This window comes from Mogibacterium pumilum (assembly GCF_002243385.1).
Classification (GTDB): Bacteria; Bacillota; Clostridia; order Peptostreptococcales; family Anaerovoracaceae; genus Mogibacterium; species Mogibacterium pumilum.
Genome location: NZ_CP016199.1, coordinates 1,512,767 through 1,559,651, shown reverse-complemented (window position 1 = coordinate 1,559,651; position 46,885 = coordinate 1,512,767). Strand labels below are relative to the sequence as shown.

Sequence of the window (46,885 nt, the reverse complement as noted above, 5' to 3'; positions counted from 1 at the left end):
GACAGCAAGGTAATCGAGACCGATCTTGATGAACCAGGTAGACCAAAGTGGACTGAGCGTATGCCTATTAAGCCTGCGACTGTTAAGAGTCTGGATAAGGATGCCGAGATGCAGACAACCATCGAAGGACTCCCTAAAGGACTCAGCTTCGATGGCAGAACTATCACTGGAACACCGGTCGTTGACGACGACAAGTGGGACGGTGACGGGGGGATGTTCAAGACAGTAACCCTTAAATTCAAAGCCAAGAAGAACGGTAAACTGCTAGTTAGAAAGTACAAATACTGGATTTATAGAGACAAAGACCACGACGGAATCGCTGACGATGACGAGGACGGCGGAGTGGCATTTACACCTCAGAGAGTGAATACACAGCCAATAGAAGTGGATGGCAAGGAGCCAACACTCGAGGATTACAAGGCTAAGTTTAGCAACATTCCTGCTGACGGTTCGGTTAAGGTAACTCTCGTACAGAAGCCAGACTTATCCAAGAAGGGCTTAACAAAGGCAGTTCTTGAATTCTCAGTAGATGGAATCGATAAGAAGACTAAGACGCCAGTAATGGTTAATGTCAAGAATCCAGTAGAGAATGCTACAACCGCAGCTGTTGCAAGCAGTGCAGCTAATACAAGAAGTGCTGCTACATCAGCAATCGCTAGCTCAAACACAAGAGCAAGCTCAGGTGCAGCAAGTGCAAGTCACCAAGAGAGTGGTAAGGTTAATAAGAAAGAAGACGTACAGAAGCCAGCAGAGAGCAAGGTAGTAGCAGAAAACTCTGCTGCGGCTGAGACGGAAAGGACGGTATCGTGAACTTAATATTTGGAATCGCAGTGACTGTCATATTCTATATTCTGACAGCAGATGCAATTAAGAAGCACCCAGGGGCTTTTTATCTAGGCATATACGTGTGGTGCGGAGCGGTAGTTCTATATTACAACTACGGTTATGTTCAAAAGTTCCCAGAGTGGTTTAACGTGTACTTTATGGACATGTTCGTTAGAGGTATATTCACTACGGCTACATTTATGGTAGTTATGTACCTTGGTGTAATCACTAAGCACAACAAGCTCTCTCGTAAGCTGATGAGTGTGCGCGGAGAGATTTCTATCATCGGAAGCTTGCTAACACTAAGCCACAACGTGGTTTTCGGAGTTCATTACTTCCCGATGCTGTTTACAAATCCAAAGGCTATGCCTACTAGAGAGCTGATTGCATCGTCAATCACTCTGTGCCTGCTAGCTATGCTTATTCCTCTCTTCATCACCTCATTTAAGGTGGTTCGTCGCAAGATGAGTGGTAAGACTTGGAAAAAGATTCAGCGCATGGCATATCCGTTCTTCATCGGAATCTACGTACATGTAATGGTGCTGTACTCGGCAGATGTGAAGTCTCATATAACCGGAATAGTTGTTTATACATTGATTTACGGCAGTTACGTAGTACTAAGGCTCAGAAAGGCAGCGCTAAAGAGCAGAAAGCTCAAGGCTGCTGTATAAACAGATAGCTTTCATAGTTTATACATAAAATAAAGCAAAACAGGGGCTGGCTCGAATGAGATCGCCCCTGTAGTTTAATTAAATCTGAAAATATATTATAACTTTGAGTTTTTATGCCAATTAATACTTGTAACTAGGTACAAGCTCCTTAAGTGTAGGCATAATTCCTATGTTGCCAGGTGTCTGTCCTGGCAGCTGCCAGAAATCATGAGCGCAGTATACATTGCCCTCGATGATAGCAGGCCCATTCGGAGTTACAGCAACGTCCCAGCCCACGTATCTGATTTGTGGAACTTCCATCGCTGCTTTCAGAACCATCTCCTTAGCTTCCTTAAAGAGCGGCGTCTTAAAGCCGACTAGCTTCTCATGTGAGTTAGGGTGCTCCGTGTAAAGTCCTTCTGCTTTAGTGTCACCAGAGTGAGCAGGGAAGAGGAACTCGCCAGTCTCTAGGTCAACTGGTCCGTGAACTCCGTAGTTGTCTACAACTCTGCCGTTGATGCCGAACTTCTGAACTGAATATATCAGATGTGGCTTGCCGTCATCACCGATAATCGTAATCATACGCATAGTGTTGGCACTGCCTGAATACACTTTGTTAAGGTCAGGATGATTCTCGATAACTCCTTCAAGAGTTCCAAATCCCTTTTCCTTGATATAAGCATAGAATTCATCGAAGTTCTCAAAGTCAGAAGTCTCAAGTCGCTCGCAACCGATTCCGCACTCGAGATCCTTCAGCTTGCAGAAAACCTTATCTTTTCTGTTGAAATACGCCTCAATTTCTTCTTTAGTAGCAGTCTCAAGCTCGATAAAGTCACGGCCGATGTAGTCCTTGAATTTTTCGTTAAACTCATCCTTGTTATCAAAGAAATGTGCGTAAGCTGGATCATTCATCTGAGATACAAGCTTCTTGCTTCTGAATCTAGTCAGGTAAGTATCTCTCTCCGCGTCAGTCTTGTCCCAGAACTGGAAGATTACATAATCATAGTAACCGGCATCGAATTTTCTCATGCAGTGCACAATTTCCCTTGCACACGCAAGCTTGCTCTTGCCAGAAATTCTGTGCGCCTCGTTGACACAATCTGTGAACTTCTTGAAGCTAGCGTTCTTGAGCACTCTTAGTCCGTACTTTAGTTTGCTTTCGCCCATATAAATTCCTCATTTCATAAATCGTAAAATATTTTGTTTATTTAGTTATTTTATATCATGTAATAGTTATAAATCAATTGTTTATTAGGCTATTTCGTGAATCGTAAGTTGCCCGAGGATACACTAACTGTGGTATTATAAACGTATTGAGAAAAGAGAACAAACTGCTATTTAACAGGATATGAGTAAACGAAATATGAAGTATTAGAAAGCCGCAAATCAGGGTTGTAATTAGATGCAATGTGTAAAGGGTTAATAACATGACGAGACAGAGATATTCAAGACAGGGATACGGAAGAAATAATAAAAAGCTGGAGAAGATGGTTGCGACGCTAGTAATCGCTATAGCTGTTCTTATCCTTAATCAGATGGGAGTAGATATAGGCGATTCAGGTAGTTCGAGTAACAAGGTCAAACCGCTTAAGGAGAAAAGCGTCGAGCAGTTGCTTGATGAAGTGAAGGTAGCATCGCCGAACGAGTATGTAGATTATGACAGGGACTCATATACTGAGCCTTACAAGAGAATCGAGTATAAAGGCAGGAAGTATTCTCTTAGAAAATTCGCATTTGTAACGAGTAAGCACTATAAGAGTGGTTCATACACAGATCCATATACAGGCGATAAGCTTGATATCAATGACAGCAACTTCGACCATATAATTCCGCTTAACTATGTAAATAAACACGGCGGAGCTGGATGGAGTCACTCAAAGAAGCACCAGTACGCGACGGACGTACGTGTGGGTGTTGATGTAGATGGGGCGATAAACCGCGATAAGTCTGACAAAGGTCCAAGCGAGTGGCTGCCGGATACCAACATTGATGACTATTGCTACACTTGGCTTGTGATTGCCGTGAGTTACGATATAGAGCTCTCGCCTGATGATGTGAGGGTGATTAAAGAGAATGTCGGAAGTAGTCCAAAACTGATAAACCCATATAATTAATGGAGATTTACAATGTACATGTATTATTACAATTCGCCGATGGGGCTACTCAAGTTGTGTGCCGATGAGGACAGCCTACTCGGTGTATGGTTTAACGAAGATAAGATATATGGATCTGTAGAGCATATCGATAGTCCAGCGGCAAATAAACATATAGCTGATACGGTGCGTTGGCTTGATGAATATTTCAGAGGTAATACTCCCAGCTTCACGCCGGAACTGAAGCTACATGGATCAGAGTTTAGAAAGATTGTCTCTCGGATAATGCTGGAGATTCCGTGCGGTGAACTCTGTACATATAGTGAAATCGCGAGCGAAGCCGCGAGAAGACTAGGTAAAGAACGCATGTCAGCGCAGGCTGTGGGCGGTGCTGTTGGAGCAAACGAATTCTCAATCATAGTGCCTTGCCACCGAGTAGTAGGGAAGGATGGAAAACTTACAGGATATGCTGGCGGCATGGAAAAGAAAATCTATTTGTTGCATCACGAGGGTGTTGATTTTAAAAAGCATAATCTGAGGTAACAATAGACGAGTATATCCAGAATATAGTGATAATAAAAATAACAGACAGAGCTACGTTCTTTGCCTTCTGTTTTCGTTTGATTTTAGAATAACTTTTTCACCCACAGTCCAGTTAATGGCGTTAGTAGGGCATATGCTTCTACACTTGCCACAGCGGATACATTCGACGCTATTGATATTATCGAGTACCTTGACCTGCATGTCGCAGTGAATTTCGCACTTCATGCAGTTTATACATGTTCCCCTATCCAATTCCATCTGAAGTACACTAAAGCGGTTAAAAAACGAATATATAGCACCTAGGGGGCATACATATTTGCAGAAAGGTCTGTAGATCATCGTCGAAAGTATTACCGTGATAATCAGGAGAATCATCTTCCAGTTAAAGAGGACTCCCATCATCGCACGGAGTGACTCGTTCTTAATGAGGAGTGGGATTCCAGCCTCGATAGTACCTGCTGGACAGATGTACTTGCAGAAGAATGGTTCACCGATTCCAAACTCGTTTGAGAGAGTTATCGGCAGTGCAAGTACGAATACCAGAAGTATAACGTATTTGAAGTATCTGAGCACTTTATCCAGCCATACAGGTATCTTGCGCTTCTTGACTCTAATCTTGTGTAACAAGTCTTGGAAGAAGCCGAATGGACATAAGAATCCGCATACAAACCTGCCGAGAAAGGCCCCTGTAATCATCAAAAATCCCATCACATAATATGAGATGTGATATTTGTTACCGTTTTCGACTGACTGAAGTGCTCCAATAGGGCAGGCAGTGCTAGCTGCAGGGCATGAATAGCAGTTCAGCCCAGGTGAGCAGAAACTCTTGCTATCGCCCTTGTGAATTGTACCATTTCTAAAGTTTGAGATGTGAGGGTTGGTCAGGAATACAGCTACAAGCTGCACAAAATGACGCCTTGGGTTGTTTGTCTTCATGGCGCCTCCTAACCGATACCAATGCATTCGAGACAGACGGTGGCAGCCTTACTGAAGACTGTCGCCATCTCACCTCTATCGATACCAACAATTAACATAACGATACTAGCCGCGATTAGGAAGGCCGGTATCAGCTTCTTATACTTCTTAGACATAATATCTTATCTAGTATTCTCCTACTAGGATAGCTTCTCAAGGCGAGTATTTATTTCCTTCATGTACAGCTCTGCAACTGCATCTGCATCACGTGTTGAGAATGCTCCAACCTTAGGTTCACCAACCTGCTTGCCATTCTTATCAAAGAAGATTGTAGTAGGTGTACCGCTTACGTGCTTTAGAAGTCGATCGTTTAGTGAATCACTTGGTACGAGTGTCTTGGCAGTTAATCCCTGTTTTGCAAGTATGTCTTTAGCAGTATCAGGTGAAGCCTCTCCATCAAGACAAATAGTTATAATCTGCACATTAGAAGGGAGCTTCTCTTTTAGTTTCTCAAGAGCAGGCATCTCATCAATGCAGTAACCGCAAGTTGTCGACCACACGTTAACCACCGTTAGATCGTAATCCTTTAGATTGTCCTGTGTGAATTTCTCGCCGTCAAGAGTAGTAGTTTCAAACTTCTTGAGGCTAGACTTAGGGCTTTCGCTACCCTGTGAGTCTGATCCTCCCTTGCTACAACCTGTAAATATTAGTGCGAGCGCAAGCACAACTGCTGCCATCGCTACAAATCTCATAATGTGTATTTTTCTCTTCATAATATTCCTCAATATTCCTTATTTATCGCGAGTAAACGCAACACAATATACTATGTCTTTGCGATATGAATTTAGTATATCATTTAAGTTAGGGAATTAATAATTATAAAAATCTTAATTTTAATTGTGTACTATCAAAATTATTAATAAAAATACATCGTTGACCTATGCGGCCAATGATACTAGAATTATACGATATGGAAAAGGAGAAAAAGGATATGAATATTACAGTTTACTGTGGCTCTCGCTTCGGTGAGAAGTCCGAGTTTAAGGATAGAGCTGTTGAGCTTGGAAAATGGATTGTTGAGAGCGGTCACAGTCTAGTTTATGGCGGCGGAAATGTCGGCCTGATGGGCACTGTTGCAAATACTGTTCTCGAAGGTGGTGCCAAGGTCTACGGTATCATTCCAGAGTTCCTGCTCGAACAAGAGAAGGGTCACGAGGGTCTCTACACGCTAGAGATCGTACAGTCCATGCCAGAGCGTAAGACTCGCATGATTAAGCTGGGCGATGCTTTTATCGCAATGCCAGGGGGGCCTGGTACTCTCGAGGAGATTTCAGAGATAATATCACTCAGAAGACTTAATAGAACAGAAAAGCCTTGTATTGTTTATAATATCGAAGGCTTCTATGACTCGCTAAAAACGTTAATAGATGAGATGGTAGATGACGGCTTTCTGCCAGCTGAGGATTTAAGCAAAGTCGTTTTCGCTAGTAACCTGGATGAAATTAAGGCGGTGTTAGACGAGAAATAGATTTGCAATAATATAAGGAGTTCCTATTTAAAAGAGCTATATTAACATAGAAATAATTGGTAAAAACCATTTTGACAATCATATATAACCTATATACAATTATTTTGTAGGTTGCATAATCAATGGACTGAAACCGTGGTTGTTTCAGAAGGTCACTGGGAATAGGTGAAAAAATGAAGAGAAAGATATTACCAATTATTATGATTCTGGCTATCAGCACAGCTCTCTTTGCAGGCTGTACAAAGAAGGACACAGATGATAAGAAGAACAAGGACGGCTACACGCACATATCAGGCAAGGAAGCAGCTGAATTCGTTGAGAATGCAGATAAGGACGATGCGAAGATTGTTGACGTAAGAGGCAAGGTTGCTTGGGGAATGGGACACATTCCAAAGTCTATTCCAATCTGGTACGAAGACTTCGACAAGGGCGAAGTTAAAGAACTTCCTGATAAAAATCAAAAGATACTTCTATACTGTGATTACGGCGGTCTCAGCAAGAGAGTGGCAAAGCGTCTTGCTAAGCAGGGATACACTAACGTATATGAGTTCAATGGACTCAAGGTATGGAAGGGCGAAGTAATCGTCGAAGAAGAGTATAAGGATTTGCAGGAGGGCGAGAGCAACTAACTTATTGTAGATAGCAAGTATATTCAGAAACCAAAACAGCGAGGGAAAACCCTCGCTGTTTCCATGTATCATCATTCTGCTGCGGCTGTGTATGCAACGTAGAGCCGAATAAACCAGAGCTGCTTGAGCCTGAAGATAAATGCGATGAAGAAGATGAGGTTGAGCTGCTTGAAGTTTACTTCTTAACTGTGAGCTTCCAAGCTTTGTTGTCCTGCTTGTCAAACTCAAGCACTTCGTGGTTATGCTCCTCGCAGTAACCAGGAAGATTTACTACTGCGTCTGGGCAAGTGAATTCTACTTCGATAACCTGACCTTCCTCAGCCTCACTGAGAGCCTTCTTGAGCTCTACTAGTGGTAGTGGGCAGTCCATTCCCTTTGTATCTAGCTTAATGTTTTCCATCGTTATTCCTCCTGATGTGGTTATAAATAATTTCATATATAAGCTGCAACTGTTGTTATTAGCCTCTAGCGCTTTTAGAACAGCGAACGTACATAAACCATGCTCCAAACCAGATTCCAAGTGCAATGAATAGTAGTGCGAGCCAAGCTCTAGTTGCTAACTGAGAAGTTGCCACTAGACCGTTTCCAATCAGGCAGCCCTTAGCCCATACCGCTCCGATGCCCATGAGCATACTTCCCAAAACAGTTTTGATTACAATCTTCTTATCCGTCTTAACTATCGAAAACTCTTTGCTTATTAGCGCTGTGAAGAATGATCCGAGGATAATTCCCACGATCACCAAGTTGTCCCAACCGACGCCGCCGGTTCTGCTATAGACAACTCATCCGATAGGCTCAGAATGTGTGCCAGTAATCATGTTAAACCATGATAGCACTGGGTCTGAGATTGATATTCCACCGTTTCTACCAGTCAAGCTGCTGAAGTAGAATGCAGCAGCCATAAGCACGCCGATGAGTACAACCGTTATCTCACGGCTCCAGATCTTCTCGCAGAATATGTGGCGTAGACCAGTGTATGACTGCGGCAGTTTGTACTTAGGCTTATGTGCTCTGTAGTGACGAAACATTATTACGTAGAGCAGAATCACTACTGGTGCAAAGATGAACACGGGCGAGAACGGCATATCGAACAGGTCGATATCGTATACCTCTTGAATTCCCATTACCTTCTGCGTAAATGGCTTGAAAATCCATTTGTTTGTAAAATATTCAGTTGTTGCAAAGACAATCAGCGATAGTATTCCGATGATTCGGCCATCTCCCGACTTCACGAGTGTACTCGTAACGCAGCCATTTGACAGCACTGCGCCTACTCCGAAGATAAAGCCTCCTAGAGGAACGGCAATCATCGAGTAGCAACCGAAGAATGGTGCTGGAATGGTCATACTGCCAACGAGTATGTGGTAAAGCAATCCTTCAGTAGCGATTATCGCTAGGATGAGAACAGCATTATAATATTTCTTCTCAAGATAGATATCTCGTATTGTTCCGGTAGGACAGAAACGTCCGCGCTTGAGTAGAAAGCCGAACAGCAATCCTATAAATAAACCAGATAAATTCAGTAACAAAGTAGCCTCCTTTGTTTATATGAGCTCTAATTTATAATTATATTTATTTAGATAAAGCCTTAATACATGTATATAGATAATAAATACTAAATTATTTCAAATAAGGAATATCTATGTATTTAAATCTGTGGAATACTCGGTATCAGTGCAAAATATTGGAAATAACAACAATAAAAGTATAAAAGAGACAAGAAATCCTTGACTGTCAACGAAGCTAAGAGTATAATCCTTTATGCAAACAATAATTAACAATGTTAAGTATTAACTACACAAAGTAAATAGTAGCAATCGAACCTTAATAAACGGTTATTACAGCTTGTATTAAGCATGTTAATGAAACAATTAAGAAAATAGGAGTTTCTAATGAAAGACTATCAGTTAAAATTCTTACTTCAGATGCAAAGCTTTCATAAGGTTAAGTTTTGGAAGCTTGTACCGGAGCTAAGTCCGAGCGAACATATGCTGATTAACGCCCTCTGTAGATGCGAGTCTGGCAAGTGTGGTGAGTTTTCCGATGATATAGATATCGACATATCTGTACTGAAGGGAATAAAGGTGTCCGAACTTGCCAAAGCTATTAATGCGACAATGCCAGGCGTTTCACGTATGTTAGCTGATCTTGAAGAGAAAGGAATAATTGAGAGAAGAATCGATTCGAACGATAGACGTAATACTTTGGTGTTTTTCACTGAAGATGGATTTACAAAGATTAAAGGATACAAGAAGATAATCGATTCATATTTTGATGCTGTCTTTAGCAGGTTCGGAGAAGATAAAGTATCCGAGGTTATATCACTTATTTCAGAGCTCTCAGATATAGCGCAAGAAGAACTAGAAAATGAGCTTAATACGAGTTTTGACACTCATAGAGAAAATAGTATTTCTGTGAGTGATAATTCGCATGAGGAAGGGGATGACAGATAGTATATGACAAAGCTAATTAAGAACTTAAAGCCTTACAAGCTAACTATCCTTATACTCCTCGTGGTGCTTGTAATTCAGGCCTTTGGTGATATTTCGATTCCTGGCTACATGCAGAAGATGATCGACACTGGAGTCCAGAACAAGGGAATAGAACATATTTTGCCTACTAAGGTTTCTGAGACTGAATATAGTGAAGCTCAAATCTTCATGACGGATAGTGAGAAGGAGAGCTGGACTGATGCTTATAAAAAGATGGGTGACACATATACTCTTGTGGTTAAGGATGATGACAAGCTTGAGAAGCTAGACAGTAAATTTCTTAAACCGATAGTTCTTAGCTATCAGCTCGGACACATGACAGTTAAGCAGTTCAAGAAGACGGTTAAGGAACAATTATCGGCGAGACCGGAGTCTAAAACTCTTGCTGCCCGCATCGATGATATGTCTGTTGATGAAATCGCCAAGCTTATGAAGGTTGATATCAGATCGTTTAAGGCGAAGGATCAGAATGGCAAGGAGCACACATATGTAGATATGCGTCCGATGATTCGGGCGAGGATTGCTAGCGGACAGATGGATGAGGCTACTATTAGTAAATCAAAAAAGGATATGGATAAGACGATTTCTTCTGTTGGAGATAGGACGCTCAAGTCTATGGGAATCGCTTATGCAACAAGTGCAGCTGAGTCTGCAGGCGTTAACATAGACAAGGTGCAAAAAGCTTATCTATGGGACATAGCCCTCAAGATGATGCTCGTAACGCTGGTTATGATTTCGGCAGCAGTTATCGCCTCGTACATCGCTTCGAAGATAGGAGCGAAGATAGGTATGACGCTGAGAAAAGAGGTATTTGAAAAGGTAATGAGCTTCTCGAATGCCGAGATGGACAGCTTCCAGACATCGTCGCTGATTACAAGAGCTACAAATGATGTACAGCAGGTTCAGATGACTACGACAATTATGCTGCGTATGGTGCTATATGCGCCAGTGCTTGCAGCTTGGGGTATATACAAGGTTGTCGAGACCGGTGCCCATATGAGCTATGTAATAGCGCTGGGAGTAGCTTCGGCAATAGTCTTGGTGGTGATACTGATGGTCATCGCACTACCAAAATTCCGCATCATGCAGGAACTCGTAGATGCGCTAAATAGCGTTTCTCGCTCGATACTCACCGGCATTCCAGTAATTCGTGCATTCGGCAGAGAGAGTTCCGCGGAAAAACGTTTTGATAAGGCGAATAGTAATCTTAAGAAGACGCAGCTTTTTACAAACAGAGTGATGACATTCATGCCGCCTCTACTCATGCTGCTGATGAATTTTCTGGGTGTGGCAATCATCTGGGTTGCTTCACATAGAATTGATACAGGTGATATGCAGGTAGGCTCGATGACAGCATTCCTCACTTATTCAATGATGATCGTCATGTCATTCATGATTCTCACCGTAATGTCGATACTCATTCCAAGAGCGGGAGTTGCGGCAAACAGAATCGATGAAGTTATAAAGTCTGAATCATCAGTGCTAGATAGACCTGATGCAGTAGAGCTTAAGGAAATCATGGGAAGACTCGAGTTTGATAACGTTTACTTTAGGTATTCCAATGCTGAAGAAGATGTAATATCAGGCATTAGTTTTACAGCTGAACCAGGAGAAACCACCGCGATTATCGGTAGTACGGGTTCAGGCAAGAGTACAATAGTGAACCTGATTCCGAGGTTCTTTGATGTAACAGATGGAAGCATTAAGCTCGATGGCAGAGATATAAGAAGCTTAAGTATGAAGTCTCTAAGAAGTCATATTGGTTTCGTACCACAGAAGGGAATTCTATTCTCGGGTACTATCGATTCAAATATCAGATTTGGAAATGAAGATGCTACTCCCGAAGAGATTCGTAAGGCCGCGGAGGTAGCGCAGGCTCTCGAGTTCATTGAGGAAAAGGAATATGGATTTGAAAGTGCTATCGCACAGGGTGGGTCGAACGTTTCAGGTGGACAGAAGCAGAGACTATCAATCGCGAGGGCAATTGCCAAAAATCCAAAGATTCTTGTGTTCGACGACAGCTTCTCTGCACTCGATATGAAGACGGATGTAAAGCTCAGAAAAGTGCTCGCCCAGTACGAGAAGGATGCGACTAAAATCATTGTTGCGCAGCGCGTCGGCACAATTATGGATGCCGAGCAGATAATAGTCCTCGACGATGGTGAGATTGTCGGAAAGGGCAGGCATAGAGAACTGCTCAAGACATGCGAAGTGTATAAGCAGATTGCTGAATCTCAGCTTTCGAAGAGCGAACTGGAGGTGGAATAATGGCAGAGAATACGAAAATTAAACCAGCTCCGGCAAAGAAGCATGGGCACAGCCAAGAAGTTGGAGCAGCTGCCGAGAAGCCAAAGAATTTCGGCAAGTCGATGAAGCAAATAATCAGTTACAGCGGCAATTATAAATATACATTTATTGTCGTAATCTTCTTTGCAATTGCAGGCACAGTATTTCAGGTTATAGGACCTAAGGTTATGGGCCGTGCGACCACAGTGTTGGCAGAAGGACTGATGTACAAGATTAAAGGTACTGGAACTATTGATTTCACGACGATTGGCAAGATTCTAGCTCTAACCGTTGCGCTGTATGCACTTAGTTCGATACTCAGCTTCATCCAAGGCTGGATTATGACAGGTATAACTCAGAAAATCGTGTATAACATGCGCCGCGACATCTCGGAAAAGATTAATCGCATGCCGATGAAGTATTTCGAGAGTCATCAGTACGGTGACGTGCTGTCGAGGATTACTAATGATGTTGACACTTTGGGAACAGGTTTAAACCAGAGCGTGACAACGATTATTACATCCGTAGCAACGATAATCGGTGTAATAGTTATGATGCTTACCATTTCGCCACTCATGACACTGATTTCAGTTATCACGATTCCTATTTCCACAGTACTGCTCGGCTTTATCATCAAGATGTCACAAAAGCATTTTAAGATGCAACAGGAATATCTTGGAAATATCAACGGTCAGATTGAAGAGAATTTTTCGGGTCAGCTCGTAATCAAGGCGTTCAATAAAGAGGCGTCAGTAGAGAAGACTTTTAAAGAGACCAACGAGATGCTCTATGAGTCGGCGTGGAAGTCGCAGTTTATATCTGGTGTTATGCAGCCGGTGATGATGTTCGTCGGAAATCTAGGATACGCTGGTGTTGCTATATCGGGAGCTATGCTCGCTATCAAAAACGTGATTGGCATCGGAGACATCCAAGCGTTTATCCAGTACGTTCGAAATCTCACACAGCCACTGTCTCAGGTTGCACAGGTTATGAATCAGGTGCAGTCGATGGGTGCAGCAGGAGAGCGTGTATTTGAATTCCTAGCCGAGGAAGAGGAACCTGTTGAGCCTGAAAATACAATCGAAGACCTTGATGTAGAAGGATATGTGGAATTTGAGCATGTTAAGTTCGGCTACGATTCTGAGCAGGTTATCATCAATGATTTCAACGCGAGCGTTAAGCCAGGTCAGAAAATTGCTATCGTAGGACCAACTGGTGCGGGCAAGACAACTATTGTCAAGCTCCTAATGAGGTTCTACGATGTAAATGCAGGTGTGATTAAAATCGATGGCATAGATATCCGAGCGATGAGTCGTCATGGTCTAAGAGATAACATCGCCATGGTACTTCAAGATACGTGGCTGTACTCCGATACGATTATGGAGAACATCAGATATGGAAATCAGGATGCGACGGATGAAGAGGTTATAGCAGCTGCTAAGGCGGCAAGGGCGGATCGATTCATCAAGACTCTGCCAGGTGGATACAACATGGTTTTAAACGAAGATGCGACCAATATCTCAGAAGGGCAGAAGCAGCTAATCACAATTGCAAGAGCGATTCTCGCAGACAGAAAGCTATTGATTCTTGATGAAGCTACATCTTCGGTAGACACGAGAACTGAAGTCAGAATTCAGGAAGCCATGGATAATCTGATGAAGGGACGCACGACGTTTGTTATAGCTCATAGGCTATCGACTATCAGAAATGCAGACCTTATACTCGTGATGAACCACGGTGATATAATAGAGCAAGGAACGCATGACGAACTTCTCGCGAAAGACGGGGCCTATGCAGATCTATATAACTCGCAATTTGACGAAGTGGAGGCATCGTAATGGGGAAGGCTAGACTAAGTACGCTGTGCTATATCGAAAAGGATGATTGCTATCTAATGCTGCATCGCATCACCAAGGCAAATGATATCAACCATAATAAATGGATTGGTGTCGGTGGTCATTTCGAGGATAGAGATAGTCCCGATGACTGTTTGCTTCGTGAAGTGCGTGAAGAGACGGGGTACACCCTTACCGAGTACAAATTTCGCGGCATAGTTACCTTCATCTACGGAAGCGGTGATAATGAGATGATTGAGTACATGCATCTATTTACAGCAACTGGATTTGAAGGTGAGGCTGTGCCGTGTGATGAAGGCGTACTCGAGTGGGTGCCAAAGGATAAGCTGCTAGGCCTCGAACTCTGGGAGGGCGATAAGATATTTCTCAGATTCCTTAATGAACGAGATGATTTTTTCTCGCTTAAGCTCGTATATAACGAGAACGATGAGCTGATAGAAGTTGCGCTCGATGGTAAGCCTATATAAGGTGCTCTAAGAGAGTAAAACTCAAAATGAAAGACCTGGGAGCTGGAACAATGTGATTCCATATCCTAGGTCTTATATTATCTATCCGTAAATTATACTCTAATCTTAGCGATGTAGTGAGCATTTGCAGGAAGCTGCAGATCCCTACCAGGTTCATCGAAGCTCCACATCTTAACGCCAGCTCTAGTTGAGTCGAGAACTGCATAGAAGTTGAACATTGCAATACCGTAGTTGAGAAGCTGGTCCTCTGCTGTTGTGAGTTCGTCATCTAGTCCGATTAGCGATACGATATCGTCATCAACGATTACTCTGTATGGCTGGCGGTTAAAGAATGACTGTGCAACAGCGATTGATAGTAGTGCATCCTCTAGCTCTGTGTATAGAAGCTCCATGTTAACCGGCTCTCCGTATACTTTGTAAGAAAGTAGATCCTGCATGCTGATTTTTGGTGCAACCTTCTTCTCGCAAGAAACCATTGTAACGTTGGATGGGCTCTTGATATCGAGACGAACGTCCTTCTTGGCCTTGTTGCCGTGTCCAAATGCGACAAATACTGCAAGAGTCTTATCTGTATCTATACCGAGTGCGCCTTTAGCAGCTTCAGCATCGTTTATTGTTAGCCAGCAAGCGTCAAAGCCGAGCTGTGTTAGCTTAAGAGTTAATCCCTGTGCGATAAATCCAGCGTTCTCTAGGTAGTGAGGTGCATCCTCAGAGTATAGAGCTAGGTAGTTTGGTGCCTTTACTGTAAAGCCGTTATATCCTACACTGTTTCCAATAAAATCCACTACATCACCGCTAAAGAAGTGAAGTTCTGTAGCAATCTCAGGAATCAGTCTAGGAACTACTTCGTTGTAGGCTTTGATTTCCTCAACTGAAGCAGCGTCAACTACTGTATCTGCGAAATCGCGGCACGACTGGCGGCGAGAAACAATTTCATCATAATATCTTAAGTATTCCATAAAGTTCTCCTTTCAAGTCCATACATAGAACCATAATATCAATTTTGCACAATTAGTACAAGACGGATAATGAATATATTTCTTAAATACTATAAAAAAACAATGGCACGAACAGGACAAACGGGTGCGCAGTAACCACATCGAACACATTTTTCAACGTTAATCTCAGCTAGTCCGTCGTCATTCCAATATATCGCTTCGCTTACACAGCGAGCCTTGCAAGTGCCACAGCCCTCGCAGTCACTTTGGTCGACCATCATGCGCTTGTTGCTGATGTCAGGGCGATAATCACTGTCAAGATTTCTCTCAAAGTAATTGACTGCAGCATCGACTTCCTCTAGACTTCCCATGCCTAGCATCACGGCATCAACACCATCTAATGAAGTGACATAGTCGAGACAATCGACGTAATCTTCGATGATATTTCCACCGCCAAAAGCCTTCATGGTGAACACGCCAATCCCTCGCTGTGAACAAAGCTTTATCGCTTCTTCCATGTCCTCGCGGGTACCTGGTCCATCGCCATTTCTGATACCCATGCCAGCTTTATTGATAAGAGGAAAGACTATGTCACACGATTCAAACTTTGCCATCGCCTTGCAGGCATCGACATGGTGTGTCGAAATTCCAATAGCTTTAATCAATCCAGCAGCTTTCTTATCCTGTAGAGCCTTCCAAGCCTCGCTTCTATCTGCAAGGTCTGTGGTACCTCGAACCTCGTGAAGCAGGAATATGTCTATCTGCTTAAGTCCGAGTGCTAGAAGGCATTCGTCAACTGCAGCAGCAGCACGTTCGTAGCCAGTTTCGAGTGTCTTGCTACAGACAATCGGCATCTCAAGTTTTTCATCTGATTTAATTATATCTAATGCGGGTTTTAAGTATCTGTATGTGTCGTAATATTGAGCCGTATCGAGAAAATTAATTCCTCTCCTCACCGCATGTACGATGATTCGTGAGCCTTCGTCAATCGAAAGATTCTTTTGCGAAAAACCCATAGTGAGTGTTCCCATACCAACTTCAGAAACCTTTATGCCCGATAATCCTAATCTAATTCTTTTCATATCATAATTTTAACACGCAACTGATGTATAATACACATTAAGTTTAGAATGAAGTAGTGTTGATTTTTGCTAAGCGACACTCGTAACAGGGGAACCAGATGTCAATAAAAGGGTATGATTTGCAGTTTTTGAAAAAAGATATTCCAGCCGGAATCATCATCGCGCTCGTATCTATTCCGATTTCCATCGGTTATGCGCTCGTTGCGGGGCTACCGCCGATTTACGGACTATACGGCTCATTACTACCGATACTGGTTTACGGGATTATAACGAGTTCACCGAGATTTGTATTTGGTGTAGATGCTGCACCTGCTGCTCTCGTCGGAGGTATGCTCTACTCGATGGGCATAGCGTATCAATCGGAAGAGGCTGTACAAATCATCCCTGTTATTACGCTGTTTACGGCAGCTTGGATATTACTAGCTCGAATCGTTGGTCTGGGAAGATTGGTGAAATATATCTCGTCACCAGTTATGGGCGGCTTTATAACAGGTATCTGCTCTACGATAATACTGATGCAGATTCCGAAACTATTTGGTGGAGATTCTGGAAGAGGAGAACTACACGAACTCCTCAATCACATATATAAATCAGCAAGTTCTGGAATTCACGTTCCATCGTTAATTCTAGGACTCGGAACGATTATCATAATTTTAGGGTCCAAAAAGGTTATTCCAGCGATTCCAATGAGTGCTGTCATGATGTTCGTCGGAGCAGGGCTTACTTACTTTATGGATCTGGAGAGCTATGGAGTGAAGCTCCTGCCTGAGGTGAAGTCTGGTCTACCAGCTATCGTAAATCCAGATGTTACGCTAGTTCATGGTAATGTCAGAACGATGATGCTGCAAACTCTTATTATCGCTATAGTTATCATCTCGGAGACACTTCTAGCCACAAATAATTTTGCTCTCAAGTACGATGACAAGATTGATAACAACAGAGAGATTCTAGCATATGCCATGAGCAATCTAGCGGGCGGCCTCGTTGGTTGCTGCCCGGTAAATGGAAGTGTTTCAAGAAGCAATATCGCCGATCAATTCGGCGTGAAGTCTCAGGTGATGTCGATATCAGCGGCATTTACGATGATGATAATCCTTATTTTTGGAACTAGCTTTATCCACATGCTCCCTGTACCAATACTTACTGCGATAGTGATATCTGCACTTATCAGTAGTACGGAATTCGACCTAGCTGCAAAGCTACGTAAGGTTGATAGGACTGAGTGGAGGATTTTCTACGTGGTAATGTTCACAGTTCTGATTTTTGGAACGATTTATGGAGTTCTTATCGGCATTATCCTATCGTTTGTGACGGTAATCATCAGAGCATCGAATCCTCCTAGAAGCAGACTCGGGTACATACCTGAAAAAGACCAGTTCTATCCTGTCGATAGAACTACGGGAACTCGTGAGGTTAAGGGCGCTTTGATATATAGATTTGGTGGGGCGCTGTTCTTCGCTAATGCAAATACTATCAAGGATGAGATTGATGATCTTGTTACCGATGATATGAAGGCGGTTATCATAGATGCCAGCGGAATTACGAGCATCGATGTTACAGCGGTTGAACGTCTTATGATTCTATATAATAAATATAAGGAGCGTGGTATTAAGCTGTTCCTGACAGAGCACTCGGGAAATCTCAATGACCAGCTACGTGCATTTGGCGCGGACCAGATGTTTAAGGACTATGCGATAGTTCCTCATATATATCAGGCGCTAAAATCCGTGGGAATAAATAAGCCATATAAGCTTGGTGACTGCGAAGGTAACGTATGTTACATACCGATTAGCGGCTCTGCCGGCAGCGCCCAGATTGCGGAGTTTGAATGGGCATACGGAGATCAGGCAGAAGCTAGGATGGAGGAGGTTGCTAACTCGCTCGCGGATAAGCTGATTAACCTTGAGGAAGTGGATGAAGATATGATTCGTGAAGCCGAGCGAAATGCACTTGGCAGCAATTGGAGTGAAATCGATGAAGAGACATTTCTGGATTTCCTCGAGTTTCAGCTCGCTCATCTCCTTGAACTCGGCAAGATTGACCTCGAGAAATTCCAGCGAGTGCGTGAGAAGATTTTGCTATATCATGCAAAGCTAGACTTACAGATTAACGACAGAAACTCTGAAGAGCTCGACGAGATTATCAGAACGAGAATGATTCGCGAAGAGCAGTTCAAGAGCAGATTCCCAGATGCGTACCATGCATTTGCTGAGGAGAGAGCTCGTCACAGAGAGATTATAAAGCGAGATTATCCAGTGCTGTGGGAGAAAATAAAGAGGATTCGCGAAGAAGGTCCAGATAAAGAGAAACTACGCGAGAAGCTTAATGAAAATCTTCATGACAAGCACATGCTACCAGGTCTAAACGAACTTGAGCACCTAGTGGATGGAGTCAAAGAGTATTTTCAAAGGAAAAAGTTAAAATAGAAATTCAGAAAGGCAAAATCATTATGCGACTATACATTCTTAGACATGGGCAGACTAATTTCAATGGTGAGAAGCGCTTTCAAGGGCGTATGCAGACTGAACTCAATGATGTTGGAATTGCTCAATCAGAGAAAGTTGCAGAGCTATTTAAGGAAAGTGGAATCAAGTTTGACAAGGTGTTCTGTAGCCCGCTTGAGAGAGCGATTAAGACTGGAGAGATTGCAACTGGTTTAACTAGAGATAAGTTCATAATCGACGATAATCTCACCGAAATTGATTTCGGAACAAACGAGGGACGTAAGTACGAGGAGATTAAGGGAGAAAAAAGCAATATTTTTCTGTCGCCAGAGACTTACATGCCACCGAAGGGAGGCGAATCACTAGAGACACTTAAATTCAGGGTTAAGCGATTCCTCGAGAGGGTGCGAGATGAAAACAGCGAAGGCAACATTCTTGCAGTATCTCACGGTACGGCAATTCACATGATGCTTCTCTATATGAGAGGCATGGAATTCAGTGATTTGTGGACAGAGCATGTCGGAAACTGCAATGTTAAAGTTGTCGATGTCGAAGGTTGGGAACTTAAAGTCAGGGATGACCTGCAGATTGAAACTGATAAATATATAAAATAAATAATTTACTATATAAAAGGAGGTAAGGCATGAGAGGCATTATTGATGTTGGTGGCGGAACGCGTGATATATTTGGAGCTGGAGTATTCGACTACTTCCTTGAGTATGGAGAGGCTTTTGACAGGTGCTATGGTGTATCAGCTGGCTGCGCTAATATAGCATCATTCCTTGCAGGACAACAACACAGAAATTATGAATTTTATACGGAATATGCTATGCGAAAGGAATATATGAGTCTTGATAATTTCATTAAGACAGGTTCATATGTTGATTTAGATTATGTATATGGCACACTGTCTAACAGTTATGGTGAATATCCACTAAATTTCGAAGTTCTTAAGAACAATCCATCAGAATTCATAATAATTGCTGCTGAAGCAAATACTGGCAAGACTAAATACTTTACAAAAGCCGATCTAAACTATAATAACTATGCACCTATAAATGCGTCTAGCTGCGTACCGGTTGTAAATAAACCTTATAAGATAGATGGTGTGGAATATTTTGATGGGGGTATAGCAGACCCAATCCCATATAAGAAGGCATTAGATGATGGATGCGATGAACTCGTAATTATCTTAACTAGGCCAAAGGACAGTTATCGCGTGGGAAATAGCGATAAGAGGATGGCACAGGTACTGGCAAGGCAGTATCCTAAGGCGGCTGAGCTATTAGAGCATAGAGCTGAAATATATAATATTCAGCTGGATGCTGTTAAGAAGCTGGAAGAGGAGGGCGTGGCTACGATAATTGCGCCTAAAAGTATTGGTAAGCTCAAGACGCTGACTAGGGATATAGATAAGCTAAAGTCGCTTTATAGAAAAGGACTGGTCGCTGCTAAGAATGCGAATATAAAGTAATCGCTGTGAACGACTATGTACATACTCATGTGCGTGTTTGTACATAGCTCACGAGAAGTTAGAAAAGCAACTAAATAAGAAAACATACAGGAGCAATTACTCCTGTATGTTTCTTGATTTAACAGAATGGGCTTTTAACCCTTGCAATAACAGTAGGGGTATGATATCATACAAAAGTTATTACGGACGGTCCTCTAGCTATGCAAGTAACGAGCGAAGCTCGAAGAAGAAACATGCTACGAACGTCTTTGAGAGGGAGGAGGAATAACGATGAATATTTTAGATCAGATTACACAGGACTATAAGAAGAATGATGTTCCTGAGTTCAATGTCGGTGATACTGTAAAGGTACACGTTAGAATTATCGAGGGACAGAGAGAGAGAATCCAGGTATTCGAAGGATACGTACTCAAGATGCAGAATGGCGGCATTTCTCAGACTTTCACTGTAAGAAGACTTGCACAGGGAATCGGTGTTGAGAAGACTTTCCCAATACATTCACCTAAGGTTGACAAGATCGAGGTAGTTAAGAAGGGCCGCGTTAGAAGAGCTAAGCTTAATTACATGCGTGAGAGAACAGGTAAGGCTGCAAGAATCAAGAAGGCGAACTAGTTTTAGCTTACAAGTAAGGATAATGATGCATACCTCGGCAGATTGCTGTGGTATGCATTTTTCTTAGGAGAAAATATGATTAATAACATTAACTGGTATCCAGGGCACATGAAGAAGACACGCGAGCTCATACAGGAGAATCTCAAGGCTGTAGATCTCGTAGTAGAAATAGTAGATAGCAGGATTCCGCTATCTAGTAGAAACCCAATAATAGATGAGCTAATCTCTGGCAAAAAACGTGTGGTAATTCTCGGAAAGTGCGATCTCGCCGATAAGCAAGCGACTGACGAGTGGAAGCGATATTTTGAGATGGCTGGAGATATTGCGCTGCCTGTCGATTCCAGAAATGGTGACAATATAAAAGCTTTTTACAAGGTTTTAGATAAGTATCAGATAGAGCGAAATAAGGCACGTGCTCTCAAGAGACCGCTTCGCATGATGATTGTAGGAGTGCCTAATGTTGGCAAGTCTTCTTTTATCAACAGACTTATCGGCAAGAAAAGTGCCAAGACAGGAGATAGACCTGGTGTTACCAAGGGAAAGCAGTGGGTTACACTTGAAAACGGCATGCAGCTTCTCGATACACCGGGAATTCTCTGGCCGAAGTTCGAGGATCCTCATGTAGGTCTCAACCTTGCATTTTGCGGAAGTATCAAGGACGAGATTCTGAATGTGCAAGACCTCGCATTTGAACTACTGAAGGTTCTTAGAGCGAACTACCCGGATGAACTTATTGCGAGATATAAGCTTGACGGTCTTATGGGTGATAACGAGGAAGAATATAACGAGTATGGAGAACCTATAGATCCTGTACTAGCTGACATGGAAGCGATTGCTCTAAAGCGAGGCTTTATCCAGTCTGGAAAGCGCATCGACTACGAGAGAACTGGTCGTACGATTCTAGATGAATTTAGAGCTGGAATCATAGGCAACATCACACTGGAGAGATTAAATCAGAAGTAGTATGAAATGTAACGCAGCTGGGTGTGCCTGCGCTGTTATAAGAGTTGAGAATCTAACTATGACGAAGCAAGAACGTGAAGAGAAGAAAATGAAAAGGATGCATGAGCTACTTCAGATTGAAGATGAGCTCCGTGAGTCCGGAATTAAAAATATCGCGGGTATAGATGAAGTAGGCCGCGGACCGCTTGCTGGGCCTGTTTATGCGGCATGTGTTGTCTTGCCATCGGATTTTAGAGTGCCTGGAGTTGATGATTCCAAGAAGGTAAGTGAGAAGCAGCGAGAGAAGCTTTACAAGGAAATATGTGAAGGTGCAGTAGCTTACGGAATAGGTATTGCGACGGCAAAAGAAATCGATGATATCAACATCCTTAATGCTACGAAGTTAGCGATGCACCGTGCTATTACAGAAGTGCAGAATAAGCTTCCAGACGGAGAAAATATCGAAATGCTACTAATAGATGCGGTAGATTTAGAGGCTGAGGGCATAGCACAGAAGCCGATAATAAAAGGTGATGCTACATGCTACTCTATCGCGGCAGCGTCGATAGTCGCAAAAGTCTCAAGAGATTCATTTATGAAAGAGATTGATACTGAATATCCAGGGTATGGATTTGCTAGCAACAAGGGGTACGGAACGGCTACTCATTATGATGGTCTACACAACCTCGGAATTTCTCCGATTCATCGCAAATCATTTCTCAAAAAGTTCAAGGCAAGTGAGGAAAGTAAAATGGCTAAGAAAAAGTTTTATGCGGTAAAAGTCGGAAGGATTCCGGGTATCTATGGTACTTGGGATGAGTGCAAGATGCAGGTTGACGGCTTCCCGAATTCTGAATATAAAGGATTTGCAAGACTTAGCGAAGCAGAGGAGTTTGTTGGTTCAGAAGTGCTTGAAAGCATGAAGCTTAAACCGAACTACTTCGCACAGGAAGAAGCTGAACCCAATGCACCATTGAAGGATGATGGTATCGTAAAAGCATATGTCGATGGCAGTTACGATATAGCGACGGGACATTATGCTTCTGGGGCGGTAATCCTTGTAGATGGTGAGACTGTAAAGCTTAACGAACTCTATACTGATGACGCTGGTAGCAAGTTAAGAAACGTCGCTGGTGAAATCAAGGGTGCAGAGCTAGCGATTAATTACTGCAAGGAGCATGGAATAGATTCGGTTGTCATCTACCACGATTATCTTGGCGTTGGGAAATGGGCAGACGATGAATGGAAGGCTAATCTCGACATGACGAGAGCGTACAAAGAGTACATTCGCGAGAACCGCAAATCTATGAAAATTAGTTTTGTAAAGGTCAAGGGTCACTCTGGCGATAAATACAACGAGCTTGCGGATGCGCTCGCAAAGGCGGTTCTCAATAAGTAGGGAGCTTCGAAATACCTACTGGAAGCCAACACAAAATGTGTTTTTAAATTAATTAAAATAATAAGTGTTATTGCATGTTTTATGTAATAACACTTTTGTCGTTTGGCTTAAAGAATGTACTAATTCTTTTGTCACTATGCTATAATATTAGTCGGTTTTGTACGTTAAAAATACGGAGGAAACAGTAGATATGCATACATTACTAAAGGGCGCACCCGTAAGGGATGCCATAGATCAGGATATTATTTCAAGAGTTAATGCGCTAACTGAAGCAGGCAATGCTCCTAAGATTGCTACTTTCAGAATCGGCGAGGACGATGGAGAGAAGTATTACGAGGGAGCTATCATCAAGAGAGCGGAAAAATATGGAATAGAATGCGAGTCTGTAGTTCTCGAAGAGACTGTGTCTCAGAGTGTTGCTGAGGAAGAACTCACAAGGATCAATAACGATGATAACATTGATGGAATCATCATGCTGATGCCATTTCCTAAAGGAATCGACGGTGAGTGCCTACGTGCGCTCCTGAATCCAGCAAAGGATATTGATGCGATTACTGATGCTTCTTATGCAAGTCTTTTTGCAAATGATCCTAACGCATTCTACGCTTGCACAGCGGAGTCTTGCATGGAGATACTGAAATTCTACGGTGTTGACCTCAAAAGTAAGCAGGTAACAATTGTGGGCAGAAGCATGAGAGTAGGTAAGCCGCTGATGCTCATGATGATGAATGCTAATGCAACGGTTACTGTGTGCCATACCAGAACTACAGATGAGAATCTTAGAGAAGCTTGTGAGAGAGCAGATGTTGTTGTACTCGCTACAGGCCAGATTGAGTCATATAGCCCAGAGCTATTCCATGACGGACAGATAATCATAGATGTCGGCACAGGCACTGGCAAGGACGGAAAACTCGCAGGCGACTTTGACTCCGGCGCGCTAGAAACTGAGGGTATGCCTACATCACTAAGCTATTCACCTGTTCCAGGTGGAGTTGGCACCGTAACGACTGCACTGCTCCTACGCAACGTAGTGAAAGCGGCAGAGCGTGCCTAGAGATATTTGATTAATAGGTCTTACAACAAACTTTGATTTTAAAGGACGTAAAGTGGGAATGAATATTACTAACGAGATACTCAATCCTGAAAGATTGAGTAAAAACAAGCTTGAGCTTGTAAGAGATAAAGACGCTTTTTTTCAAGAAATCGCTGACATCAGACTCGAGTATGAGGCTGCGATAAAAGAGATTTCTACTAAGCTGGAAATTCTCGACGATGATTTCAAGCAGCATGATGATCATGGTCCTATTCACCACATTCAGTACAGACTAAAGTCGGTCAACAGCTTATTCGACAAGGCTGAGAGATATGGCATAGAAGATCCGCTTAATAACCTCGCAGAGATTAGGAAGCAGATTTATGATATCGCAGGTGTTAGAGTTGTCTGCAATTATAGAGATGATATATATAGGTTATCGAGCTTGTTGCTCAAGCAGGAGGATATCAAGCTTATAAGGATTAAAGACTACAGCTCAAATCCTAAGGAAAGCGGCTATAGGAGCTTACATGTTGTCATAGAGGTTCCGATATTTCTCGTCAGCAAAAAAGTCTCGATTCCCGTTGAGATGCAGTTCCGCAGCATCGCCATGGATACGTGGGCGAGTTTGGAACATGAGCTTAAGTACAAGAATGAAGGTGCACTGAGCGAGGAGCTTCAGAACAAGCTGAAGATATGTTCAGAGATACTCGCAGATGTGGATAATAGGATGGAGAATATCAGACACGAAGTTTTTTCTGACGAATAAACGCACTTGAGCTGAACATATAGCGAATGCTTTACAGCTAGATATATGAAGCCGTAGAGATAGAATAATAGGAATTTAGGAGTAAAAAATGGGTAAAAATCTTGCTAAAACGTACGATCCCAAGAATTTTGAAGATCGTATTTATGAGATGTGGGAGGAGCATGGTTCTTTCAACGCAGAGGTGGATAGGGACAAGAAGCCATACTGCATAGTTATGCCGCCTCCAAACATCACAGGGCAACTTCATATGGGACATGCACTTGACCAGACGTTGCAGGATATCCTTATCAGATGGAAGAGAATGCAGGGATACAGCGCGCTGTGGTTACCTGGTAGCGACCACGCTAGTATCGCAACTGAGGTTAAGGTTAACAACGCTCTCCGTGAAGAGACCGGCAAGGATAAGAAAGACATAGGTAGAGAGGCGTTCCTCGAGCGCGCATGGAAGTGGAAAGAGGAGTATGGCGGCAGAATCACGAAGCAGTGCCGTAAGCTCGGAGACTCCTGCGACTGGCGTAGAGAGCGTTTTACAATGGACGAGGGCTGCAACAAGGCTGTAACAGAGCTTTTTATTAGACTCTATGAGAAGGACATGATATACAAAGGCAACAGACTTGTAAACTGGTGCCCAGACTGTATGACGTCTTTATCTGATGCTGAAGTTGAACACGAGGATGAGCAGGGTAAGTACTGGTACTTCCGTTATCCGGCAAAGGATGGCGGTGACGGTATCACCGTTGCTACATCGAGACCCGAAACTATGTTCGGTGACGTTGCAATCGCTGTAAGCCCTGAGGACGAGAGATACACTGACTTAGTAGGTAAGACAGTAATTCTACCTATTTTGAACAGGGAAATCCCTGTAATCGCAGATGAGTATCCAGATCCAGAGAAGGGAACTGGTGCTGTAAAGATTACTCCTGCTCACGATGCTAACGACTTCCTCGTAGGACAGAGACATGACCTTGAAATCATGTCCTGTATGAATGATGATGCTACGATGAATGAGCTAGCTGGTAAATACGAGGGAATGACCAGATATGAGTGCCGTAAGGCGTGGGTACACGATCTTAAAGAGGCTAGCTTCCTCGTTAAGATTGAAGATCTGAATATTCCAGTAGGAAAGTGCTATAGATGTCACAACGCCATTGAGCCGAAGCTTTCGGATCAGTGGTTTGTCAAGATGGAAGAACTCGCTAAGCCAGCAGTTGAGGCGGCAAAGTCTGGAAAGCTAAAGCATGTTCCAGAGAGATTTGAGAAGATTTATCTAAACTGGCTTAACGATATTCATGACTGGTGCATATCGAGGCAGCTATGGTGGGGTCACAGAATCCCAGCATATTACTGTGATGAATGCGATGAAATAGTCGTAAGTCATGAGATGCCAAGCGCATGCCCTAAGTGCGGATGCACACATTTCCATCAGGATGAGGACGTGCTTGATACTTGGTTCAGCTCTGGACTATGGCCTTTCTCAACGCTAGGGTGGCCTGAAAAGACGCCAGAACTCGATTACTTCTATCCTAATTCTGTAATGGTAACAGGATATGATATTCTATTCTTCTGGGTTATCAGAATGGTATTCTCAGCATGCGAAGTTATGGGAGAACCACCTTTTGAATATGTATTCCTACATGGACTCGTCAGGGATGAGCAGGGCCGAAAGATGAGTAAGTCGCTTGGCAACGGAATTGATCCACTTGAGGTAATCGATAAGGTTGGAGCGGATGCTCTCAGGTTTATGCTAATCACAGGTATCACACCTGGTAACGATACTCGATTCATATGGGATAGACTCGAGTCCTCACGTAACTTTGCTAACAAGCTTTGGAATGCGTCGAGATTTACGATTATGAATCTTCAGGATGATGACGGCAACCTACTGCCGATGGCAACTACTGAGGCGGCAGTGCTCAGAGATGAAGATAAGTGGATTATATCGCTTGTAAATGAAGCGGCGGCAGATATTACAAATTCGCTGGACAAGTTCGAGCTTGGACTCGCGGGTCAGAAGATATACGAACTAATCTGGGATGAATACTGCGACTGGTATATCGAGCTAATCAAGGCGAGATTATGGAGTGATGATGAGGAAGATAAAGCTACTGCGAGATTCGTTCTTCAGAGCGTTCTCAAGGATCTTCTCAAACTACTTCACCCATTCATGCCGTTTATTACAGAGGAAATCTGGGGATATCTACCAGCAGAATCAGATGCTGCCGAGAGCGAGGATAATCTACTCATTACAGCGTCATGGCCAACTTATGATGAAGCTAAGTCGTTTGCTGAATCTGTAGCAAGAATTGAGACTGCCAAAGAAATCATCAAGGCTATCAGAAATGCCAGAACAGAAGTGGATGCTGCGCCTAGTCGCAAGCTAAATCTGATTGTCAAGACAGATACACTTAAGGACACAATCGAAGCAATTTCTGCTCACATTCAGAAAATAGCCAACGTTGTAGAGATAGAAGTCGAGAGTACTGATAGCGAGACTCCTGATGGCGTAGTTTCAGCAGTATTCACAGGAGGAGAGCTCCTGATTCCGCTAGCTGACCTAGTTGACTTTGAAGCAGAGCGCAAGAGACTTGAGAAGGAGAAGAAGAGACTCGAAGATGAGGTTGCTCGTGTAGAGAAGAAACTCTCTAACCAGGGATTCGTTGCGAAGGCTCCTGCATCAGTAGTTGAAGAGGAGAAGCAGAAGGGCAATAAGTATCGCGAAATGCTGGAAACAGTAATCAAGAGACTTGAGTCCATGGGTGTACCAAGTGGCAAATAAAGCAAGTGAAGAACTTATTCAGCGCATATGGAGCATGACAGCCAAGAAGGGGCCGATTGGTCTTAAGAGGATGAGAAGGCTCCTTGAGCTACTAGGTAACCCAGAGAAAGAGCTTAAGGTCATCCATGTGGCAGGTACGAATGGGAAAGGCTCGGTGTGTCAATTCATGGCATCTATGCTTAGAGCTGCTGGCTATTCAGTAGGAGTGTTCACTTCGCCGCACGTGATGGAGTATAACGAGCGATTTGATATCGACAGGCAGTATATCAGTGACGATGACTTCTGCAGGATTGCCACATATGTGATGTCCTTTGCAGAACAGGTGAATGATGAAGGCTTCGGATACTTCTCGGAGTTCGAGATATTGACGTCTACGGCGCTGATGTATTTTAAGGAGCAGTCACCTGATATCGTGATTCTCGAGACGGGAATCGGCGGTAAGATGGATATGACAAATGTCATTTCTAACCCTCTCGTATCTGTGATCACCCAGATAGGCTTTGACCACGTAGACATGCTCGGAGATACGTTGACCGAGATTATAGAGGCAAAGGCTGGGATTATCAAAGAAGGTATTCCTGTTGTATCGGAATCTCCAGAACCTGAAGTAAAAAAGGTCATATCGGATACTGCCAAGGAAAAGAATGCAAAATTTATCGACGCATCGCTTGCTGAATACAAAATTAATGACTATTCTGAACTTATGAGCTTTGATTTTGAATTCACTGAAGGTCATGATGAAGTCAAGATGGACGGTGTCAAGATAGGGCTCATAGGTGAACATCAGATTAGAAATGCAATCACAGCATTGCTAGCTGTGAGATGTATTAGAAATCGCGGTTCAATAGCTATTGATGATTCGGAAATCAGGCAAGGTCTTGAAAATGCGAGAAACATGGGACGCTTCGAAATCCTCAGGAGTAACCCATACATAGTTATAGATGGTTCACACAATCCTCAAGGTCTCACAGCTGCGATGGCTACCTTAAAGGAACTTAGAGAGACCATTTTCAAGGATAAAAGGATATTGACAGTCTTCGGATGTTTTGCTGACAAAGAGTATCAGACTATGACAGAGATACTCAAATCTGGGCTTGCTACAGCTTATTGCCATGAAGTGATTGCAACAGAACCTGTAAGTCCAAGAGCTCTCAAAGCAGAAGAGCTCAAGACGCTTCTTGAAGACGAGAGCATCGCTGTGACAGCCATCAGCGATGAAGAAACAGCCTTTGATAGGGCACTTGCGTCTGGTGCAGACGTACTGCTCTTTTTAGGATCCATATATCTTATTGGAGATATAAGAATTTTTTTCAATCGAAAGGACGGGAAAATTAATGTTTGACAGAAATGGCTACGATGACAGCAGATATAACCTAGAAAATATCGCTGAAATTGCAAAGACATCTCCTGCCGTTGCTGCTCTAGTTGAGAAGGAGTACAACAGACAGAAGAACAACGTGGAGCTAATCGCATCCGAGAACTACTGTTCAGAAGCAGTTCTTGCTGCTTGCGGAAGCTGCCTATCATGGAAGTATGCAGAGGGATATCCTGCAAAGCCAGTTGCTAGACACTCCGGAAACAAGGGAAGATACTACGGCGGAACAAGATACGTTGACGAACTTGAAGAGTACTGCTGTGACAAGTGGAGAGAAGTATTCAACACAGATTATCACGTAAACGTGCAGCCACACAGTGGTTCACAGGCTAACTTTGCTGCTTACAACGCAGTACTAGAACCAGGTGATACAATCCTTTCACTCAACCTAGACAACGGTGGGCACCTAACTCACGGTTCATCGGTTAACTTCAGCGGTAAGTTCTTCGATGTTCATTTCTACAACGTAGATGATAATGGGTTTATCGATATGGCAGACCTCGAGAAGAAGGCTAAGGAGCTTAAGCCTAAGATGATCCTCACTGGTGCTAGTGCTTACTCAAGAATCATCGATTTTGAGAGGTTTGCTGAAATCGCTCAGAGCGTTGGTGCTCTATTTATGGTAGATATGGCTCATATCGCTGGTCTAGTTGCTGGTGGAGCACATCCATCCCCATTCGGATATGCTGACATCATTACGACAACAACTCACAAGACACTTAGAGGACCTAGAGGCGGAATGATCTTCTGTAAAGAAGAGTTCGCTAAGAAGATTGACAGTGCAGTATTCCCATTTGCACAGGGTGGTCCGCTCGAGCACATCATCGCTGGAAAAGCTGTTTGTGCTGAAGAAGCACTAAAACCTGAATTCAAGGAATATGCAGCACAGGTTGTAAAGAACTGCGCAGCATTTGCTGACGAAATGCTCAAGCTGGGATACAACATCGTTACAGGTGGAACTGATAACCACGTATTCCTTATCGACCTTTCGGACAAGGAATTCTCAGGTAAGGATCTTCAGAATGCATGTGACGAAGCTGGAATCACTCTCAACAAGAACTGTGTTCCTAACGAGAAGCGTTCCCCAATGCAGACAAGCGGTGTTAGAGTTGGAACTGCTCCAATGACAACAAGAGGATTTGTAGAAGCTGACTTTATCAAAGTTGCACACAGAATCGACGAAGTTGTTAAGAAGCTAGATGCTGAGAAGGCTGTAGAAGTAAAATAACTTTTGGTCTTCAATCACTAATTAAATTCGATACCCGGATTTGTTGATATACAAATTCGGGTAATGTATAATCAAAAAAAGAAAATAAAGGAGGACGATTCCATGGTTAAATTATTGGTAGGACACAAAGGTAAGGGGAAGACCAAGAAAATGATCGAGCTAGCTAATGCAAGCGTCGAGGAGACCAAGGGCAGCACCGTATTTATTAACAAGAATTCCAGACTTATCTACGATCTAGACTACAAGATTCGTGTAATCTGCATGGAAGATTTTGTTCACATAACTAACGAGGATGAGTATATCGGATTCATATTTGGTATCATCAGCTCGGATAATGACATTCAGACAATCTTTTTGGATGGTATCATGAGACATGCTGATTTCTCTCTAGATATTCTTCCAAGCTTCCTTTCGAAGGTTAAGGATATCTCGAAGGATTACGGCATAGACTTCGTAATCAGCATCAGTGCTGAACTCGAAGAGATGATCGGAGTTAACTTCGATGGAGTAGAGGTTCTTAACTGATTTTAATATGGACTTATAGCACAACCTGACTATCGATTTTCGATTTAGTCAGGTTGTTTTGTAATTAAATAACTATTGAATCTATCATAAAGTTTTAACCGCTTCGATGAATGCATCCACATCACCCTGTTTCGTGTACCAAGCGGTACAAAGTCTCATGCACTTATGAAACTCATCCACGGTCTCAATTTCAGACAGCAAATATTCTTCGCTAAGCGCTTTAATCTGTTCGTTCGTCATAATGAAGAACTGCTGGTTGGTCGGGCTATCTACGGCAAGTCTGATCCCTTTTGAAAGCACAGCAGCTTTGACATCTAGGGCCATTTTTACAGCTGGTTTAGCAATCTCGGTGTAGAGATTGTCTTTAATTAATGTATAGAACTGAAGTCCGAGAAGCCAGCCTTTGGCAAGGAGTGCACCGTGCTGCTTCTGATAGCTGAAGAAGTGAGGCTTTAGCTTGTCGTTAAGAATTACAACTGCTTCTCCAAATAACGCACCGCACTTTGTACCACCGATGTAAAATACATCGCAGTTATTCGCGAGGCATCTTAGGTCTACGTCACTATGAGGTGAGGCGAGTGCATAGCTTAATCTTGCACCATCCACGAACAGGTAGAAGCCGAACTCTGTACAAGCGGTACGAATCGCCTCGAGCTCCGACTTGCTATAGAGAGTTCCGAGCTCTGTCGGCTGCGAGATGTATACCATTTTAGGCTCCACTACATGACCTGGAGTTGGATTATGTACCTTAAGCACACCCTGTTCTCTAATCTGATCAGCAGTGATTTTGCCATCTGTTGATGGTAGCGCGATAACCTTATGGCGTGTGAACTCAATTGCGCCTGTCTCATGAACATTTACATGACCCGTATCCGCAGATATGACACCTTCAAAGCTCCTTAGAGCAATATCTATAATCGTCATATTAGTCTGAGTTCCACCGACCAAGTAGTGTACATCGGCAGAAGGACACTCGATAGCTCTACGAATCTCATCACTTGCTCGTTCGCACCATGAGTCGAGCCCATAACCAGCATATGAATTATATATATCTTCGTTTAGAGCTTTGATTATCTCAGGGTGAGCACTTCTGCTGTAATCGTTATCAAATTTAATCATCTTACACCTCAAATCTTGGTATCGTGAATAGTTATTTCTTGCGATTTTCTTCCCATTCCTTAATCGCTTCTCTCGCACACTTATCGTCGTCCTGAGGAACGTTAACGCCTTTTATATGCTGGTATTTATCGTCTCCAAGGCCAATGATAGCAACCAGGTCTCCTGGTTCTGACTGAGTGATTGCATAGTGTATAGCCTCTGGTCTATGTTCGATAACCATGTACTTTCCACCGGTCGGCTCAAGTCCTGATTTTACACCTTCGACGATAGTTTCAAATGGCTCAAATCTATTATGCTCGGTAGTGATAATCGAGAAATCTGCATACTTGCCCGATGATTCTCCCATGCCGATTCGTCTCTCTATATCTCTGTTGCCGCCAGCTCCAAATACGCAGACTAGACGCTTCGGATTATATGCTCTCAAAGCCTCGAGAACGGCTCTTGTACTTTCACGGGTATGAGCGGAATCTATGCACACGCTGAGGTCTTCGGTGCGATAAATCATGTCGACTCTACCGTTGATGTGGATCTTAGAAAGAGCTTCTTTTGCCGCCGCAGTAGGTACTCCTAGAGCATCAATTGTAGCTATTGTAGCCGCTCCGTTGAGAGGAACAAATTCTCCCGGCATATTTACGAATATAGTATCGTTAAGCTTTCCCGAAAGCTTAAACTCTTCTCCAATAAATCCGTTGTACTCCTTGGTGTGCTGATCCGAAATAATATAGTCTGGTGTGCTGCCGAGCTTTTCTGTCTGCTCGTGTACTTCATCGTGACCGATAGTAATCAGGTCGCAAGTGGCGTCTTTGACGATAAAGTCGATATGTTCATCATCGAGGTTTATGATGCCCTTCTCACACTGCTGGAGCAGGAGGCTTTTGCAGTAAGCGTAGTTTTCAAAAGTAGGGTGCTCGTCAGTTCCAACGTGATCACCGTACTGAACATTGAGAAATACTCCGACGTCGAAGTGAATCATATCTGTTCGATGCTGCATTAATCCCTGTGATGAGCACTCGAGAACGGCATACTCGATACCTTTTGATACCATGATAGAGAGGAACTTCTGCATCTGGTCTGAGTCCGGAGTAGTGTTTGCAACCTCAAGAATCTCGTCACCTAGATTTACTCCGTTAGATCCGATTGAGGCAGCTTTACGACCAGCTTTTCTGAGTGCCGCAGTGATCATGGTTGCAACAGTAGTCTTGCCCTTTGAACCAGTTACTCCAACCATCTTGAGCTTCTCTGTCGGATAGTCGTAAAATGCCGCTGAAACTACAGCTTTTGCATGCCTCGTGTCAGAGGTAGCAACAACTGTTGAGTTTATATTTGATAGGTCTAGCTGATAGTTCTCATCGACGATGATGAGGGAAGGGCGTCCGCCATCAATCTGTGTAAGTGCATCATGGGAGTCAAAGACTGCTCCGCGGATGCATACGAAGACATCGCCAGACGTAACCTTTCTGCTGTCGAAGCATATGCCAGTTACATCCTGATCAAGGGAACCCTTTAGCAATTTATAATCTAATCTCGAAATAATTTCCTTTGTATTCATAATTCCTCCGAAATCCATAAGAATATGGGATTTACAATTTATAATTATATCCTTAATTAGTTAATTTTCCAATACGTATGGTATAATACAGCGGTATAAAGAGGAGTTACTATGATTAGAGTAATTAGTTTAATAGAAGAAAAAAGAAATTTTATAGAATCGTTAGATAAGAGATCGCTTGAGAAAATTAAGGCGTTAAGGGAATATGTATTCCGTGGAAGCAGTGGAGAGCTCATTCTCGGCTTTCGAACCGAGGATGACAATATGGCGATTGTAGTCACTACACAAAGTGAATGCGTTCTTGTTACAGAGGATAAAAAGCTCATCGAGTGTTCTAAAAAGGTAAATTATGAAGATCCAAGTGATGAACTTCTCTCCTTGATGCTCGAATATTCATCTGATGACATATATGAGCTAGAGGAGCTTGAATCGAGCATTGTCAATATGGAAGAAGAGCTTTTTGGCGGCAAGAGACCTGACAAAACAGGCATAAAGCAAATTGTGGTTAGGCGTAAGGAGATAATGTTTAAGAAGCAATATTACGAGAGGATGGAGCTTCTAACTGATGACCTAGCTGAAATCGATAAAATGTTTGTATACCTTGATAAACGTTTCGATAAGCTTTATAGCTTCATACTTAGAGTTCAGGAGTACCTGAATCACGTCAGTGAGATGTATCAGGCTCAGATAGATATAGAACAGAATAACTTGATGAAGCTGTTTACAGTTATTACCAGCATATTTGCGCCGCTGACACTTATCACTGGCTGGTATGGTATGAATCTAAAGCTGCCGGAATTTCAGTGGCGATTTGGGTATATATACGTATCGGTGCTCAGCGTAAGTGTAATAATAGGTCTCGTTTACTGGTTCAAAAGGAAGAAAATATTATAAAGCTCGGTTATTATCAAATTAACGATAGCTGCTAGATAAATTAATAAGTATAGGGAGATAAAATGGATAACAAAGATTACATAGTAAGGGCAAGCCTTGCAAATGATAGTGTCAGGGCTTTCGCTATTAGCTCGACCCATCTCGTCGCTGAAGCCAGAGAGCGTCACAAGACACTTCCTGTAGTGACTGCGGCTCTAGGTAGATTGCTATCGGCAGGTGCCATTATGGGCAGTATGATGAAGGGTGATAAGGATATCGTAACGATTACGCTCAAGGGTGACGGTCCATCAGGATATATAACCGTGACAGCGGATAGTCACGGCCATGTCAAAGGATTTCCTGGGAATCCAAATGTTGACATTCCTCGTAAGTATGCCGGCAAGCTCGATGTTGGTACGGCAGTAGGAAGGGGAGTTCTTACTGTTAGCTATGACCTCGGCCTAAAAGAACCTTACAGCGGTCAGGTTGAGATTCAAACAGGTGAAGTTGCAGAGGACCTCGCGTATTACTTCACAGTATCTGAGCAGCTACCATCAGCAGTTGGACTTGGCGTCATGGTTGATACTGATAGTAGCGTAAAGCATGCTGGCGGATTTATAGTTCAGCTACTACCAGATGCGCCAGAGGATGTTATAGAACTTTTAGAGAAGAAACTCGCTGATCTCGAGCCTATAACAACTATGATGGAGAAGGGCATGACTCCTGAAGACATGCTCTCATATATATTCGAAGGGGTGGATATTGAGTTCACGGAGAAGCGTGATGTGAAATTCTACTGCGACTGCTCTAAGGAAAAGGTTTCTAGAGCACTCGCTGCTATGAGTGATAAGGAGCTGCAGGATATCTTAAACGATAATGAAGATATCGAGGTTAAATGTTTCTTCTGCAATACGGCATACATATTTAGTATCAATAACATAAAAGACATACTTTCGTCGAGAAAAATCGATAAAATTTGTTAGATTTTAATAAAAACAACATATATGTATTGAAAGAAATTACAAAAAATGCTACAGTTAGAGGTAGTTAAGTTATTATATTGTGTAAAATTATTTAGAAAAAGGTGTAGTAATGAAAGATAGAATTTATCTAAACGATAATGAAGTCATTTTGAACTTTGATTTAGTATACCCAGAGTCTAGTCTTGAGGTTATTAAGTCCAAGGAATTTAAAGTGTTTATGCAGAGTTATATAGCTCATCTCGAAGAGAACGATTCAAAGCTTTATAATTGGGCAACACAGGGCAAGACGACTCAGGACGCTATCGAGGCTCTATCTACATTTGCACGTCAGACACTAGTATTTTCTGCTGAGGAAATCGATTCACCATACATTGAGGACAGAGCAGCTGCGCTCTCATTTGTTGAGGGTATCTACGATTTCTGGAAGGCTCATGAGAGATATTCAGTTACAACAGACAGAAGGAGAGAGTCGAACTCGACAACTTTTGTACATGCTGATTCGGCTCACAACCAGTTGATTATGGCTACATATAGACGCATCGAGGAAACTCTGATGGGTCGTGCAAATAAGATATATCGTCAGCAGCCTGCAGGAACTAATGCGGCTCTGTCTCTATACAAAAATGAAAGTTTCAAGCTCGGTGCTCGTTACGAGTCTTTGAGAAAGGTTAAGTTTATAGACTCGATCATGCTCCGTACTCCGATGATTCTCCATCCGAAGTCAAACAAGCGTGAGTGGGCGTTTCAGCAGGTGTATGAGAACCCGCTGGATAATTTTAAAGGTAACAGCGCTGAATTCTTCTGTTTGCCTGCTAAAGTTGGAGACCTCACAGTTTTCATCTACTTCCACAGGGACTTTATGTCTAGCGGAGTATCACTGGCTAACCTGTTCGAGCTCGCTTCCAAGAAAGAAGCTACTAAGAAGCCTGACTGTGTTCTTATCTTCGGTAATGATGACGGCAGGAATGCTTGCACATTCTATCACGATGAAGAAGAAGATATATGGGTAGGATCAGTTACCTATAACGAGAAGATTTCTTACTTCGGATACATGAAGAAGACAGTTCTCACGCTTCATAACGTAGCGATGATGCAGAAGGGATGGCTGCCGATTCACGGTGCATTTGTCAATATCACTTTGAAGAACGGTAAGCGTAAGGGCATCTGCCTCATGGGAGACTCTGGCGCTGGAAAGTCTGAGACTATCGAGGCGCTAAAGTCACTCGGTGATGAGAAGATTAAGAATATCGAAATCGTATTCGACGACATGGGAACATTCCACGTTGAAGATGGAACTGTATATGCTAAGGGTACTGAGATTGGTGCGTTCGTAAGACTCGATGACCTTGATCCAGGAACACCTTACCGCGATATGAACAGATCCATCTTCTTTAACCCTGACCTGTCAAATGCGAGAGTTATCACTCCTGCAGCACCTTACTCGGTTGTTACTGACAATCATCATGTTGACCTATTTGCTTATGCAAATAACTACGATGAAGACCTCGGACTACATCAGTTCGACAACCTTGATGATGCTAAGACTGTATTCGTTGAAGGTAAGAGAATGGCTAAGGGCACAACACAGGAGGTTGGACTATCTACAACTTACTTTGCTAACCCATTCGGTCCGATGCAGCAGCAGGAAATCTGTAATCCTATCATCGATAATGTGTATGAGTGCTTAAAGGACAACGGCGTATTTATCGGAGAGGTTTACACTCACCTCGGTAGAGACCCTGAGGACAGAGATAGCATCAAGAAGGGTGCAGAGGAGCTTCTGAGATTTATCGAAGATAACTAATCGTAATACAAAACACAATCATACGTGAGGCGGAGTAGCAGTGCTGCTTCGTCTTATTTCATCTTTTATAGTTAAATGTGGTGTGGTAATCTTATGCATATGGTTTTAAACTTCTAATATGAGATGCATTAGACTCAAGGTTCGCAATATACGAATGGTTGAAATGAAAGAAAGATAATGTAGAATCTAGGTATGAAAGAAATAGAGAGATTGAAAATAGCATTAATGAATGATCCTGGGGCGGAGTCTACCTCTAAGAGATTCGGTGTTCTCATTCCTATAATCGAGACTCCGCAGGGGCTCTCGATATTGTTTGAGGTGCGTGCCAGAGATCTGAGGCGGCAGCCGGGCGAGATATGTTTTCCTGGTGGCAGCACCATGGAGAGCGAGCCTGCAACCATGGCAGCTGTGAGGGAGGCGAGCGAGGAACTCCTCATCGCCCCATCAAGTATCGAAGTTCTGGATGAGCTCGATGTCGTGAATGTATATTCAGGCGGCACCCTGCAGCCGGTGGTTGGACTGCTCAAGGACTACGACTGCTCGTTCTCTTCTGATGAAGTAGCGGAGATATTCACGGTGCCGCTGGCATTCTTCTTAGAGACTCAGCCAGAACGCTATGACATAGCGATGAGGAGCGTGCCAGTCGAAGGCTTTCCCTATGACAGAATCGAGGGTGGTAAAGCCTACGCCTGGGATTCTAGCTATAGGTATATATATTTCTACCAGTACGATGGTAGAAATATATGGGGACTCACAGCAGGTATCATAAATGATTTTATCGAGAAGCTAAAGAGGGGTGGATATCCATATTAGCGGGATATCTTATCTTTATATTTCAGATCATCCAATCATTAAAATCAATATGATGTCATTTGCATAGAGTCTTCACACAGCACAGATAAATATTATGCTATAATAAAAGGACAGTGGATGTGGGTGTTCATCACCCACGTTCTATTTTTCTGACTTTTTAATTAGCAAATCCGCTGAAATCAATAGCTAAATATCATAATTCTGCAAATAGAGAGATTAAAAATGAATCAAAATAGCAAAGGAAAAAGCTTAACGAATAAGAAGTGTTTGTCCACTGATGGCACGCGTGTTGCTGCCTTGATTGTGGCGTTGTTTGTTTTGGTGTTTTTTGCTTCTAACTCTTCATTTGCCGGTACTTCGCTGCCAACTACACCATCGGACCGAGAAGGTTATTATGAATTTCTCGGAATAGATGTATCTGAATGGCAAGGCAGTATAGATTGGATCGCTGTAAAGTCCGATGGTGTTGACTATGCATTTATCAGAGCTGGTGCTACTACCTCATCTAGCTTCGATCTCAAGGTTGATTCTAAGTTTGATACTAACATGGAGGGCGCCAAAGCGGCTGGCGTTGCACGTGGCGTGTACTGGTATTCACAAGCGACAAATGAAGAAGAAGCTGTTGCTGAGGCCAAGAGACTAATCGCTCTCTCTAAGAAGTACGATATAGAGCTACCGCTCGTTATGGATCTCGAGTTTTCAAACGGACGCTTTGATAGTGCATATACTTCGTGGCGCGCAAATGGTAGTGATTATGCCAAGAAGCGTATGACTTCAGTTGCAGATGCATTTCTATCATACTGCCGCTCTCAAGGTTATCCAGCCGCAATCTATTTATCGACATCGCTTGCTGGAAGTACGACAGGAGTAGATACCACTAGTCTGGTGAACAACTCTCATGAAGTGTGGGTTGCTCATTATTCTAGCAATCTCTCGGCATCGTCCGACTATACGATGTGGCAATTTACCAGCACAGGAAGTGTTAATGGCATCAAGGGTAAGGTTGATTACGACGTAATGTACGTGAATAAGCGTGCTAAGAAAGTGGGTAACCATGGACTTAGTGCTGAAGCATCTAATGATATGCTCAAATACACGGGTAGTCCTGTAACGATTAACGTTAATTTGTCCGACAACGGTAAGTTGCTGACTTTAAACAAGGATTATACGATTTCTTACGTTAATAACATCAATAAAGGCACGGCATACGCCCTTGTAAAGGGAAAAGGTGATTATATAGGATATACAGAAGTTATCCCGTTTCAGATTGGTGATGAAGACATCCTAAATTCAGTAGACCTCGAGCCTTCAAAGGTCGTAACTAGCGTGAAGGATGGTAAGACGAATGTAAAGTTTACGGCGGCTAGAGGTAGTGTTGACGATTACAGGATTGAGTATAGAAGTAGCGATTCAGAGGAATGGGAGTCGGTGAATACAAGCGGTAAGACTGAGTATGTTATAGATGGAAAGCCTAAACAGATCAGGGTATCTGCTGTTGTTGGGAATGACATCTACGGACTGGCAAAGCCAGACAATTCACAGAAATACGAGATTATCGACGGCTCGGTAGAATCTGATGCCAAACTCGGCGGACAGTCGCTGCTTAACAGTGATAAATTTAAAATGATTAATAAGGAGGTGAGCGACGATGTCGCTATCTAAGGGGAAGCATCCGCATAAGAGATACACTCGTAAGCAGAAACTCTCCATAGGACTATTTATATTTATAGTCATCGATGTCGCGCTTTTTGCCTATACAATCACTAGATACAATGGATATGATCTTATCAATTCTGAGAAGTATGTTGAGTTTAAAATGCCTAAGAGCAAGGCTTTAACTGAGCAGGAATGGCAAGCTCTAGTCAAGAATACAAAGGTGATCAAGTATCCGAAAGTTCAATTATCAAAGGAGATTGAACATATCAAGAGCCAGTATCATAAGCGAATTAAAGAGTATGATATGACTATGGCCGAGTATCTAAAGGAAGCTGGTATTACTGAGGTTCAGTTCAATAGACAGGTTGAAGAGATGGCGAAGGAAAATGTCAGGGAAAAGCTGGTTCTTCATGCTATCGCAGAGAAACGAAAAATATCCGTCAGCAAGACAGAGATTGAGAAAGCCAAGAAGGGTATTCTTAAGGATAAGGGCGTGAACTCTGAAACCGAGTATAAGAAGCTTACGGGTGAATCATTAAGTGAGCACATCAAAGAAATAGATCTTGAATCGAAGCTGATATATGCCAAAATCGTCAAGAAATAATTATCAACGACAACTTACAATAAAACACTTGATATTACGATGATATATTTTATAAGTGTACTCCAAAAGTTAGGCTCAAAACTAACTTTTGGGGTACACTTTATTTATCGTGTCTCATTTTTTCATTTAATAATTAAGTTAGAACGGTGTATGCAAATTAATTAAATGTTTATGAATATCATCGCTGTTTGTAAGCGATACGTCGATATATAGTCTAGAAATATTCAATGTACTTGTATAAAAACGCAGAAATTTCAATCTTAATTTTTATTTAATAAATTCTTCCCCTTCATTTAAGGCACTTTGGATAATATTTATAGCAACAAGAGACTAATGGAGGTACGATATGGATATAATAGCAAAGATCAAAAACACTGCTATAGAATCGCCAGAGCGTTTAGTGTTCAGCTCCAGGGATGGAGAGATGACATATGGTGAACTGTGGAATAAGTCATCAGCACTGGCAAGCTACATATCGAATAGACTAGATGGGAATCGCGAACCGATTATGGTTTACGGACATAAGCATCCAGATATGCTTGTCGCTTTTCTCGCCTGTGTTAGATCAGGCCATGCATATTGTCCGGTTGATATTGGAAACCCTCCTGAGAGGGTAAGCGATATAGCATCGGCGATAGATAACGAAATCGTAATAGTTACACAGCACGAAGATATGCTTGATATAGATTCCAAGTATGAGGTTGTTGGCAGAGCGCAACTTGAGAGTATCTTTGATGGAGATACATCATTTGAGGATAGAGAGCCTGTATCAGGAGATGAGACTTACTACATCATCTTTACATCAGGAAGTACAGGAAAGCCTAAAGGAGTTAAGATTCCAGCAGATGCACTTAACAACTACCTAAAATGGTCCGTAACACTTTCCGGAGGCATATCGGAAGCGACCAGATTCTTAAATCAAGCGCCATTCTCATTCGACCTTTCGGTAATGGACATATATACTGGTCTTGCAACTGGTTCTACAATCATTGCTCTAGACAAGGGCTTGCAGCAGGATATGTCAGAGATGCTAAAATACATCTCAGCATCCAACATAGAGTACTGGGTATCGACACCATCGTTCTCAGACATGTGTCTCGGAGAAGCGGAGTTTAGTGAAGAAAAATTTGGAAGCATCAAGGCGTTCCTCTTCTGCGGAGAAGTTCTGGCTAAAGACACTGCAAAGCAGCTAAGAACTAGATTTCCGAGGGCAAAAGTAATAAACACATATGGACCAACAGAATCAACGGTATGTGTTACTGAAATCGATATCACAGATGATGTTATCGCCAAAGATGGTGCACTGCCAATCGGACTTCCTAAGCCTGGAACCGAGATCAGAATTGATTCAGAGAACAGCGAGATGATAATAGTAGGAGATTCTGTAAGCTCAGGATATTACAATGACAAGGAGAGAACTGACAAGGTATTCTTTATGGCAGAAGCTGGTTCTCTCAGTGAGGATCCTAAGGAACTAATAAGAGCGTATCGAACTGGTGATACTGGCCACTACGATGAATCAGGAATGCTGTTCTGCGACGGTAGAATTGATCATCAGATAAAGCTTCACGGATACAGAATCGAGCTTGGAGACATCGAGTCTAATCTTACAAATATAGAAGGGGTAGCGGCTGCTGCAGTTATACCGAAGAAGCGTGAAGGTAAGGTGGAAAGCTTAACTGCCTTCGTGGTAAGAGAAGGAGATATCATCGCTGATGATTATAGCGGTAGAAAGTATGTGCGTGAAGCGCTTAAGGACTTCCTGCCAAGCTATATGGTTCCAAAGCGTGTAAAGTTCATAGACAAGATGCCGCTCACTAATAACGGCAAGGCGGATAGAAAGAAATTGGAGGAATTGGTATAGATGCAGCTCTTTACAGACAATAGCTTCTTTATATGGTTAGCGGGTCTGTCGATTCCTGCAATATATCTGGGTTGCAGGGAGAAATCACTAAAATGGTATGGCATGTTCGTAACATTTGTGTTCATCTGGCTCTCTATGGGCAGCAACCTAATAGCCCTCTGCAACCTAGCGCTGTTCACGGCAATAGAATATGCGATAGTTCGCATATATCTGGAGCTTAGAACTAAGAAGGGTAGAGTGACCTGGCAGTACAGGATATTCTTGCTAGCGAGCATAGCACCACTTACTATCTATAAACTGCTCGGTCTGACAGGTAACAAATATCATCTTTTTGCATTCCTGGGACTATCCTACATGACATTCAAGGCCGTACAGATGGTAATTGAGATATATGATGGAGTTATTACGAGTTTCAAGGCTTCTAACTTCATATATCTACTGCTATTCTTCCCTGCAATTACATCGGGACCTATCGACAGAAGCAGAAGATTTGATGAAGATATAGATAATATCATACCTAAAGACGAATACCTTGAGATGTTCGGAGAGGGTATTTACAAGATACTGAAAGGTATGATGTACAAGATGGTAATTGCAGCATGCTTCTACACGGTTATGAATTACTTCGGAACCGGGGGAACGTGGTACTCGATAGCAATTTACTTCTATCTATACGGAATATATCTATTCTTCGACTTTGCGGGATACAGTAACATGGCTATAGGTGCCAGCTACATATTTGGGGTTAAGACCCCAGAAAACTTCAATGCTCCGTTCGTAAGCAAGGATATCAAGGAGTTTTGGAACCGCTGGCATATGACGCTGTCATTCTGGTTTAGAGACTTCCTGTTCTCAAGAATCACTATGGCGCTCGTTAGAAGCCGCAAGGTTAAGAACAAGATGGCAATTGCGTCTATTGCATTTATGATAAACATGTTTGTAATGGGTGTGTGGCATGGACTGGAAAGCAATTACATATTTTACGGCCTATATCACGGCGTGCTGCTATCCGTATGCGAGATATTCCAGAAGAAGTCGAAATTCTACAAGGCTCATAAAAAGGATAAGTGGTATATCGCAGTTTCGTGGTTTATCACATTCCACCTAGTAATGTTAGGATTCTTCATCTTCTCAGGAAGACTCGGAATACTGATAAATATGTAATGCGTGAAGGAATGGTGCTAACAAATCATGCGCTGAAGCCACTGAGGTACATGTCTCAGGAAATAAGCTAATCATAAAAAATTAAAAAATATTTACAAGAGTGTTAAACACAGGAGGAAAACGATATGAGAGATAAGTTACTGGACATCATTGAGAACATTTGTGGAGATGAAATTGTAAAAGAGAACCCAGACATCAACTTGCTGGAAGAGGATCTGATCGATTCGCTAGATTACGTTAGTCTCTTGCTAGATATCCAGGATGAGTACGGAGTAGTACTATCACCATCCGAGTTCACAAGAGAGCAGATGGATACACCTAATAAGATTGTTGAGACAGTTTCAGCAAGAATTCTAGGAGAATAAGACAGGAACGAAGATAAGATGAAGAAGATAAACTCGTTTGTAGTGGCTCTCGTGCTGCTGGCGATGTTCACAGTAATTGTGCACTTCATATGCGCTAATAATGATCTTAAAGACAAGTCGGGTCAGTTCGGGACCTGGTATAATACATACAAGGATTTATCGTACAATGCGCTGTCTCAAAATCTTGATAAGGATTCCGTGCTCATGCTCGGTTCATCCGAGTTCAGGCATGGCCGAAAGACTCAATATCATCCTACGAACTTATTCAAGGATACAGATGTAAAGCTGGTTACAGTCGGAGGACCGTTCAATCAGACGCTGTTCCACACTGTTGCACTTGGTGCACTGCAGCCACATCTTAAGAGCAAGAAGGTCATCCTGCTAGTTTCACCGACTTGGTTTAAACAGTCTGGCGTTAAAAAGAATGACTATGCGCTTAGATTCTCTGAGACGGAGTACTTCTCATTCATGGAAAACAAGAATATTCCACTCAAGACTAAGAAATACGTTGCTAAGAGAACTGAGAATCTGTTATCTAAGAATAAGAGTCTACAGATGAAGGCGCGTATGATCAACAATGTTAACCTTCATGAGGAACCAAATCTATTGTATGGATTTGAAAGACGTCATGCTTTCGATAAGGATAAGATTACTGTCGGAGCAGCTATGAAATTCATGATGCGAAACAAGAAGACACCGCCAAACTTCGAGAGATATAGCCCGGAAAACTTTAACTGGAATAACCTGTTGAAAGAGGCTCACAGAGATAGTGAGGACAAGGCAGACAATCCATTCTACATGAGTAATCGTGTATGGAGAAATAAGTTTAGGCAGGTATATCCCAAGATGAAGGATGTCCGACTGGATGAAAACTATGATAATTCGCCTGAATATAACGATCTTGAGGCCTTTCTCCAGATTGCAAAAGCCAATGGCATTAAAGTGAAGCTGATACTACTTCCTGTTAATGGTAGATGGTATGACTATACTGGTATGACTGCAGATAAGCGTGCTGTTGTTGGTCAGAAGATTAAGGGTCTGTCAGATCAATACGGTGCCGATTACACTGATATGACAGGATATAGCTATAATAAATATATAGTTTCGGATGCAGTTCATCCATGGAATGAAGGTTGGGTAAGGATTAATGAAAAAGTTGCAGAATTCGTTCATAAGTAAAATTAAAAATAAGATATCGCTGAAATATACTCTGTACATGTTCATATTTATGGCTGCGCTGTACATGTTCTCGTTATTTGGAAGCATGTTAAGTAGTCCAGCATTTACATACGCTGAATTCTAAAAATAGCAAATAGATATCTATTGATTAAATGCCCCGATGCATTGAGAATGCAGTAAATGCAAACTCAGAGCCTCGGGGACTATTTATTTTGATATAGGCAAATAGACATATTAATATCAATATTCTATAATAACAAGTACTGCTAAAAGCAGTGTATGAACTGCTAACTGAAGAGGATGGTTAAGATGAGCAAAGTTCTGGGAATTGCAGAGAGTATTATTCGAGGTTTAGATCACGGTGAAATCACGGTATCTAAGCCATTTAAAGTTATGGAAAAGCATATGTATGATAGTTTTAGTGCTAGTGCTGACGGTTCTGGTCTAGACGATAACATACTTGCTATAGGTGATAACCTTGAGTTCATGACATGGCTCCTTAATAATGGCTACGAAGGCAAGTTCAAGTGCATATATATTGACCCTCCATTCTTTACGAAATCTAAATACGATGCGACTGTTGCGATACGAGATAGTGAAGGTAAGACCCATAAAGTTAAGCATCTAGCATATGACGATACATTTGACAGAAGCATCAATCAGTACGTGGAGAATATGACTACCAGACTGGTTCTGATAAAAAAGTTGCTTGCAGATGATGGGCTTATTTGGGTACATCTAGACTGGCACTCGGCACACTACGTTAAGCTAGTCATGGATGAGATTTTTGGATATGAGAATATGCGTAACGAGATCATTTGGAAATATAAGTCTGGCGGCAGTGCCAAGACGCATTTCTCGAGAAAGCATGATACGATACTCATGTACAGCAAGTCCAAGATCTATTACCTCAATGTTCCCAAGGAGAAATCTTATAACCGAGACTTTAAACCGTATCGCTTCAAAGGTGTGAGGGAATATCAGGATGAATATGGATGGTATACGCTCGTAAATATGAAGGATGTTTGGAGCATCGATATGGTCGGTAGGACTTCAGGGGAGAGAAATGGTTACGCGACACAGAAACCGCTCGAACTTATGAGGCGAATACTTAGTTCCTGTACGAAGAAAGGAGATCTGGTAGGAGATTTCTTCTGTGGATCTGGTTCGTTCCTCGAGGCTGCAAATTCCATGGGGAGATGCTGGGTTGGCTGCGATATTGAGACTCTGGCGCTCGGAACTACGAAGAAAAGGCTCGATGGTTGCGAGTCCAATTACCTTTTCTATGGAAATGGAGAAGAGCGTCCATATAGGACAGATGCGATAATTAAGATTGAGAGAGCTGATGAGCTGGAAAATGGCAAGAAGCTTTGCCATGCAAAACTCATGGCCTTCAGGCCTGAACTTGAAATTGGATACGTGCAGCATAAGGATAGAGAGTTGCTCCAAAATGCATGTAAGAGTACACCGGAGGCTCTCATCGATTACATCATGATTGATCCTGATTATAACGGCGAATTTTCGGCAGAAATCAGTGTCACGGAAAATTACGATGATATAAAGTTCATTTCGCGAGGAAATGTCGCATATATAGTTGTTGATATATTTGGCAAGGAGTATTTAGTAAAGTGATGCAGGTTAAAGCGGTATGGGGCGAAGGAAGGGGATTCTCAGATATCGATGAACTAGACGAGATTTAGGATTTTTTATCTAATCATAGAATTTGCAGAAATGTATCTCACAATGTATGGTGAATAGATATTTTTTAATTTAATAGCGGAGTGTGGAAAATCCACACTCCGCTATTCGTTGTGTGCCGGGCATGGCACAGTTCTTACTGGTGAGAGTCCAGTCACGGGTATTTACCGCCAAGTGTAGCGAACCGCAAGCGGAAAGCAGTAATGCTCAAGTGAAGGAAGCGGTGTAGCAAAGCCATCGAGCCTACGAACAGAAACCGGATACAAGGCTAAACGGTGGGTGAGGTTGCTACACAAACCGAAGCCCAAAAGGTAAACGTATCACCGAGACAGT

42 protein-coding genes and 1 pseudogene are annotated in these 46,885 nt (G+C 42.6%); 33 read left to right on the top strand and 10 right to left on the bottom strand.

Translation table 11 applies throughout. From position 1 onward, the window contains the following. Window positions 1-810 (top strand): hypothetical protein (locus AXF17_RS07495; protein WP_207651548.1); only part of this gene is annotated, 810 nt, incomplete at its 5' end. Continuing rightward, window positions 807-1,496 (top strand): ferric reductase-like transmembrane domain-containing protein, encoded by a 690-nt coding sequence (locus tag AXF17_RS07490; RefSeq protein ID WP_094234481.1) that lies wholly within the window; start codon window positions 807-809, stop codon window positions 1,494-1,496. The genes AXF17_RS07495 and AXF17_RS07490, both read left to right, overlap by 4 nt. Window positions 1,497-1,616: 120 nt before the next feature. Here AXF17_RS07490 and AXF17_RS07485 read toward each other — a convergent pair whose 3' ends face one another. Then, window positions 1,617-2,642 (bottom strand): sugar-transfer associated ATP-grasp domain-containing protein, encoded by a 1,026-nt coding sequence (locus AXF17_RS07485; RefSeq protein ID WP_094234480.1) that lies wholly within the window; start codon window positions 2,640-2,642, stop codon window positions 1,617-1,619. Window positions 2,643-2,902: 260 nt separating this feature from the next. Here AXF17_RS07485 and AXF17_RS07480 point away from each other — a divergent pair, with 260 nt between their 5' ends. Both AXF17_RS07480 and AXF17_RS07475 read left to right on the top strand, forming a co-directional pair. Next, window positions 2,903-3,589 carry a hypothetical protein gene (locus AXF17_RS07480; protein WP_094234479.1) on the top strand — a complete coding sequence of 229 codons (687 nt, stop codon included), beginning with the start codon at window positions 2,903-2,905 and terminating at the stop codon, window positions 3,587-3,589. A 12-nt stretch (window positions 3,590-3,601) separates the two neighbouring features. Beyond that, complete coding sequence (locus AXF17_RS07475) at window positions 3,602-4,111, top strand: methylated-DNA--[protein]-cysteine S-methyltransferase (protein WP_237049035.1); 510 nt, start codon at window positions 3,602-3,604, stop codon at window positions 4,109-4,111. Window positions 4,112-4,162: 51 nt separating this feature from the next. Here the strand turns inward: AXF17_RS07475 and AXF17_RS07470 are convergent, their stop codons facing one another. The 3 genes from AXF17_RS07470 to AXF17_RS07465 are packed head-to-tail and all read right to left on the bottom strand — an operon-like array spanning window position 4,163 to window position 5,799. Further along, window positions 4,163-5,047 carry a 4Fe-4S binding protein gene (locus tag AXF17_RS07470; RefSeq protein WP_094234478.1) on the bottom strand — a complete coding sequence of 295 codons (885 nt, stop codon included), beginning with the start codon at window positions 5,045-5,047 and terminating at the stop codon, window positions 4,163-4,165. An 8-nt stretch (window positions 5,048-5,055) separates the two neighbouring features. After that, window positions 5,056-5,202 (bottom strand): CD1871A family CXXC motif-containing protein, encoded by a 147-nt coding sequence (locus AXF17_RS09230; RefSeq protein ID WP_169711338.1) that lies wholly within the window; start codon window positions 5,200-5,202, stop codon window positions 5,056-5,058. 24 nt (window positions 5,203-5,226) lie between these two features. Next, on the bottom strand, window positions 5,227-5,799 hold the full coding sequence (locus AXF17_RS07465) for a TlpA family protein disulfide reductase (protein ID WP_237049034.1): 573 nt from the start codon (window positions 5,797-5,799) through the stop codon (window positions 5,227-5,229). A gap of 218 nt (window positions 5,800-6,017) precedes the next feature. On the opposite strand from AXF17_RS07465, the gene AXF17_RS07460 reads away from it, so the two are divergent. Then, the gene (locus AXF17_RS07460; RefSeq protein WP_094234477.1) at window positions 6,018-6,554 is read left to right on the top strand and encodes an LOG family protein; all 537 of its coding nucleotides are present in this window, start codon (window positions 6,018-6,020) and stop codon (window positions 6,552-6,554) included. Window positions 6,555-6,727: 173 nt separating this feature from the next. Further along, window positions 6,728-7,183, top strand: a complete 456-nt coding sequence (locus AXF17_RS07455) for a rhodanese-like domain-containing protein (protein WP_094234476.1) — start codon at window positions 6,728-6,730, stop codon at window positions 7,181-7,183. Window positions 7,184-7,358: 175 nt separating this feature from the next. Here AXF17_RS07455 and AXF17_RS07450 read toward each other — a convergent pair whose 3' ends face one another. Both AXF17_RS07450 and AXF17_RS07440 read right to left on the bottom strand, forming a co-directional pair. Beyond that, window positions 7,359-7,583, bottom strand: a complete 225-nt coding sequence (locus AXF17_RS07450) for a sulfurtransferase TusA family protein (protein ID WP_094234475.1) — start codon at window positions 7,581-7,583, stop codon at window positions 7,359-7,361. Between the two features lie 58 nt (window positions 7,584-7,641). Next, window positions 7,642-8,679: pseudogene (locus tag AXF17_RS07440) on the bottom strand (YeeE/YedE family protein). 396 nt (window positions 8,680-9,075) lie between these two features. Between AXF17_RS07440 and AXF17_RS07435 the strand changes: the two are divergent. Genes AXF17_RS07435 through AXF17_RS07420 form a run of 4 tightly spaced genes read left to right on the top strand, consistent with a single transcriptional unit; the run spans window position 9,076 to window position 14,284 of the window. After that, window positions 9,076-9,636, top strand: a complete 561-nt coding sequence (locus AXF17_RS07435) for a MarR family winged helix-turn-helix transcriptional regulator (protein ID WP_094234473.1) — start codon at window positions 9,076-9,078, stop codon at window positions 9,634-9,636. Window positions 9,637-9,639: 3 nt separating this feature from the next. Next, window positions 9,640-11,943 carry an ABC transporter ATP-binding protein gene (locus AXF17_RS07430; RefSeq protein ID WP_094234472.1) on the top strand — a complete coding sequence of 768 codons (2,304 nt, stop codon included), beginning with the start codon at window positions 9,640-9,642 and terminating at the stop codon, window positions 11,941-11,943. Beyond that, the gene (locus AXF17_RS07425) at window positions 11,943-13,799 is read left to right on the top strand and encodes an ABC transporter ATP-binding protein (RefSeq protein WP_094234471.1); all 1,857 of its coding nucleotides are present in this window, start codon (window positions 11,943-11,945) and stop codon (window positions 13,797-13,799) included. Before AXF17_RS07430 ends, AXF17_RS07425 begins: the two co-directional genes overlap by 1 nt. Then, complete coding sequence (locus tag AXF17_RS07420; RefSeq protein WP_094234470.1) at window positions 13,799-14,284, top strand: NUDIX hydrolase; 486 nt, start codon at window positions 13,799-13,801, stop codon at window positions 14,282-14,284. The genes AXF17_RS07425 and AXF17_RS07420 overlap by 1 nt, the downstream gene beginning before the upstream one ends. 92 nt (window positions 14,285-14,376) lie before the next feature. Here AXF17_RS07420 and AXF17_RS07415 read toward each other — a convergent pair whose 3' ends face one another. Continuing rightward, a complete protein-coding gene (locus AXF17_RS07415; protein WP_094234469.1) occupies window positions 14,377-15,243 on the bottom strand; it encodes a nitroreductase family protein in 867 nt (288 codons plus the stop codon). An 89-nt stretch (window positions 15,244-15,332) separates the two neighbouring features. After that, on the bottom strand, window positions 15,333-16,304 hold the full coding sequence (locus tag AXF17_RS07410; protein ID WP_094234468.1) for an aldo/keto reductase: 972 nt from the start codon (window positions 16,302-16,304) through the stop codon (window positions 15,333-15,335). Between the two features lie 98 nt (window positions 16,305-16,402). On the opposite strand from AXF17_RS07410, the gene AXF17_RS07405 reads away from it, so the two are divergent. The 12 genes from AXF17_RS07405 to AXF17_RS07350 all read left to right on the top strand — a co-directional run bounded on the left by AXF17_RS07405 (window position 16,403) and on the right by AXF17_RS07350 (window position 30,881). Next, on the top strand, window positions 16,403-18,730 hold the full coding sequence (locus AXF17_RS07405) for a SulP family inorganic anion transporter (RefSeq protein ID WP_094234467.1): 2,328 nt from the start codon (window positions 16,403-16,405) through the stop codon (window positions 18,728-18,730). A gap of 23 nt (window positions 18,731-18,753) precedes the next feature. Beyond that, window positions 18,754-19,362: a histidine phosphatase family protein gene (locus AXF17_RS07400; RefSeq protein ID WP_094234466.1), complete on the top strand. Its 609-nt coding sequence runs from the start codon at window positions 18,754-18,756 to the stop codon at window positions 19,360-19,362. Window positions 19,363-19,391: 29 nt separating this feature from the next. After that, window positions 19,392-20,222 carry a patatin-like phospholipase family protein gene (locus tag AXF17_RS07395; protein ID WP_094234465.1) on the top strand — a complete coding sequence of 277 codons (831 nt, stop codon included), beginning with the start codon at window positions 19,392-19,394 and terminating at the stop codon, window positions 20,220-20,222. Window positions 20,223-20,492: 270 nt separating this feature from the next. Further along, a complete protein-coding gene (rplS, locus tag AXF17_RS07390) occupies window positions 20,493-20,834 on the top strand; it encodes a 50S ribosomal protein L19 (RefSeq protein WP_094234464.1) in 342 nt (113 codons plus the stop codon). Between the two features lie 75 nt (window positions 20,835-20,909). Next, window positions 20,910-21,797, top strand: a complete 888-nt coding sequence (gene ylqF / locus AXF17_RS07385) for a ribosome biogenesis GTPase YlqF (RefSeq protein ID WP_094234463.1) — start codon at window positions 20,910-20,912, stop codon at window positions 21,795-21,797. Between the two features lie 58 nt (window positions 21,798-21,855). After that, window positions 21,856-23,175 (top strand): ribonuclease HII, encoded by a 1,320-nt coding sequence (locus tag AXF17_RS09305; protein WP_207651546.1) that lies wholly within the window; start codon window positions 21,856-21,858, stop codon window positions 23,173-23,175. A gap of 190 nt (window positions 23,176-23,365) precedes the next feature. Beyond that, window positions 23,366-24,229 carry a bifunctional 5,10-methylenetetrahydrofolate dehydrogenase/5,10-methenyltetrahydrofolate cyclohydrolase gene (locus AXF17_RS07375; protein WP_094234461.1) on the top strand — a complete coding sequence of 288 codons (864 nt, stop codon included), beginning with the start codon at window positions 23,366-23,368 and terminating at the stop codon, window positions 24,227-24,229. A gap of 58 nt (window positions 24,230-24,287) precedes the next feature. Next, window positions 24,288-24,977 (top strand): GTP pyrophosphokinase, encoded by a 690-nt coding sequence (locus AXF17_RS07370; protein WP_094234460.1) that lies wholly within the window; start codon window positions 24,288-24,290, stop codon window positions 24,975-24,977. Window positions 24,978-25,065: 88 nt separating this feature from the next. Beyond that, window positions 25,066-27,753: a valine--tRNA ligase gene (locus tag AXF17_RS07365; protein ID WP_094234459.1), complete on the top strand. Its 2,688-nt coding sequence runs from the start codon at window positions 25,066-25,068 to the stop codon at window positions 27,751-27,753. Further along, on the top strand, window positions 27,743-29,095 hold the full coding sequence (locus tag AXF17_RS07360) for a bifunctional folylpolyglutamate synthase/dihydrofolate synthase (protein WP_094234458.1): 1,353 nt from the start codon (window positions 27,743-27,745) through the stop codon (window positions 29,093-29,095). Before AXF17_RS07365 ends, AXF17_RS07360 begins: the two co-directional genes overlap by 11 nt. Then, window positions 29,088-30,356, top strand: coding sequence for a serine hydroxymethyltransferase (locus AXF17_RS07355; protein WP_094234457.1), 1,269 nt, complete (start codon window positions 29,088-29,090; stop codon window positions 30,354-30,356). The genes AXF17_RS07360 and AXF17_RS07355 overlap by 8 nt, the downstream gene beginning before the upstream one ends. A 102-nt stretch (window positions 30,357-30,458) precedes the next feature. Further along, window positions 30,459-30,881, top strand: coding sequence for a hypothetical protein (locus tag AXF17_RS07350; RefSeq protein ID WP_094234456.1), 423 nt, complete (start codon window positions 30,459-30,461; stop codon window positions 30,879-30,881). Window positions 30,882-30,965: 84 nt separating this feature from the next. Here the strand turns inward: AXF17_RS07350 and AXF17_RS07345 are convergent, their stop codons facing one another. Together AXF17_RS07345 and AXF17_RS07340 are read right to left on the bottom strand one after the other, a co-directional pair. Beyond that, a complete protein-coding gene (locus tag AXF17_RS07345) occupies window positions 30,966-32,000 on the bottom strand; it encodes a threonine aldolase family protein (RefSeq protein WP_094234455.1) in 1,035 nt (344 codons plus the stop codon). Window positions 32,001-32,031: 31 nt separating this feature from the next. Beyond that, a complete protein-coding gene (locus AXF17_RS07340; protein WP_157682594.1) occupies window positions 32,032-33,549 on the bottom strand; it encodes a Mur ligase family protein in 1,518 nt (505 codons plus the stop codon). Window positions 33,550-33,660: 111 nt separating this feature from the next. Between AXF17_RS07340 and AXF17_RS07335 the strand changes: the two genes are divergently transcribed. The 11 genes from AXF17_RS07335 to AXF17_RS07285 all read left to right on the top strand — a co-directional run bounded on the left by AXF17_RS07335 (window position 33,661) and on the right by AXF17_RS07285 (window position 46,486). Next, window positions 33,661-34,443, top strand: coding sequence for a CorA family divalent cation transporter (locus AXF17_RS07335; RefSeq protein ID WP_094234453.1), 783 nt, complete (start codon window positions 33,661-33,663; stop codon window positions 34,441-34,443). A 62-nt stretch (window positions 34,444-34,505) separates the two neighbouring features. Then, window positions 34,506-35,405 (top strand): Hsp33 family molecular chaperone HslO, encoded by a 900-nt coding sequence (hslO, locus tag AXF17_RS07330; protein ID WP_094234452.1) that lies wholly within the window; start codon window positions 34,506-34,508, stop codon window positions 35,403-35,405. Window positions 35,406-35,514: 109 nt separating this feature from the next. After that, the gene (locus AXF17_RS07325) at window positions 35,515-37,209 is read left to right on the top strand and encodes a phosphoenolpyruvate carboxykinase (ATP) (RefSeq protein WP_094234451.1); all 1,695 of its coding nucleotides are present in this window, start codon (window positions 35,515-35,517) and stop codon (window positions 37,207-37,209) included. A gap of 192 nt (window positions 37,210-37,401) precedes the next feature. Beyond that, the gene (locus tag AXF17_RS07320) at window positions 37,402-38,022 is read left to right on the top strand and encodes an NUDIX hydrolase (protein ID WP_094234450.1); all 621 of its coding nucleotides are present in this window, start codon (window positions 37,402-37,404) and stop codon (window positions 38,020-38,022) included. A 222-nt stretch (window positions 38,023-38,244) separates the two neighbouring features. Then, the gene (locus tag AXF17_RS07315; protein ID WP_094234449.1) at window positions 38,245-39,684 is read left to right on the top strand and encodes a GH25 family lysozyme; all 1,440 of its coding nucleotides are present in this window, start codon (window positions 38,245-38,247) and stop codon (window positions 39,682-39,684) included. Continuing rightward, on the top strand, window positions 39,671-40,282 hold the full coding sequence (locus AXF17_RS07310) for a SurA N-terminal domain-containing protein (RefSeq protein ID WP_094234448.1): 612 nt from the start codon (window positions 39,671-39,673) through the stop codon (window positions 40,280-40,282). Before AXF17_RS07315 ends, AXF17_RS07310 begins: the two co-directional genes overlap by 14 nt. 346 nt (window positions 40,283-40,628) lie before the next feature. Continuing rightward, window positions 40,629-42,146: a D-alanine--poly(phosphoribitol) ligase subunit DltA gene (gene dltA, locus AXF17_RS07305; RefSeq protein WP_094234447.1), complete on the top strand. Its 1,518-nt coding sequence runs from the start codon at window positions 40,629-40,631 to the stop codon at window positions 42,144-42,146. Beyond that, entirely contained in the window at window positions 42,147-43,310 is a 1,164-nt protein-coding gene (gene dltB, locus AXF17_RS07300; RefSeq protein WP_094234446.1) for a D-alanyl-lipoteichoic acid biosynthesis protein DltB, read from the top strand. 125 nt (window positions 43,311-43,435) lie between these two features. Beyond that, the gene (dltC, locus tag AXF17_RS07295; RefSeq protein WP_094234445.1) at window positions 43,436-43,675 is read left to right on the top strand and encodes a D-alanine--poly(phosphoribitol) ligase subunit 2; all 240 of its coding nucleotides are present in this window, start codon (window positions 43,436-43,438) and stop codon (window positions 43,673-43,675) included. An 18-nt stretch (window positions 43,676-43,693) separates the two neighbouring features. Then, complete coding sequence (gene dltD, locus AXF17_RS07290) at window positions 43,694-44,854, top strand: D-alanyl-lipoteichoic acid biosynthesis protein DltD (protein ID WP_094234444.1); 1,161 nt, start codon at window positions 43,694-43,696, stop codon at window positions 44,852-44,854. Window positions 44,855-45,163: 309 nt separating this feature from the next. Next, a complete protein-coding gene (locus tag AXF17_RS07285; RefSeq protein ID WP_157682593.1) occupies window positions 45,164-46,486 on the top strand; it encodes a DNA methyltransferase in 1,323 nt (440 codons plus the stop codon). The last annotated feature ends 399 nt before the right edge of the window (window positions 46,487-46,885 follow it).

Bases quoted from the DNA above. Each gene is read 5' to 3' on its own strand.
- AXF17_RS07485 (WP_094234480.1), bottom strand. From the start codon at position 2,642: ATGGGCGAAAGCAAACTAAAGTACGGACTAAGAGTGCTCAAGAACGCT.
- AXF17_RS07480 (WP_094234479.1), top strand. From the start codon at position 2,903: ATGACGAGACAGAGATATTCAAGACAGGGATACGGAAGAAATAATAAA.
- AXF17_RS07475 (WP_237049035.1), top strand. From the start codon at position 3,602: ATGTACATGTATTATTACAATTCGCCGATGGGGCTACTCAAGTTGTGT.
- AXF17_RS07470 (WP_094234478.1), bottom strand. From the start codon at position 5,047: ATGAAGACAAACAACCCAAGGCGTCATTTTGTGCAGCTTGTAGCTGTA.
- AXF17_RS09230 (WP_169711338.1), bottom strand. From the start codon at position 5,202: ATGTCTAAGAAGTATAAGAAGCTGATACCGGCCTTCCTAATCGCGGCT.
- AXF17_RS07465 (WP_237049034.1), bottom strand. From the start codon at position 5,799: ATGAAGAGAAAAATACACATTATGAGATTTGTAGCGATGGCAGCAGTT.
- AXF17_RS07460 (WP_094234477.1), top strand. From the start codon at position 6,018: ATGAATATTACAGTTTACTGTGGCTCTCGCTTCGGTGAGAAGTCCGAG.
- AXF17_RS07455 (WP_094234476.1), top strand. From the start codon at position 6,728: ATGAAGAGAAAGATATTACCAATTATTATGATTCTGGCTATCAGCACA.
- AXF17_RS07450 (WP_094234475.1), bottom strand. From the start codon at position 7,583: ATGGAAAACATTAAGCTAGATACAAAGGGAATGGACTGCCCACTACCA.
- AXF17_RS07435 (WP_094234473.1), top strand. From the start codon at position 9,076: ATGAAAGACTATCAGTTAAAATTCTTACTTCAGATGCAAAGCTTTCAT.
- AXF17_RS07430 (WP_094234472.1), top strand. From the start codon at position 9,640: ATGACAAAGCTAATTAAGAACTTAAAGCCTTACAAGCTAACTATCCTT.
- AXF17_RS07425 (WP_094234471.1), top strand. From the start codon at position 11,943: ATGGCAGAGAATACGAAAATTAAACCAGCTCCGGCAAAGAAGCATGGG.
- AXF17_RS07420 (WP_094234470.1), top strand. From the start codon at position 13,799: ATGGGGAAGGCTAGACTAAGTACGCTGTGCTATATCGAAAAGGATGAT.
- AXF17_RS07415 (WP_094234469.1), bottom strand. From the start codon at position 15,243: ATGGAATACTTAAGATATTATGATGAAATTGTTTCTCGCCGCCAGTCG.
- AXF17_RS07410 (WP_094234468.1), bottom strand. From the start codon at position 16,304: ATGAAAAGAATTAGATTAGGATTATCGGGCATAAAGGTTTCTGAAGTT.
- AXF17_RS07405 (WP_094234467.1), top strand. From the start codon at position 16,403: ATGTCAATAAAAGGGTATGATTTGCAGTTTTTGAAAAAAGATATTCCA.
- AXF17_RS07400 (WP_094234466.1), top strand. From the start codon at position 18,754: ATGCGACTATACATTCTTAGACATGGGCAGACTAATTTCAATGGTGAG.
- AXF17_RS07395 (WP_094234465.1), top strand. From the start codon at position 19,392: ATGAGAGGCATTATTGATGTTGGTGGCGGAACGCGTGATATATTTGGA.
- rplS (WP_094234464.1), top strand. From the start codon at position 20,493: ATGAATATTTTAGATCAGATTACACAGGACTATAAGAAGAATGATGTT.
- ylqF (WP_094234463.1), top strand. From the start codon at position 20,910: ATGATTAATAACATTAACTGGTATCCAGGGCACATGAAGAAGACACGC.
- AXF17_RS09305 (WP_207651546.1), top strand. From the start codon at position 21,856: ATGACGAAGCAAGAACGTGAAGAGAAGAAAATGAAAAGGATGCATGAG.
- AXF17_RS07375 (WP_094234461.1), top strand. From the start codon at position 23,366: ATGCATACATTACTAAAGGGCGCACCCGTAAGGGATGCCATAGATCAG.
- AXF17_RS07370 (WP_094234460.1), top strand. From the start codon at position 24,288: ATGAATATTACTAACGAGATACTCAATCCTGAAAGATTGAGTAAAAAC.
- AXF17_RS07365 (WP_094234459.1), top strand. From the start codon at position 25,066: ATGGGTAAAAATCTTGCTAAAACGTACGATCCCAAGAATTTTGAAGAT.
- AXF17_RS07355 (WP_094234457.1), top strand. From the start codon at position 29,088: ATGTTTGACAGAAATGGCTACGATGACAGCAGATATAACCTAGAAAAT.
- AXF17_RS07350 (WP_094234456.1), top strand. From the start codon at position 30,459: ATGGTTAAATTATTGGTAGGACACAAAGGTAAGGGGAAGACCAAGAAA.
- AXF17_RS07345 (WP_094234455.1), bottom strand. From the start codon at position 32,000: ATGATTAAATTTGATAACGATTACAGCAGAAGTGCTCACCCTGAGATA.
- AXF17_RS07340 (WP_157682594.1), bottom strand. From the start codon at position 33,549: ATGAATACAAAGGAAATTATTTCGAGATTAGATTATAAATTGCTAAAG.
- AXF17_RS07335 (WP_094234453.1), top strand. From the start codon at position 33,661: ATGATTAGAGTAATTAGTTTAATAGAAGAAAAAAGAAATTTTATAGAA.
- hslO (WP_094234452.1), top strand. From the start codon at position 34,506: ATGGATAACAAAGATTACATAGTAAGGGCAAGCCTTGCAAATGATAGT.
- AXF17_RS07325 (WP_094234451.1), top strand. From the start codon at position 35,515: ATGAAAGATAGAATTTATCTAAACGATAATGAAGTCATTTTGAACTTT.
- AXF17_RS07320 (WP_094234450.1), top strand. From the start codon at position 37,402: ATGAAAGAAATAGAGAGATTGAAAATAGCATTAATGAATGATCCTGGG.
- AXF17_RS07315 (WP_094234449.1), top strand. From the start codon at position 38,245: ATGAATCAAAATAGCAAAGGAAAAAGCTTAACGAATAAGAAGTGTTTG.
- AXF17_RS07310 (WP_094234448.1), top strand. From the start codon at position 39,671: ATGTCGCTATCTAAGGGGAAGCATCCGCATAAGAGATACACTCGTAAG.
- dltA (WP_094234447.1), top strand. From the start codon at position 40,629: ATGGATATAATAGCAAAGATCAAAAACACTGCTATAGAATCGCCAGAG.
- dltB (WP_094234446.1), top strand. From the start codon at position 42,147: ATGCAGCTCTTTACAGACAATAGCTTCTTTATATGGTTAGCGGGTCTG.
- dltC (WP_094234445.1), top strand. From the start codon at position 43,436: ATGAGAGATAAGTTACTGGACATCATTGAGAACATTTGTGGAGATGAA.
- dltD (WP_094234444.1), top strand. From the start codon at position 43,694: ATGAAGAAGATAAACTCGTTTGTAGTGGCTCTCGTGCTGCTGGCGATG.
- AXF17_RS07285 (WP_157682593.1), top strand. From the start codon at position 45,164: ATGAGCAAAGTTCTGGGAATTGCAGAGAGTATTATTCGAGGTTTAGAT.